Origin of the sequence: Sphingopyxis sp. J-6 (assembly GCF_046603995.1) — a bacterium.
Lineage (GTDB): Bacteria > Pseudomonadota > Alphaproteobacteria > Sphingomonadales > Sphingomonadaceae > Sphingopyxis.
In genome coordinates, this window is the sequence record NZ_CP145810.1 from 1,298,485 (window position 1) to 1,354,144 (window position 55,660).

Here is a 55,660-nt window from a genome sequence, read left to right on the forward strand (position 1 = left end):
CGACGAAAATGCCGCCTGCGGGCTTTGTTACACCAGCGGCACGACGGGCAATCCCAAGGGCGTGCTCTATTCGCACCGGTCGAACTATATCCATGCGCTGATGACCTTGCAGCGCGACGCACTGGCGCTGTCGGCGCGCGATACGGTGCTGCTCGTCGTGCCGATGTATCACGCCAATGCGTGGGGCGTCGTCTATTCGGCGCCCGCGGTCGGCGCGAAGCTGGTGCTGCCCGGGCAGCGGATGGACGGCGAATCGATCTACAACCTGATCGAGGAAGAGGGGGTGACCTATTCGGCCGCCGTGCCGACCGTGTGGCAGATGCTGCTCACCTATATGCAGGAGAACGGCAAGCGCTTCACGACGCTGGAGCGGGTGACGATCGGCGGCTCGGCATGCCCCGAATCGATCATCCGCACCTTCCGCGACGATTATGGCGTCGACGTCATCCAGGGCTGGGGCATGACCGAAACCTCGCCGCTCGGCACGGTATCGGTGCCCAATGCGTCGGTCGCGGCGAAGGGCGATGAGGCGCAGATGGCGTACAAGCTGAAGCAGGGGCGGCTGCTCTGCGGGCTCGAGATGAAGCTGGTCGACGACGCGGGCAATCGCCTGCCGCACGACGGCAAGACGCCGGGACGGCTTATGATCAAGGGGCCGACGATCGCGCGCGGCTATTTCGGCGGCGAGGGCGGCGATGTGCTCGATGCCGAAGGCTTTTTCGACACCGGCGACGTCAGCACGATCGACGGCGAAGGCTATATGCAGATCACCGACCGCGCGAAGGATGTCGTGAAGTCGGGCGGCGAGTGGATCAGCTCGATCGAGATCGAGAATATCGCGATGGGGCACGACGCGGTCGCCAACGCCGCGGTTGTCGGCGTCGCGCATCCGAAGTGGGACGAGCGGCCGATCCTGCTCTGCCAGCTCAAGGACGGCGGCACGGCGTCCGCCGACGATTTGAAGGCGTATCTCGACGGCAAGATCGCCCGCTGGTGGATGCCCGACGATGTGCTGTTCGTCGACGAAATCCCGCTCGGGCCGACCGGCAAGATCGACAAGAAGGCGATCCGTGCCGGGCTGGAGGGATACAAGCTGCCCTTCGAAGTGACCCGCTGAACCCAAGCAGATAATCAGGAGAGACTATGATGGTGGACCCGAACGGGATCGCAGGACTGGACGCGCAATTTATCGGGCGCGTGTCGCCGACCGCGCCGCGCATTCAGGCGGGCGGCCATCCGTGCCAGGGCATCTATTGGACCGAGGCGGGCAAGCGCCCGAAGGTGGCGGTCATCGCCACCCACTATAATGTCGACTTCTCCGAACATTATATCGCGCCCTATTTTGCGCGGCAGGGCATCGGTTTCCTCGGCTGGAACACGCGTTATCGCGGTTTCGAGGACCAGTTCCTGCTCGAACATGCGGTGCTCGACATCGGCGTCGGCATGAAATGGCTGAAGGAAGAGGCCGGGGTCGAACAGATCGTCATCCTCGGCAATTCGGGCGGCGGCTCGCTGATGGGCGCCTATCAGGCCGAGGCGATCGCGCCGACCTTGACCGACCGGCTGCCCCCGGTGGGGCAGGATGCGCTGGCGCAGCTCATCAAGGGCGATCTCTATATCAGCTTCAACGCCCATCAGGGACGTCCCGAGGTGCTGACCGACTGGATGGACGCGTCGGTGATCGATGAAAATGATCCGGTCGCGACCCACCCCGAACTCGATCCGTTCAACCCCGATAACGGCCCGCCCTATTCGGACGCCTTCATCGAAAAATATCGCGCCGGGCAGCGCGCGCGCAACCAGCGGATCACCGACTGGGCGAAGGCCGAACTGGCGCGCCTCAATGCCGCGGGCATCCCCGATCGCATCTTTCCGATGTTCCGTTGCTGGGGCGACATCCGTTGCGTCGATCCGGCGATCGATCCGTCGGACCGCAAGCCGAACTGGTGCTATCGCGGCGATCCGGCGGTCGCGAACCGGACGCCGAGCATCGGCCGCGCCAATACGCTGAAGACCTGGCTCAACATGTGGAGCCTCGAAACCTCGCCATGTCAGGGGCAGCCGCACCTCGCCAAGCACGACACGCCCGCGCTCGTCGTGCAGGGGACAGCCGACACCGGCGTCTTCCCGAGCGACGCCCGCAAGATTTTCGATTTCCTCGGTTCGACCGACAAGAAGCTCGAACTGATCACCGGGGCGCATTATTTCGAGGATTCGATAGAAGAGCGGCAGAACGCCGCCGACCTCGTCGGCGCGTGGATCCGGGAAAAGCTGTGACGTGACGGAGGAGGCCGAAATCATTGCCGGATTGCGCGATGCCGGTCTGACGGGGGAGGGCGACGTCGTCCTTCAGCCGTTGACCGGCGGCGTCTCGTGCGATGTGTGGAAGGTCGAGACGCCGACCGGTCCGATCGTCGTCAAACGCCCGCTGCCCCAGCTTCGCGTCGCGGCCGAATGGCTCGCGCCGGTCGAACGCGGGACGAGCGAGGTGCGCTGGCTGCGGCGCGCCCGCGGGGTCGACCCGCGGCTCGCGCCCGAAGTGCTCGCCGAACTGCCGACGGGGCATGCCTTTGCGATGCGTTTCCTGCCCGGTTGTCCGGTGTGGAAAGACGAACTGATGGCGGGGCGTGTCGACGTCGCTTTCGCGGCGCAGGTCGGTACCGGTATCGCCGCGGTCCACGCCGCGACCGCGCATAATGACGGCGACCGCGCCGACTTCCCGAACGACGAGATGTTTCGCGCGCTGCGCGTCGATCCGTTCCTGCTCCATGTCGCGCGGCATGATGCCGAACTTGCGCCCGTCCTCAATGCGCTTGCCGACGATCTTTCGGGGCGCAAGATCGCGTTGGCCCATGGCGACGTCAGCCCGAAGAATATCCTCGTCAGCGCCGATGGCCCGGTGTTTCTCGACGCCGAATGCGCGGTCTATGGCGATCCGGCCTTCGACCTCGCCTTTTGCACCACGCACCTGTTGCTGAAGGCGGTATGGTCGGGCGATGTGCGGCTGAACGAGGCGGCGGCGGCGCTGGTCGACGCCTATCGCGCGGGGATCGACTGGGAAGATGCCGACGGGCTGATGCTGCGCGCGGGCAAATTGACCGCGGCGTTGCTGCTCGCCCGGGTCGAGGGCAAGTCGCCGGCGCCTTATCTGACCGACCCCGAACACAAGAACATCGTGCGCGATCAGGCGCGGGCGCTGATCGCCCGCCCGTCGCCGCTGGGCGAACTGGTCGCCAACTGGAAAAGGAACCTTGCATGACTTCGCGTATCGCCTCCGTCACCGGCCGCCAGCTCTGGGATTCGCGCGGCCGGCCCACCGTCGAGGCCGAGGTTGTGCTGGAATCGGGCGCGGTCGGCCGCGCCATCGCGCCCGCCGGCGCCTCGCGCGGGGCGCATGAAGCGATCGACCTGCGCGATGGCGGCGCGGCATTCGGCGGCTTCGGGGTGAATGGTGCGGTTGCAGGGATCGGCGGCGAGATCGCGGGTGCGCTCGCGGGCATGGACGCGCGCCACCAGGCCGCGGTCGACAAGGCGCTATGCGATCTCGACGCCACGCCGAACAAGGCGCGGCTCGGCGCGAATGCCGTTGTCGCGGTGTCGATGGCGGTGCTTCACGCTGCCGCGGCGGACGCGCGCGAGCCGTTGTGGCGCTATCTGGCCGAGGGGCGCAAGGTGCGCGTACCGCTGCCCGAAATCCAGATTTTCGGCGGCGGCGCTCACGCCGGGCGGCGCACCGATGTGCAGGATTTCATGATCATGTGTCCGCAGGCCGGAAGCTTCCGCCGCGCGCTCGAAATCACCGACGATGTCTATCGCGCCGCGGGCAAGCTGATGGAAGCCAAGGGGCCCTTGTCGGGTGTCGCCGACGAAGGCGGCTGGTGGCCGAACTTCGCGTCGAACGAGGATGCGCTCGACACGCTGACGAGGGCGATTGAGGCAAGCGGACACCGCGCGGGCGAAGAGGTGTTCATCTCGCTCGACATCGCGGCGAACGAACTGGGCGATGCCGACGGCTACAGCCTTGCGCTCGACGACGGACGTCTGACGAGTGAAGCGATGGCGGCGCGGATCGTCGAATGGGCGGGCCGCTATCCGATCCTGTCGATCGAGGACCCCGCGGGGCAGGACGACTGGACGGCGATGGCCGCCGTCACCGCCGCGATCGGCGACCGCGTCCAGATCATCGGCGACGATGTGCTTGTCACCAATGCCGAGCGCGTCGCACGCGCCGGCGAGGCGGCGGTGTGCAACGCGGCGCTGATCAAGGTCAACCAGGTCGGCACGGTGACCGAGGCGAAGGCGGCGCTCGACGCCGCGGTGGCGCGCGGTTGGAGCGCGATCGTTTCGGCGCGCTCGGGCGAGAGCGAGGATGTCACCATCGCGCATCTCGCGACCGGCTGGAACGCCGGGCAACTGAAGGTCGGCAGCTTCACGCGCTCCGAACGCATGGCGAAGTGGAACGAGATGCTGCGGATCGAGGAAGCGATGGGCGGCGACGCCGAGTTCGCCGGCTTCTCGGCCTTTGCCGGATCGATCGGGCGGGTGGCGGCATGATCGTCCTTCACGCCCGGCCGAGCCCCGGCTTTCGCGAGGCCGTCGATGCGATCTTCGGGCCGGGCGTCGTCGTGCATGTCGACGAGGCAGCGCCGCTCGACGAGGTAGTGGGCGAAATCACCGCGCTGCTCCACGTCCTGACCCCGGTGACGCCGGAATTCATCGCGTCGGCACCGAAGCTCAAACTGATCCAGAAGCTCGGCGTCGGCGTGAACACGATCGCGCTCGACGCCGCGCGCGATCACGGCGTCGCCGTCTGCAACATGCCCGGCACGAACAGCCAGGCCGTTGCCGAAATGGCGCTGTCGTTGATGATGGCCGTGCTGCGCCGCACCTGCTTCTTCGACGCGCGGACGCGGGGGGGTGAGGGTTGGACTGCCGACCCGTCCGAACTCGACAGCGTCGGCGAGATCGGCGGGCGCACCGTGGGGCTAGTCGGTTTCGGCAATTCGGCGCAGCTCCTCGCGCCGGTGCTCGCGGCGCTGGGCGCGAAGGTTGTTTATACCGCGCGCAGCCCGCGCGATGTGCCCTACGACTATTGGCCGCTCGACCGCCTGCTGGCCGAAAGCGACATCGTGTCGCTGCACATGCCGCTGACCGATGAGACGCGGGCGAGCATCGATCCCTTCGCGATGAAGAAGGGTGCAGTACTGGTGAACACCGCGCGCGGCGAGCTGGTCGATCAGGCGCGGCTGGTCGAGGCGCTGGCGTCGGGGCATCTGCGCGGCGCCGGGCTCGATGTCTTCGCCGAGGAGCCGCTGCCGCGGGGCAATCCGCTGCTCGGGCTGCCCAATGCGGTGCTCGCGCCGCATATCGCCTGGCTCACTCCCGAAACGCTGGTGCGCAGCCTCACGGTGGCGCACGAAAATTGCCGTCGTCTTGCGGCGGGCGCGCTGCTTCTTCATCAGGTGGTCTAATGTCGCTTCCCATCGTTCTGATTACCGGTCAGCTTTTGACCGATGCCGTTTGGCAACCGCTCGTCGATGCCTGGACCGACCGCGAGATGATCGTCGCCGACAATCGCAGCGACGACACGATCGAGGGCTTCGCGCAGCGCTTGCTCGACAACGCCCCACCCAAATTCGCGCTGGTCGCGCACGCGATGGGCGGCTTCGTCGCGTTCGAGGTAATGCGCCGCGCTCCCGGACGCGTTGCGAAGCTCGCGCTGATCTCGACGCTCGCCTCGGCTGACGGTCCGGCCCAGACGGCGCGGCGGCAGGGCTATATCGACCTTGTCGAGAGCGGCAATTTCGACCGGGTCGTCGAGGAGCGCATCCCGATCCTCTTTCCCGAAGAGAAGCGGAATGACGAACGGTTGCTCGCCATCGCGCGGCAGATGGCGGCCGATACTGGCGCCGACACCTTCCTCGCGCAGCAGCGCGCGATCATGGCGCGCATCGACAGCCGCCCGCGGCTCGGCGAGATCGCGGTGCCGACGCTGCTGATCTGGGGCGAGAAGGACGGCATCACCAGCCGGGCGCACCATGACGAGATTGTGGATGCGGTTCCGGGGGCGCGGCTCGAAGTGATTGCGGGCGCGGGGCATCTGCCGACCGTCGAGGCACCGGAGGTTGTGGTGCCGTTGCTGACGGATTTTATCGACGGCTGACCCTTGTGTTCCCCGGCGAAAGCCGGGGTCCCCACGCATCGATTGGACCCCGGCTTTCGCCGGGGAACACCGTCGTCGGTTACTTGAGCTCGGCCCGCACCAGCGCGGTCCCGTCGACCATCGCCCTCAGCTTGGCCTGCGAATGTTCGCGGCTGTGGTATTTCATCCCGCAATCGGGCGCGATCCATAGCCGTTCGGCGTCGACATAGCGCAGCGCCTCGCGGATGCGGCCGGCGACGACCTCTGGGGTCTCGACCTCGGGAATCGACAGATCGAGCACGCCGTACATGATCGTCTTGGTCGGCAGCTCGGCGAGGATGGCGGGGTCGAGCCCCGGCTGCGCCGCCTCGATCGAGATGACGTCGATCGCCGAGGCCTCGAGTTCGGCGAGGAAATCATAAGCCTTGGGCTTCGGCCCCGTCGCACCGGCGCCATGGTGCACCATCGCATAGCCGAAACAGATGTGGAGCGCGGTCGTGCCGCCGACGCCGTCGAGCGCGCGGTTGATTGCCTCGATCGCATAGCTGTTCGCTTCGGCGGCGCGCGCCTGCAGATAGGGTTCGTCGAGTTGGACGACGTCGACACCCGCCGCGAAGAGATCCTTCACCTCGGCATTGACCGCGTCGGCATAGTCCATCGCGAGCGCCCGCGCGTCGGGATAATAACCATTTTCCGCTTGCTGGGTCATCGTGAAGGGGCCGGGCAGGGTGAGCTTCACCGGTTTGGTCGAATGGCGGCGCAGGAACGCTGCATCCTGCGCCTCGATCGGCGCGACGCGGCGGATCGGGCCCGAGACGAGCGGCACCGGGTTGGCATTGCCGGTGCGGTCGACCGCGGTGCCGTGCTTTTCGGTGTCGATCCCCGACAGCGCCGTCGCGAGGCGGTTTGAATAGCTTTCGCGGCGCATTTCGCCGTCGCCGACGATGTCGATGCCCAGCTCCTCCTGATCGCGGATCGCCATCAGAGTCGCGGCTTCCTGCGCGTCGGCAAGCCATGGTTCGGGGATGCGCCACAGCGTCTCGGCGCGGACGCGCGGGGGCAGGCTGGCCTTCAGCCGCTCGCGGTCGATCAGCCAGTCGGGCTGGGGGTAGCTTCCGACGATTGTCGTCGGCAATATGGGGTGGTCGAACAAGGCCAATCCTCTCGATTTTCAGGCTGGCCAGTATTTACTTAGTATTCTATCTAATTCAAGTGAAACAGGACCAAAGGGAGAGCGAAATGATCGATCTGGATGCCATCCGGACGCTGGCCGACATACCGGCGGCGCAGGCGCGGGTGCGGGGGCAAGCGACTGCGGTGAAGTTCGGGGCGCGCGAGACGAGTTTCGCCGAACTCGATGCGCGATCGAACCGCGTTGCGAACGCCCTGATCGCTTCTGGCATCGCCCCGGGCGACCGGGTCTCGGCGCTGACCAAGAATCATGACGGCTGGTATCCGCTGTTCTTCGGTACCGCGCGGGCGCGTGCCTGCTTCGCGCCGATCAACTGCCGCCTCGCGCCGGGGGAGATCGGCTTCATCCTTGGCGACGCGGAGCCGAAACTGCTGTTCGTTGGCGAGGATTTCTTCGATTGCGCGCTGGCTGCGGTCGCAGGGCTGGCTTCGCCGCCGCGGCTGATCGCGCTGTACGGCGAACATCCGGCGTTCGAACCGTTCGAGGCGTGGCTGGCGGGCGCATCCGACGCGCCGCCGGCAGACCCGCCGCAGCTCGCCGACGATGTGCTCCAGCTCTACACCAGCGGCACGACGGGCCTGCCCAAGGGGGTCGTGCTCACCAACGCCAATTACCGGACCTTCCTCGAGGCCGCGACCGAGGTCGACGGCTTTGCCTATGGCGAGGACGAGACGGTGATGATCGTCATGCCGCTGTTCCACGTCGCGGGGACGAACGTCAGTTTCTCGGGATTGGCGCAGGGCGGGCGGCTGGTGCTGGTCAAGGATTTCACCGCCCCCGACGCGATCCGCATGCTGCGCGAGGAAGATGTCGCGCATGCTTTCCTCGCCCCGGCGATGATCCAGATGATGCTGCTCCAGCCCGATGCCGACGGCGCGGCCTATCCGGAGCTCAAGTCGATCGCTTACGGCGCGTCGCCGATTGCCGAGGATGTATTGCGCCGCGCGCGGGCGACCTTCGGCTGCGATTTCGTGCAATTTTACGGCATGACCGAATCCGCCGGCGGCGGTTCCTATCTGTCGCCGGCCGCGCATGACTTGCCGGGTAAGCTGACCTCGTGCGGCCAGCCCTGGCCGGGGGCGGCGATGGCGATCCTCGATGGCGAGGGCAAGGAACTCGGCGAGGGCGAGATCGGCGAGATCGCGATCCGCGGCGGCATCGTGATGAAGGAATATTGGAACCGCGCTGCGGCGACCGATGAAACGCTGGCCGGTGGCTGGCTCCACACCGGCGACGTCGGCTACCGCGACGCCGATGGCTTCTACTACGTCCACGACCGGATCAAGGACATGATCGTGTCGGGGGGCGAGAATGTCTATCCGGCCGAGGTCGAAAGCGCGATCATGGGGTGCCCCGGCGTCGCCGATGTCGCGGTGATCGGCATCCCCGACGACAAATGGGGCGAGGCGGTGATGGCGCTGGTGGTGGCGTCGGCAGACCTCCACCCCGAACCCGCCGATGTCATCGCCTGGGCGCGCGAGCGGATCGCCGCGTACAAGGCGCCGAAGCGGGTCGACTATATCGATGCGCTGCCGCGCAACCCGTCGGGCAAGGTGCTGCGCCGCGAATTGCGCGCGCCCTATTGGGAAGGGCGCGACCGCGCGGTGGGTTGAAACGAGGGAGCTTCAGCGCCGGGCGTCGGCCGCCTCGAAATGCTCGATCTGGTCGGCATAGGCCTTTCGGAAGGCGGGACGGCCGGTGACGCGCGCGACATAGGCTTCGGTCGCCGGCCGGTCGCCGAATGCGCGGACATCGGCAACGCGCAGCACGTCGGCCATCAGCAGGTCGGCGACGGTGAAGCGCCCGGCCGCCAGCCACTCGCGTTCGCGCAATATGTCCTCGAGCTGGCCGAGGCGCATGGTCAGCCATCCGGCCAGCTTGTTGTCGGCATCGCCCGAGATTTTCAGAAACCACCACGGGACCGAAACCATCTCGATCGAGTTGAGCGCGGCGATCGTCCATTGCACCGTTGCCGCTTCGCCCGCTGGGTCTCCGGGCATCAGTCGTTCGCTCTTGCGCGCCAGATGGAGCAGCCCGGCACCGCTCTCGAAAATCTCGACCCCGCCATCGCTGAGGAACGGCACCTGGCCGAAGGGTTGCTGTTCCAGATGATTGGTCGCGCGATCGTCGAACGCGACGGTGCGGACGCTATAGGGAAGCTCGGCCTCTTCGCACGCCCAGCGGAGCCGCAGGTCGCGGACGAACCCTCGCGGCATTTCCGGCACCCAGTCATAGGTCCAGATGGTCAGTTCGCTCATGGCCGGACCTTTTCGTCGGTTGCCGATATGCTATCGCGCTTTCGTCGGGCCGCGACAAGGTCGCAAAAAAGGGCCCGGCGGTTGTGCCGCCGGGCCGGAGTGCTTCCCAGTAGAAACGCTTGTTATTCGGCGGGCACCGGGGTGCGGCCGGTGATGAAGCCTTCGCGCTTGGTCCCGTCGGCCTGCACCGGATCGTGCGCGACGTCGCTCTCGTCGAACTCCTTGGTCCATGCCGCAAATTCAAGGCAGACACCGTCGGGGTCGAAGAAATAGACCGAGCGGACGAACACGCCGGGGTGGAGTTCGTCGGTCGACTGCATCGGGCTGTCGTCGTGGTTCAGGACCTTGCTGACGTTGATGCCCTTTTCCACCAGCCGGTTGTAATAATCGTCGAACTTGTCGGCGCGGACGTTGATCGCGATGTGGTTCATCGACCCGTGCGCCGAGATGAAGCTGCCCTGCGTCGGCAGCGCGGCGGGGGCGGAAATGCCCGGAACTGCCTCGGGCGCTTCAGGAAACCAGAAAAAGGCGAGGCTGTCGCCGTTGCCGATGTCGAAGAAGAAATGCTGGCCGCGTCCGCCCGGCAGATCGATCGTCTTGGTCAGCGGCATGCCGAGGATGTCGCGGTAGAATTCGACCGTCTTTGCCATATCCTTGCACACGAGCGCGAGGTGGTTGACGCCAAGGAATTCGAATTCGTTGTTGGGTGCAGCCATGATCCGTCTCCTATTTTCATAAACTCAGTTGGGGTTGGCGCTGGGGCGGGCCTTCATCCGTTCGTACCAGCCATTGACGTTGGCGAAGGCGGGGTCGACCGGCTGGCCGACCGACACGCCGAAATCGAGGAAGGCGAAAAGCAGCAGGTCGGCGAGGCTCAGCCGGTCGCCGGCGATGAAATCGCGGCCCGCGATCAGCGGATCGAGCCAGGCAATGCCGTCCTGCGCGATGGCCTTCAGCCCCGCCGCTGCTTCGGGCAGGCAGCGCATCCGCGTCTCGAACAGCGGTAGCCCTTCGGCGTAGCGGAAGCCGTTGGTCAGCGGCTCGCAGATCTTGATATCGACGCGGCGGGTCCACATGCGCGTGTTCGCGCGCTCCTCCGCCGTGCTGCCGATCAGCGGCGTTTCGGGGAAACGCTCTTCCAGATATTCGCAGATCGCGGTGATTTCGGTGAGGATACTGCCGTCGTCGAGTGCGAGCGCCGGGGTCTGGCCCGCCGGGTTCACTTCGACATTATAGGGCGCCCGCCGGTTCTCGCCGCCGCGCAGGTCGATTATGACCTCGGGAATCTCGATACCCTTTTCGGCCATGAACAGCTTCACGACGCGCGGGTTGGGGCCGATGGAGTTATAGAATTTCATGCCCATCCTCTTCCTTGAGTCTTTCCTAGCATAGCAGGCGATAACTGTCAATTAAGTTGACGATTAATGCGGTCGCACGCCCGGACGCGGCCAGCGGACGCGGTAGAGGGTGCCGGTGGTCGATGCGGTGATATAGGCGTCGCGGCGATCGGCGCCGCCGAAGGCGATGTTGGTGATGCCGATGTCGGGCAGCGGGACGAATTCCAGGGCGCCGCCCGCGGGGTCGAAGACGGTGATCCCGCCCTCGACCATCGTGCCGACGCAGATGCGGCCGCTTTCCTCGACCGCGAGGCTGTCGAGCAGGCGAAAGGCTGGCGGCGTGCCGACGAAGCGGCCGGGCGCCCATGGCGGCGGCGGCGCGAGGGTGCCGGGCGCGACGATGTCCATCGCCCAGACGCGCGCGGTCATCGTCTCGCTGGCGTAGAGCGTCCGGCCGTCGGGCGACAGGCCGATGCCGTTGGGGCCCATCATCTCGGCGCGCTGGCGCGTGATCTTCGAGCCGTCGGCGGCGGCGTGATAGATCGCGCCATGATCGCGGCCGGTGCCGCGCACCTGGCCATGATCGGTGAACCAGAAACCGCCGTCCGCGTCGAAGACGATATCGTTCGGACCTTTCAGCCGTTCACCCTCGAAGCCGTCGTAGAGCGTCGTCACGGTACCGGTCGCAAGATCGACGCGCTGGATCGATCCACAGGCTTCGGCCTTCGCGGCATGGCCGGGAAAGAGCAGGTCTCCGGCCTCGATCCACTGGAAGCCCCCGTTGTTGCAAACATAGGCGGCGCCGTCGGGGCCGATCGCGAGCCCGTTCGGCCCGCCGCCGAGCTCTGCGACGACAGACAGCGACCCGTCGGGCGCGACGCGGGTCAGTGTGCCGCGCGCGATCTCGACGAGCAGCACCGACCCGTCTGCCATCGGCACCGGACCCTCGGGAAAGCGAAGGCCCGTCGCGACGACCTCGGGTGTGCCGTAGTCGCTCATCAGCCGTTCGCGGGCCGCGGCGCGCTGAGGAAGTCGGCGGCGCTGAAGCCTTCGGGCGCCGCGACCTCGACAATCGGATCTTCGCGCGCGTCATATTCCATGCGCAGCGCGCGGGTGATCACCGCGTGCATGTCGTAGAGGCAGGTGATGTAGGTGAATTCGAAAATCTGCTCGTCGTTCCAGAAGGTCTTGAGCTTGTCGAACACCTCGAGCGGGACGCGCCCGCCGGCCTGACTCAGGCAGTCGGCATAAGCGAGCACCGCGCGTTCCTGATCGTTATAGCAATCGGCGACGGTCCAGTATGCGATGGCGGCGATCTTCTCTTCGCTGACGCCGAGGCCGCGCAGCGACTTGCAATGCTGCGAAAAGACGAACTGGCTGCCCTTGACCCAGCCGGCGCGGGTCTGGCCAAGCTCGCGCAGCACCGGATCGATCGTCCGCGCGGGGTTGCGATAGACGGCGAAACCCTTGACCGCATGTTCGAAGATGTCGGGCGACAGTGCGAACACCGTCCACCAGTCGCCGGGCGTGCCGGTCGCGGTGCCGGGCTCGGCGACGGGATCGCGGTCGCCGAACAGGCGGTTGTAATAAGCGGTGACGGTCTCGTCGGTGACTTCCGAGCGGGGAACCTGGCGCAGGACGGGCATGGCTAACTCCTCAGGCGTTGGCGAATTTGCGGAATTCGGCGACGTGCGCGCTGTCGAAATATTCGTCGAGGCGGGTGATCTTGCCGTCGGTCACCTTGCACACGATCGCGCACGGCAGGCGAACTGCGCCGTCGTCGTGGACGCGGCGGCCCTTCAGGACATGCTGCTGGACGAAGCCGCCGGGAAAGGTGGTGAGCTGGCGGTCGGCATATTCGCGGTCCTTGATCCGCGCGACCATGCCGGTCAGCGTCTGCGCGGTCTGGTCGCGGGTGACGATCAACTCGTCGGTGTTGTGCCAGATTTCGGCATCGCGGGTGAAGCTGCCCCGCATCGTCTCAATATCGCCCGCCTCGATCGCGTCGAAGAAACGCTGCGCCATCGCGCGGATATCGTCCTGTTCTGCCATATGTCTGCTCCTCAAGATTTCGCGCCGAACATGCGGCCGCCGTTGGCCGCGATCAGCCCGTCGATATCGTCGCCCTTGTACCCCGGATCGGCCGAAGGACCGAAGGACGCCAGCATGTCCTGCGTGACCAGTTCGGCCATCGCCTTCCATTCGGGGTGGGTGAATATCCAGTAATCGCCATTTTCGATCGCCTGCACGACACGCGCGCCGATCCGGTCGGGCGACATGCCGCCCGCGAGCACGCCCTGCATCGCCTGACTGGTCGCTGCGGCCTTGCCGACTTCGACCTCGACCGGGCGCAGCTCGCGCGTCGTCTCGACGATCCGCGTCGCCGACATGCCGGGCATCAGCACCGAAATGTCGACGCAGCTTTCGGCGAGTTCGTTGCGCAGCGCCATCGCGATGCCGAGCGTCGCATATTTGGAGCTGATATAGGCGACCGAGATCGGCGGCGGGACGATCGCGACCATCGAGCTGGTGATGACGAGATGGCTCGGCTCGCCCGATGCCTTCATCTCGCCGAGGAAGGTGCGGCAGGCATAGAGATGCGCGTGCGCGTTGACCGCATAGTTCCAGCGCCAGACGTCGGTGTCATATTGCTCGAACGGTCCCGAACCGCCGCCGACGCCCGCGTTGCTGAACAATATGCGGACCGGGCCGAAATCGCGCGCCCTGGCGCCGGCTGCCGCCCAGCTATCCTCGCTGGTGACGTCGAGCTGGAGGCCGAGGGCGTTGGCGCCTTCGCTCCTCATGTCTGCGGCGGCGGCCTCGGCGCCGGCTCCGTCGATGTCGGCGAGGATCACCGCGGCGCCCTTTGCGGCGAGCGCTTTTGCGGTGGCGAGGCCGAGCCCGCTCGCGCCGCCGGTGATGAAGGCGGTCTTGCCCGCGACATCGGTCATTCGGCGAAATCCTTCTCGAGATAGCGCGTCATGCGATACTGCGCGATCCCCGCGGCGGCGGCGAAGGGCATCAGCGCCATCAGCGCCCAGCGGAGACTGTCGACATCGTGTGCGGGTTTGAGCGCGTCGCTGACGATCCCCGCGAACAGCGGCCCGAGACCGAGGCCGACGATGTTGAACATCAGCATCAGCACCGCGGCGGCGGTCGCGCGGCTGCGCGGCGGGGTGAGGTTCTGGACCAGTGCGAGGGCGGGGGCGACGTAAGCGGTGCACGCCGCCATCGGGATCAGCATCAGGGCGAGCGAGGCCTGCCAGCTATCGACGAGCAAAGCGGCGATGAAGGTCGGGATCAGCACCAGGGTTGCGAGTGCGGGAATGGTGCCATAGGCGCGCGCCGATATCTTCGCGCGGTGGCTGACCAGCCAGCCGCCGCCGAGGATGCCGATGCCGAAGGTGATCCCCGCGGCCGGCCCGAAATATGTCGCCATGGCGTCGAGCGGCATTTTCTGCGTGCGCATCAGGAAGGCGGGGATCCAGTTGAGCATGCCATAGCTGACGAAAGCCGCGAGGCCGCTGCCGATCATCACCATGCGCAGCGACGGACGGCGCCAGAACATAGCAAGGCTCTGGCTGAAGGGAAGCGCTTCGTCGGCGGGCTTGTGCGTGTCCATCGCCCCGCGCGCCGGTTCGCGGACCAGCCAGATCAGCAGCGGTGCGACGAGGATCCCGACGATGCCGATGACGATGAAGGCATTGCGCCAGCCGATATTGGCCGCCGCCCACGCGCCGAAAGTCGCGCCGACGAAGACGCCGAATGGGCCGTTGCAGGTGAAGAGGCCGATCGCCAGCGGGCGCTGTGCCGGGGGATAATAGTCGGCGATCACCGACAGCGACGGCGCGGTGCCGCCCGCTTCGCCTGCACCGACCCCGAAGCGCATCAGCGCGAGTTGCCAGAAGTTGGAGACCATGCCGCAGGCCGCGGTGAAACCGCTCCACACGACGCAGGCGATGCCGATCAGTTTGACCCGGTTCCAGCGGTCGGCGACCATCGCGACCGGCACCCCCATTGCGGCGTAGAAAAGCGCGAAGGCGAGGCCGGTCAGCAGCCCGAACTGGGTGTCGCTGAAGTCCATTTCGGCGCGGATCGGTTCGACGAGGACCGACAGCAATTGGCGGTCGACGAAGTTGATCGTGCCGACCACGAACAGCATCGCGAGCGCGACGTTGCGGCGCAGCGCATGGCCGCTGTCGGACGCTGCGGCGCCGGCATTGAGCGCGGTGGCTTCGGTCATAACTCTCCCCAAAAACGCACGAGTCTTCTCGGTCAAAAAATACTTAGGTATTTAAGTTTATCTGTCAATGTGCTTTACGGTAGCGACAAGATCGACGGGAGAGAAGAGATGGATATCCGGGGCAAGAGCGCGATCGTCACCGGCTCGGCAGGCGGCATCGGCCGTGCGACCGCCGTGATGCTGGCGAACCGCCGCGCGGCGACGGTAGCGCTGGTCGACGTCAACGAAGCAGGGCTGGCGGAGACTGCGCGGTTGGTCGAGGCGACGGGCGCCAGTGTCAGCGTGCACAGGCTCGATCTCTCCGATATCCCGGCGGTCGAGGCATGGTTCCGCGCGCATGGCGACGTCGATATTTTGCACAACAATGCCGGGGTCGTCTCGGGCCTGCCGCAATTCCCCGACGTCGATGCCGCGCGCATCCGCTGGATCATCGACGTCAACATCACCTCGCTGGTCGCGGCGACGCAGATCGCGGTGCAGGCGATGAAGGCGAGGGGCGGCGGGGTGATCGTCAACACCGTCTCGACCGTGGCGCTCGGCACCGGCTTTTACGATGCGATGTATGCGACGACGAAGGCGGCGGTGATGATGTTCACGCGCTGTTGCGCTTCGCTGAAGGACGAATGCAACGTCCGCGTCGCCGGGATGCTGCCGGGCCTCGTCGATACGCCGATCCTCGACACGACCGGGGCGGGCGGCAAGTCCGAATGGATGAAGACGGTGCTCGCGAACAACGAGGCGTGCCTGCCGGAGGATATTGCGGGCGGAGTGATCGCGCTGATCGAGGACGACAGCCTTGCGGGCGGCGACTGGGTCGCGGTGCGGCGGCTGGGCGGCAAGATCGAATATCAGTGGGGCCACGCCGACACGGTTTAGTCCACAACTTTGTCATTGCGAGCGAAGCGAAGCAATCGCCAGCTATCGGCTGTCTTTCCGCAAGCTGGGGATTGCCGCGTCGCTTCGCTCCTCGCAATGACGGATCGGATCAGCGTTTCGGTGCTTCCAGCATATTCTTGCCGAACAGGTTCGACCATTGCTCCTCGGTCAGCGCCGGGCGGGCGCTCGACAGGTTGGCGGCGTTCTTCACGTCGGTGCCGGCGATCACCGCCGGGCGCTCGCCGATCCGCGCGAACCAGTCGGCGACCGCCGGATAATCGTCGAGGGTCAGGCCGATCGCGCGGATCGCCCGCGTCCATGGCCAGCATGCGATATCGGCGATCGAATATTCGCCCGCCAGATAATCGGTTTCGCGCAGCCGGCCGTCGAGGACATGGAGCAGGCGCAGCGTCTCGTTGCGATAGCGTTCGACAGGATAGCTCTGGCCCTCGGGCGCGTAGCGGATGAAATGATGCGCCTGGCCCTGCATCGGGCCGAAGCTGGCCATCTGCCACATCAGCCATTGCTGCGCCTGCGACCGGCGGCGCGGATCGGCGGGGAGCAATTGGCCGCTTTTCTCTGCGAGATAGAGCAGGATCGCGCCGCTTTCGAACACCGGCAGCGGCGCACCCCCACCGACCGGGTCGTGATCGACGATGGCGGGGAGGCGGCCGTTGGGGTTTATGCGCCGATATTCGGGGGTCAGATGATCGCCCTCGAGCATGTTCATCGCGATCAGATTATGCGCCAGCCCGGTTTCTTCGAGCATGATCGACACCTTGTGGCCGTTCGGCGTGGGGGTGAAATAAGCATCGATCATGGGGGGCTTCCTTCGGCGAAAATGGCGCGTGCGGCTGCGAAGGCGTCGTCGAACGCCTTCTTTCCGGCAGGATAGCCGACGACGGTCAATGTCACGCCGGCGATCTTCCACCCGTCCCGCCGCACCAGCCGATGCGTGTAGCGCCCGATCAGGTCGCCGAGCAGTGCGCGGTCCTCGATCCCGACGAGGTGGACGGCGTCGACGATGCTCGCCACCGTCGCATGGTCACCGTCGATCGTCGCGACAATATTGTGCAGCCGGTGCGCGGTCGCGTCGAAGCCTTCGAGCGCCTTGCAGCGGTTTGTCCACTCGTCCGCGGGCACAGTCGCGACGAGCGAGCCGATCGCGCCATAATCGATCGCGATCTCGTCGGTGAAGAGGGAGCGATACGTGATCCAGTCGCGCGCATCGAGCGCCGACGCATAGGAGGTCACGACCGCGACCGCCGCTTCCCTGTCGAGGAAAGCGTCGATCGTGGCCGGGCCCCGGGACATCAGAATTTAAATCCGGCCTCGACCGAAATGTTGCGGGTGGGTTCGAGGTAGAGGATCGCGCGCGGAACCGGAGTGATCGGCGCCGGCAGGTTGAACGCGCTGCCGATCGTCTTCTGGTTGGTCAGGTTCTTGCCGACCAGCGCCAGATGCCAGCGGTCGTCCTGATCGGCGAGCTGGACGCGCAGGTCGAGCTTCACATAGCCGCCCTGGACGCCGAAGATCGGGCTCTGGTTGTCCGAATTGAAATATTTCGAACGGCCGGCGGCGACGCCGGTGATGTCGAGCTTCATCGCATCGGACATGTCGAAACGCGCATGCGCGGTGACGCTGCCCGTCCACTTCGACGAATAGGCGACCGGGAAGCCGGCGAGGTTGTTCGTCGCCGGGGTACAGGTCACCGGCTGCGACGCGAGGCACGCGGCGCCCGGATAATCGTCATATTTGATGTCCGAATAGGCGGCCGAGGCGCTGATGTCGAAATTGGGGACCGGGAAGATGCTGAGCGATCCTTCGACCCCCTTCGACGTCGCGGCGGCGGCGTTGCCGGTCAGGTAGCTCGACGTCGCGGGCTGGTAGACCGAGACCTGCAGGTCCTTGAACTTCGTCTTGTAGACCGAGACGTTGGCGACGAGCTTGCCGTCGAGCAGCGTCGACTTGATGCCCGCCTCGAAATTCTCCGACCGTTCGGGTTCGAAGGTGAAGGTGCTGTCGACGGTGCCGAGGGTGTTCGACACGAAACCGCCCGATTTCGACCCGCGGCCCCAGGTCCCATAGACCATGATGCGCGGTGCGATGTCATATTGCAGCGTCACCGAAGGATCGACGTTACCCTCGCTGATCGAGCCGTCGGCGTTGGTGATCGGACGCAGCGGGAAGGGCTGTCCGTTGAGGCCGTTCGAAGCCGACGCGAGCGTGGTCCGGAAGCTGCCGTCCTTCTTGGTGTGCGAATAGCGCAGGCTGCCGATCGCGCGGAAGGCATCGCTGATATTGAGCGTGCCCTGTCCGAAGACCGACCAGCTTTCGGCCTTCTGGCGGAAAATGCTGTCGATGCGGGCCAGATACGGACCGTCGAAGATCGGGATGCGGGGATCGGTCGGCGTCGCGCCGGGGATGGAAAGGAACAGATTGGGGATGTTGAAGCCCTGATATTGTTCCAGCGTATAGTCGGACTTGTCGTAATAGGCGCCCGCGATGAATTCGAAGGTTTCGCCGACCGGCGACAGGATGCGGATTTCCTGCGAGAACTGGTCGAAGCGCTCGGGAAAGGCGTTGTAGACCGAGTTGACGGTATGCGCGCCGCCGCTGTTCGGGATCGTCTGGTCGAAGCCGTTGGTGATCTTCGACTTGAACCAGCTATAGCCGGTGACCGACGTCAGGGTGAAATCGCCGAGCGCCAGGTTGCCGACGCCCGAGATCATTACCGATTCATTGCGGTTGCCTTCGCGGCCGAGCGCCGAGCGTTCGAGATAGCGCGTGTCCTGCGGATCCTGGCCGCTGGTCAGCGGGCTCGACACGGTGATCCCGCCGACGATGTCGCGGTTCCCATATTCGGCCTTCAGCGTGTAATCGAAGTCGTTCGACGGCTCCCATTTGACGGTCAGGCGCGCGAGCTGCGACTTGGTTTCGGGATCGTCGTGATTGGTCGCGAGGTTGCGGATATAGCCGTCCTGCTTGACGATCTTGTACGCAAGGCGTGCCGACAGCGTGCTGCTGAGCGGGCCCGAGACATAGCCCGAGACGTCGAAACCCTTGTGGTCGAAGTTATAGAGCGCGGTGAAGGCGCCCTCGGCCTGGCTGGTCGGCCCGGCGGACACGACGCTGACCGCGCCCGCCGCGGTGTTCTTGCCGAACAGCGCGCCCTGCGGGCCGCGCAGCACTTCGACACGTTCGAGGTCGAAGAAGGGCGCCTGCGCCTGGCGGCTGCGACCGGCGTAGATGCCGTCGACATAGAGCGAGACCGACTGGTCGAAGGCGAAGTTCGCCGGCGGCGAACCGAAACCGCGGATATAGATGACGTCGTTGCCCGCGGTCGACTGGACGAAGACGTTCGGCGTGTAGTTCATCACCGCCTTGATGTCGCTGGTGTTGAACTCGGCGAGCTTGGCGCCGCTGACGACTTCCATCGAAATCGGCACGTCCTGCAGGCTCTGTTCGCGCTTTTGCGCGGTGACGATGATTTCGTTCGTGTTGCTGTCGTCGGCTTCTGCGGCCGCCGTCTGCGCCAGCGCCGGCGCGGCGAATGCCGTCATCGCGACCGTCGCGACTCCCGACAACAGAATCTGGTTGAACGCCTTCATGCTACCCTCCCTTGGAACGATGCCGACGGTGCCGGGGAGGGGACCCCGATCCGTCAATCTGATTGACCCTTAGTATACTAATGGTTTTATGCTTGTCCATAGCTTTGGAAGAGGATTCGCAAGATGAACGACGAAAATGGAGAAGCCGGCTATCCCGTTCTCGCAAGCACCCATCTGTGCACGGTGGAGTTCGAGGTTGGCGGCGGCATCATCGGCATGGGCGCGTCGCCATTCGGCGATCATCGCATGGGATATATCAGCGGCGGGCGGTTTTTCGGACCGCGAATCAACGGTATCGTCCTGCCCGGCGGCGGCAACTGGTCGCGCTGCGGACGGCTGGGAGAGGCGGCTTCGGTCGGCACCTTCGATGCCCGGGCGGTGTGGCAGACCGATGACGGCGAACTCATCTATCTGTCCTACACCGGACGCAACGTCATTCCCGACGATGTCCGCGCCGCCTTTGCCGATCCCTCGGCGCCCGATGTCGATCCGTCGCGATATTATCTGCGAATCGCGCCGGTGTTCGAAACCGCGAGCGCGAAATATGGCTGGCTGAACGGCCTGCTCGCGGTCGGGGTCGGCGAGCGGACCGATTTCGGCGTCCGCCATGTCCTTCACGAGATCCGTTGAGATGATCGATCTTCACTATTCCGCGACCCCGAACGGGCAGAAGATCGCAATCATGCTCGAGGAGATCGGCGCGGCCTATCGCGTCATTCCCTATGACATCTTCGACGGCGACCAACTCACCGCCGCGTTCGGGCGGATCAATCCCAATCACAAATTGCCGGCGATCGTCGATAACGACCCCGGCGAAGGCGGCGAGCCCATCGCGGTCTTTGAATCGGGCGCGATCCTGCAATATCTTGCCGAAAAAAGCGGGTGCTTTCTGCCCGCAGCGGGTGCGGCGCGCGCCGCGACGCTGTCGTGGCTGACCTGGCAGGTCGCGGGGCTGGGACCGATGGGCGGGCAGGCGAGCCATTTCCTGCGCTATGCGCCGGCCGGGCAGGATTATGCCGTCGAACGCTATACGAAGGAGCTGAACCGCCTGCTCACCGTACTCGAAAAGCGGCTGGAGAAGAGCGCCTATGTCGCGGGTGACGACTATACGATCGCCGATATGGCGATCTGGCCCGGGCGTGCCTCGGCGTTCGTCATGGGTATGGGGCTCGACGAATGGCCCGCGATGCACGGCTGGTTCGAACGCATCCGGGCGCGGCCGGCGGTGGCGCGGGCGATGGCGCGCGACGATCTGACGGCGCCGGCGAAATATGTCGGACGGCACCAGACGCTCGACGAAAAGGAGTGGTCGAACATGTTCGGCGATGCGAACCAGGCCGCCGTGAAGCGCGACTGACGGTCAGCGCTTCGCGTGCTGGCGGTCGCCCCACAGGATCGCGCGATGTTCGTCGGTGAAACCGGTCAGCCCGCCCTCGATCGTCTCGGCGCGGGCGACCCCGACCTTCATCCCTTCGGCGACGGCAGGCCGTTCGAGCATCGCGGCGCCCCAGCGCTCGACATTGGGGAAGCGTCCGGCCTTGTCGATGAACTGGCGGCGGAGATAGGGCAGGGTGGCCATGTCGGCGATCGTATAGTCGTCGCCCGCCAGCCACTCGGCCTCGCCGAGGCGCTTGTCGAGCACCATCATCAGCCGGTCGACCTCGCGGCTGTAGCGCTCGATGGGATAGTCGTGCCGCTCGCTGGCATAATGGGTGAAATGCGCCTCCTGTCCGAACATCGGGCCGACGCCCGACACCTGGAACATCAGCCATTGCCAGCAGATCGCGCGCTTCACCGGATCGGCGGGCAGGAAGCGCCCGGTCTTTTCGGCGAGGTAGAGCAGGATTGCGCCGGTTTCCCATAGGACGAAGCCGGGGCCATGCGGGCCTTCGTCGTCGACGATCACCGGCGTCTTGTTGTTCGGATTGAGCGCGAGAAATTCGGGGGTGAGCTGGTCGCCCGCAAGGATATCGACGGGTTCGAGCCGCCATGCGAGCCCCATTTCGAGCAGCGCGATCGCGATCTTGCGCGCATTGGGGGTCGGGCCGCCGTAGAGCGTGATCATGCGTCCTTTCCTTCGCGGCCGAGCCAGCGACGGAGGACGTCGTCGGTGTCCTGCCCCACGGTGAGCGGGGCGGGGCGGCGGACGCTGCCGGGCGTCGCCGACAGTTTCGGGAACACCCCCTGCATCCGGATCTCTCCCAGTTCTTCGTCGGCGACCGTCACCAGCGCCTCGCGTGCCGCAAAATGCGGGTCGGCGAGCATGTCTTCGGCATCGAAGACGCGGCCCGCGGGGACGCCCGCGTCGACCATCTTCGCTTCCAGCTCGGCGATCGTCATCGTCGCGGTCCATTCGCCGATCAGTGCGTCGAGCTCCTCCTGCCGCACGCCGCGCGCGCGGTGCGTCGCGTAGCGTTCGTCGTTCGCCAGTTCGGGGCGCCCCATCGCGGCAGCGAGCCGTGCGAAGACACCGTCCTGATTGGCGCCGATCAGATATTCGCCGTCGCTGCACGGATAGACGTTCGACGGCGCAATCGCGGGCAGCGTCGACCCCGTCCGGCGCCGCTTGGTGCCGCTCGCCGAATAATCGGACACGGTCGATTCCATCACCTGCAGCACCGCTTCGTACAGCGCCGAGTCGACGATCTGGCCTTCGCCGGTCTTGCTGCGATGATGGAGCGCCGCGAGCGCGCCCATGCACCCGTAAGTGGCGGCGAGCGTATCGCCAATCGACACGCCCATGCGCGCCGGCGGCAGGTCGGGATAGCCGACGATGCCGCGCCAGCCGCCCATCGCCTCGCCGATCCCGCCGAAACCGGCGCGCGCCGAATAGGGGCCAGTCTGGCCATAACCCGACACGCGGACGACGATCAGCCCGGGATTCGTCTTGCGCAGATCGGCAGGGTCGAGGTTCCATTTTTCGAGCGTGCCGGGGCGGAAATTCTCGATCAGGATGTCTGCCTTGGCGATCAGTTCGCGGGCGAGCGCCTGACCTTCCTCGCTGCGCAGGTCGACCGCCACCGAATATTTGTTGCGCGCGATGACGCGCCACCAGCTCGGTTTGTCGCCCTGACCCCAGTTGCGCATCTGGTCGCCCGTGCCCGGCGGTTCGAGCTTGACGATCTCGGCGCCCATGTCGCCGAGTAACTGGCCGCAGAAGGGGCCGGCGATGAGCTGTCCCATCTCGACCACCCTGATACCGTCCAGCGCTCCCCCTGTGTTGGTCATTCCATTCCTTTCGGTGCCCCGGCCGGGTTATGACGCATATTGCGCCGGCTGGGCATCACTCTTGTGGATTCGATATACTTAGAATGCTATGTAATTTTCAACCTGCAAAATGACTCGGGCGGAAACGGAACGCGAAATGGTGGAAAATCCGGCGGTGGAAATGGTCGAAGTCGGTCCGCGCGACGGGCTGCAGAATGAGGCGACGGTCGTGGCGACCGCCGACAAGGCCGAATTGATCCGCCGTGCGATCGATTATGGCGCGCGCCGCATCGAGGTGACGAGCTTCGTCAATCCGAAGAAAGTGCCGCAGCTTGCCGACGCCGAGGAACTGGTCGCGATGCTGCCCGAGCGCGAGGATGTGACCTATATCGGGCTGGTGCTGAACCGGCGCGGCGCCGAGCGCGCGCTGGCGACCGGGCGGATCGACGAACTGGGCGCGGTCTGCGTGACGAGCGATACGTTCGGCATCCGCAATCAGGGGCAGTCGTCGGGCGAATCGCTCGCCGCGGCGATGGAGATCGTCGCACTGGCGAAAGCGGCGGGGCGAAGCGGCCAGATCACGATCGCGACCGCCTTCGGCTGTCCCTTCGAGGGCGAGATCGCGATCGCCCGCGTCGTCGAAATGGCGAAGCGTGCCGCCGACGCGCGGCCGCGCGAGATCGCGCTTGCCGACACCATCGGCGTCGGCGTGCCGTCGCAGGTCAGCGAAATGGTCGGGCGGGTGCGCGATGCGGTCGGCGACTTGCCGGTACGGGTGCATTTTCACAACACGCGCGGGACCGGCCTTGCCAATGTGTGGGCGGCGGTTGCGGCGGGCGCGGCGACGGTCGATGCCTCGCTCGGCGGGCTCGGCGGCTGCCCCTTTGCGCCCGGCGCGGCGGGCAATGTCGCAACCGAGGACGTCGTTTACATGCTCGAACGCAGCGGGATCGCGACAGGCCTGGACCTGCCGCACGCGGTCGACGCGGCCAACTGGTTTACCGGCGTGATGGGACGGCCATTGCCCGCGATGGTCAGCCGGGCGCCCGCCTTTCCCTAGCGGCGGGTCAGTCGCTCGAAATCCTCGATGCTGTTGATGTTGGCGATCTCTTCGCCGTCGATCGCGGTCGCGCCCTGCGCGTCGGCCCATGCGCGCACCGAGCGCCGGCCGCCCGCCGCAAGATGCCTTGCCAGCGGTTCGGCCTGTTCGACGGGCCACAGGCCGATGACGGGACAGGCGGTCAGATAGGTACAATTCCCGGCCTCAGAAAGGCGCGCGAGCTGATCGGCGGGGACATGCGGCGTGTCGCACGGCAGCGACAGCAGGTGCGTACAGTCCGCCGCCTGTGCCGCCGCCATTGCGCCCGCGATGCCGCCGAGCGGGCCCATGCCGGTGTCCGGCCGGTCGGGCGCCCACGGATAAGGCGGATAGTTGCGGCCTGCGATCAGGATCGTGTCGACGAAGGGCTCCAGCGCCGCAATCGACCACTCGATCAGCTTGCGGCCGTCATAGACCTCTTCCGCCTTGTCGCGGCCGAAGCGCTGCGACCGCCCGCCCGCCAGCACCACCCCGGCAACACGCCGCGCCGTCATGGCAGTACCCGCCCTTCGTCGCGGGTCGGCATCGGCGCGACGATGCGCAGCACGACGGCCGCAACCGCAAGCCAGGCGCCCGAGACGAGGATCGCGGTCGGCAGGGTGGTCAGGTCGGCGAGCAGCCCGAGCAGATAGGCGCCGAGCGCCAGCGCGCCGAAAGTCACCGCCTGATAGATCGACAGGCAGCGGCCGAGAATATCCTCGGGCGAGCGGAGCTGCATCGCGACGTTGAGCGTCGTGAAGGTCGTCACCCATGCGCCGCCGGCGACGAAGGCCGCCGCGATCACCACGAGCAGATTCTGCGTCAGCGCGACGGGGATCATCATCGCCGCAAACGCCATCGCGGCAACGCCGAGCACGCGGTCACTGCCCCAACGCCGCCGCGCGCTGCCGATCCACAGCGCGCAGAAGATCGAACCGATACCAAAGGCGCCGAGACAGAGGCCATAAGTGATTTCGCTGCCGTGCAGCCGGTCGCGGACGAGCGACGGCAGCAGCGCCTGAAACCCCGCCGCGCCGAGCCCGAAAGCGAAACCACGCATCAGCACGCGGCGCACCGGGCTCGACCCCATGCAAAAGCGGATGCCGACCGCGATCGCCGCCAGCATCGGGGTGCGGCGCGGCGGCGTCACCTCCGGGTGCCAGCGCAGCAGCACGATGATCAGCGCGACATAGCTGACCGCATTGAGCGCGAAGGCGGCGGTTGGTCCGGCGAGCGAGATCAGCAGCCCGCCGAGCGCGGGACCGACGCTGCGCGCGAGGTTGAAGGCGATGGTGTTGAGCGCAATCGCCTGCGGCAGATCGGCATGCCCGACCTGCAGGCGCACCGACGCCTGCCATGCGGGCGAGTTGAGTGCGGTGCCGCAGCCGACCGCGAGGGTGAAGGCGAGGAGGGCGACCGGCGTCAGCACGCCCGTCCACGTCGTGACGGTCAGCAACGCCGACGCCACCAGCATGAAGCCTTGCGCCGCGAGCATCACCGCGCGGCGGTCGAAATTGTCGGCGATCGCGCCTGCGAAGACGCCGAGCAGCAGGATCGGGATCGTCGCGCTCGCCTGCACCGCCGCGATGAAAAGATGAGACTCGGTGAGTTCGGTCATCAGCCATGCGGCGCCGACCGACTGGATCATCGACCCCATGTTTGAGGCGAGGTTGGCGGTCCAGATGGCGCGAAAGGCGGGGAAGCGGAAGGGGGCCAGCGATGCTGGCAGGGGACGCTTTGCCGGACTCACAGCAAGCCGACTAGACCCGCCGGCGGGGCGCGGCAAGGGGTGTCTCATCGAGCCCGCCACCCGCGCGCCACGCCGATGGCGACAGTCCGGTCCAGTGGCGGAACGCGCGGGTGAAGGAGCGCGCCTCGGCATAGCCGAGCGCTTCGGCGATCGCCTCGACCGTGGCGTTGCTCGACGTCAGCAGCCGCGTCGCGCGGTCGCGCCGGACATTTTCGCGCAGCGTCGCAAGGCTGGTTCCTTCGGCGCGCAAGCGGCGGCGCAGTACATGGGTCGAGAGGCGCACTTCGGCGGCGAGTTCGTCGAGGGTCAGGTCGGGACTGCGCGTCAGAAGCTGGCGTACCCGCCGCGCCGCGCTGACGTCGCTGGCGGGGATCGTCATGATATCGAGCGGGGCGGCCGCCAGCATCGCTTCCAGCTCGGCCGGCGTGCGGCGGATCGGGGCATGCAGCGCATGCGCGTCCATCACGATCCGGCGTGCAGCGCCATCGAAACGATGGCGGCAGGGGAAGAGATATTTGAACTCCTCGAAATAGGCGTCGGGCCGCGAATAATCGAATTCGGCCGACAGCAGCGAGATGGTCTCGCCGGCCAGCCAGCAGGCGAGGCGGTGCCAGATGATCATCCAGAACTCGCTGAAATAATGGTCGGGATCGCGGTCCGGCTCGGCAAAGCGAACCTCGACGACCAGCCCGGCGTCGGCGGCGTGGATATCGGTCGCAATCCCGGCATCGAGCAAATTGTAAAAGCGCGCCGCGCGGCGGAGACCATCGGCGACGTCGCTGCCCTCGAGCGCCAACTCGCAAGCGAAGGCAAAACTGCCCGGCGCAGCGCGGCGGGCAGTGTAACCCATATATTCGTCGTCGAGAGCCGCCCAGATGTTGCGGACGAGCAGGGCCATCGCTTCCACCGGCCCGCGCCAGCCGGGACGAGCGAAATCGGTCGGCGAAAGACCCGTGCCTGCGACAAGCGCGTCGAGCGACCGGCCCCGACGCTCGGCGCCCTTGGTACAGACGTTGAAATAATAGCGGTCGATCGTGGCCATGACCTGCACATTATGGTGAGTTTTTATCGCCTGTCATGACCTGTTTTGCCCGTGGCTGGCGATTAGCCTTGCCGCAAACAGATCAGGAGACTGCACGATGACCGACCAAGCCACTCGTCCGCGCGAGGAGAGCGCCGCTGCTCGCTGGGCCCGTTTCAAACCGATCCGCACCGGCGACGACTATGTCGAATCGTTGCGGGGCCGCGATGTCGAGGTCTGGCTGTTCGGCGAACGCGTCGAGGAACCCGTCGACCATCCGATCATCCGGCCGTCGATCAACGCGCTGAAGATGACCTATGACCTCGCCATCGACGATCCCGACCTCGCGACCGCACACAGCGAACTGATCGACGCGCCGGTCAACCGCTTTCTCCACATCGTCGGATCGCCGCAGGATCTGGTGATGAAGAACCGGATGCAGCGACGGATGGGGCAACTCACCGGCACCTGCTTCCAGCGCTGCGCCGGGCTCGACACGATCAGCGTCCTTCACTCGATCACCTTCGACATCGATGCGAAGCATGGCACGTCGTACCACCAGCGCTATCTTGCCTTCATGGCGGAGGCGCAGCGTAACAATATCATCCTCGGCGCCGGGATGACCGATCCGAAGGGCGATCGCTCGAAACGCCCGCACGAACAGGCCGATCCCGACATGTTCATGCATGTGACCAGGCGGACCGACGCGGGCGTCTATGTCACCGGCGCCAAGGCGCATATGACCGGCGGGCTCAATTCGCACTGGATTTGCGTCATGCCGACGATGAACATGGGCGAGGCCGATCGCGACTTCGCGATCGTCGGGCTCGTTCCCGGCGACGCCGCGGGCATCACCTATATCTATGGCCGCCAGTCGTGCGACACGCGTGCGATGGAAAAGGGCGACATCGACCAGGGCAATGCGCGCTTCGGCGGGCAGGAGGTGCTCGTCGTCTTCGACAATGTCTTCATCCCGCACGAACATGTGCTGATGGACGGCGAATATGAGTTCGCGCAGGATATGGTCGCGCGCTTCACCGCCTATCACCGTGCGTCCTACGTGTGCAAAACCGGGCTGGGCGACGTGATGGTCGGGGCCGCGGCGCAGGTCGCCGACTACAATGGCGCCGAGGCGGCGAGCCATATCAAGGACAAGCTGGTCGAGATGACGCACCTCAACGAGACGATCTATTCATCGGCGATCGCGTCGAGCCACGAGGCGAAGCAACTGCCGTCGGGGATATTCATGAACGACGCGATGCTCGCCAATGTCTGCAAGCACAATGTGACGCGCTTCCCCTACGAGATTTCGCGGCTGGCGCAGGATCTGGCGGGCGGGATCATGGTGACGATGCCGTCGGACGCCGATTTCAAGAATGAGCAGATCGGCCCGATCCTCGAGAAATATATGAAGGGCAAGCATAATGTCCCGGTCGAGTTCCGCCAACGCATCCTGCGGCTGATCGAAAATATGACGCTGGGGCGCAACGCTGTCGGTTACCTGACGGAATCCCTGCACGGCGCGGGATCGCCGCAGGCACAGCGCATCCAGATATTGCGCGGCATGGAGGTCGAGCGGAAAAAGGGTCTTGCGCGCGACCTTGCGGGAATCGCGGAAGAATAGCGGCGTCACGGCCGGGAGGAGAGACGATGGACGTTCCGGTGATCGCGATCTGCGGCATCGCGACCGACGAGGCGAGCTGGCAGGGCATGCCCGTCGATCGTATCTTCGTGCCTGTCGAACCGACGATCGAAGCGATGGCCGATGCGATCGCTGCCGAGCTTCCCGCCCGCTTCGCGCTCTGCGGCCATTCGATGGGCGGTTATGTTGCGCTGGAAATCGCGGCCCGGATACCCGAACGGCTTGCGGGTCTCGCCTTGCTGAGCAGCGCATGCACCGCCGACGGGGAGGAAACGAAAGCGGGCCGCCGGACCGCAATTGCGCAAGCGCGGGCCGATTTTCCCGCGCTCGCGGATCGGCTCGCGCGCGCGATGCTGTCGCGGTCGAGCCGCGCCGACGCCGGCCTGCTTTCCGGCACGTATGCCATGCTGATGCGCTGCGGCGCCGAGCGCTTCGCGCAGCAGCAGGCGGCGGCGATGACACGCTCCGATCGCTGCGGATTGCTGGCAACGCTGGCGGTCCCCGCCTTGGTGCTGGCGGGTGAGGACGACGGCATCGTCGCGCCCGACCGGACGCGCGAGATGGCGGCGGCCCTGCCCGAGGCGGTGTTGCACATGATCCCCGGCTGCAGTCATATTCCCCAGCGCGAAGCACCCGTCGCGACGGCGGCAGCGATTGCCGCCTGGCGCGAAAGGATGGCGTCATGAAACCCGAAGCATACAGGCTCGATCCGGCCACCTATCCGCGCCACAAGGCGGTGCCGATCCGTTTTTCCGATGTCGACATGTTCCGCCACCTCAACAATGTCGCGACCGGACAATTTTACGAAGAGGCACGTTTCGAGCTGCTCGCCGAGGCGCGCGAACTTGTGGCGAAGGATGACCGCAGCGCCCTCGTCATCGCGAACGTCAACACCAGCTTTCTCGGGCAGGCGCGCTATCCGGGGACTATCGACGTCGGGACGGGGATATTGCGCATCGGCGAGCGTTCGCTCGTGATCGCGCAAGGCCTGTTCATCGATGGCAAATGCATCGGTATCGCCGACAGCACGGTGGTATCGACGGGGCCGGCGGGTGCCGCTCCGATCGCCGAAGCGATCCGCGCCTTTCTGTCGTCGCTGGCGATCGTCTAGGCTGGCGGCGCCAGCCCGAATTGCTCGAAGGTGAAGCTATGGCGCGCGTTCGACGGCAGCGCCGCGAGTGCGGTCATCGTGCCGTTCTCCAGCCGGAAATGCCAGGTCTGCTCGATCTTCGGCGCGCGTGCGGCAAAGGCGGCGGGATCGAGCAAGGCTATATTGGCGCGGTGGTCGGGGTCGCGCACCGAGGCATAGCGGATCGACTGTGCATCGATGCCGCGCGCGTCGGCGGCAAAGGCCTGGCACGCCGTGTAGTCGTCGGGGTGCATCCACAGCGTCGCGTCGTCGGTAAAGGGCGCCTCGGTCAGATCGAGCCCGCGGTCGAGCGCCACGGGGACCGAAATCGCCGAATGCTCGACCGTCGTGCGCGGCGGCTGGAATCCCGGCGAGCGCGAAAAGAACAGCAGCCGCCAATAGGCGGTTTCGGCGACCGCGGTCGCGGCCTGTTCGGCGGCATAGAAGATGCCGGGCCGCTCGTTCGCCCGGCGAAAGCGCGATGCCTTTTTATAGCCGTAGCGAAAGGGGGTGGCGAGAAGATAGTGCAGATCGCGCGCCGCGCGGGGCAGGGGCGGCTTCACCTCCTCGACGAGCTGTTCGAGCACCGCCTGATCGCCGGCGCCGCCCGCGAGCCGGTTGGTAGAGATGCGATGCTGCGCCTCGACCAGCCGCCAGAGCTTGGCGCGATAGGGCCGAAAATCCGCCGCCGTCGGGACGATGTCAGACCTGCGCGCGATAGTCGTCGACATAGTCGGCCACATCGCTGAGACCGCGGATCGAGCGGACAAGGTCGATCGGCCGGCCGCCGAGGTCGAGGTTCGCGGTCTTGAGCCACGAAATCGACGCGGCATCGTCGCTGCCCATCAGCGCGTCGAGGCTGCGAAACAGGCGAACCAGATACTGGCCAAGCTCGAATTCCTTGCCCGACCGGTCGAGCCGGACGCTGCCCGACCGCAGCCGCGATGCGGTGGCGGACGAGAGACCGAGGATCGCACCGAGCTGTTCGTTGGTCAGCCGCCAGCAGGCGGCGACGCGCACGACCGCTTCGGAGAGGATGCGGCCCTGATCGGCCTGTTTGGCGAGTTGGGTTGCCATGTCATTCATCCGAACAAAATATATACATATCATTCATAGGAATGATTGCGTCATTTTGCAAGAGGCGGGTCTCAGCCGCCGGGACCATCCAGCCCTTCGACGATCATCGCGGCGCCCACGCCCATCGCGCCGGTCAGCACGACAAGGCCGTATCGACCCGCGCAGGCATCGAGCGCGTCGAGCAGGGTCGAGGTCAGGATCGCGCCGCTCGCGCCCATCGGATGGCCCTTGGCGAGATGGCCGCCGCTGACGTTGACGCGGGCGGGGTCGGCGTCGCGGTCGCGCAGGAATTTGGCGATGGTGACCGCGAAGGCCTCCATGAATTCGATGCGATCCATATCGGCGAGCGTCATGCCGCTGCGCGCCAGCACCTTGTCCATCGCCGCGAAACCCGCGGTGAGCGAGGCGGCGGGGTCGCCGCCGCTTTCGGCAAAGGCGACGACGCGGGCGCGCGGCGCGGGGCCGAGGCCTTCGCCGCCGACGAGCGCGAGACCCGCCCCGTCGCAGATCGGCGGCGCGTGCGCGATACCGTGGCGCGGTTCGAAACGCTGTCCTTCGAGCGCGCCTGCATATTCTTCCTGCAGTGCGCCAAAGACCGGCGGTGCGGTGGCAAGCGATTCCGCCGTGGTTTGTGGCCGGATACATTCCTCTCCGGCGAGCGCACCGGTCGCGATGCGCGAATGCTGGAGCAACGGATCGCGTTCGGTCGCCGCCGCCTTCTGCTGCGAAGCGAGAGTGGCTGCATCGAGTTCGGCGCGCGTGATCCCCTCGGCCGACGCCAGCCGGTCGGCGGCAAGCACCGGCGGCACGAAACGCGCTCGCGGCGGCAGTTCGGCGTTCGCATAGAAGCTCGCCTGATCGCCGAGGAACGGGCTCTGGCTCATCGACTCGACGCCGCCCGCGAGAACGGCCGCGGCTTCGCCGCTCGCCACCTTCGCCACCGCCTGACCGATCGCCGATAGCCCGGAGGCGCAATAATTGTTGATGCTGTGCGCGGCGCAGGCGTCGGGCAGTCCGGCATGCAGCTTCGCCAACATCGCGATATGCCCGCCCTGCGCGCCGCTCTGCGTGACGCAGCCGAGGATCAGCGCCTCGGGTCCGAACGCACCACAGCGCGCGCTCAGCGCCGCCACTTGCTGGCGCACCAACTCCTGCGGGCTCAGGCCCGCGAGCCCGCCGTCGGGCCGCGCCTTGCCGCGCGGCGTGCGCACCGCGTCGTAAAGATAGACGTCGGTCAAATCAGGTGCCGACGACGAAGCTGACCGCGGTCGTCGCGCTGCCGCCGACGTTGAACGTCGCAAAATTGCGGGCGCCTTCAACCTGATAGTCGCCGGCGTTGCCCGTTACCTGCCGCCAGCTATCGAGCAGCATCCGTACCCCGGTGGCACCTACGGGATGCCCGAGACCGATCAGCCCTCCCGACGGATTGACCGGCAGCTTGCCGCCAAGCGCGATCGTCCCGTCCTCGACCGCGCGCCAGCTTTCGCCGGGCTTGGTGATCCCGAAATGGTCGATCGCCATATATTCGGTGATCGAGAAGCAGTCGTGCACCTCGACCCCGTCGCAGGCGTAGATGTCGGGCATTTCGGCGCGGCGCAGCGCGTCCATCATCGCCTTGCGGACGCTGGGGAAGACATAATCGCCGCCGCGGCTATCGTTGACTTTAGTCGAATAGAGCAGCGGCGCGGTGGCGTGGCCCCAGCCCTTGATGCGGGGGATCGAGTCGAGCGGGATGCCGCGGCGCTTGGCATAAGCCTCGGCGACCTCGAGCGAGGCGAGGAAGATAGCGGCGGCGCCGTCTGTGACCTGCCCGCAATCGGACTTGCGCAGGCTGCCCTCGATCAGCGGATTGATCTCGTCATTTTCGCCGAGATGATCGTCGGTCACTGCCCAGCCGCGCGTCTGCGAGTTCGGGTTCTTCTTGGCATTGGCGAAATTGTTCGCCGAAATCCCGCGCAGATGCGCGCGGTCGAGCCCGAAACGTTCCTCATATTCCTCGGCGACGCGCGCGAACATATAGGGCCACAGGTATCGCGCCTCCTGCGCCTCGCGCCCGGCCCACGCGGCGGCACCGAGATATTCGGCGGCGCGCTGGCCGGGGACGTTGCGCATCAGTTCGATGCCGAGCACGAGGGCGAGGCCGTAACGCTCGGCCTCGATCTCGGCGGCGGCGGCGAGGATCGCGATGCTGCCCGAGGCGCAGGCGGCCTCGTGCCGCGAAGCCGGTATACCCGCGAGGTCGGGATGGACATGGCCGAAGAAGCCGCCGAGCTGGCCCTGACCCGCGAACAATTCGCCGACGAAATTGCCGACATGCGCGGTTTCGACTTCCTTGGGCTCGATCCCCGTCGCGATGAAAGCCGCTTCGGCGACATCGCGGAACAGCTCGAACAACCCGCCGCCCTCGCGTTGGAGGTTGCGCGCGAAATCACTCTGCGCGCCGCCGAGGATGAAGACGTCTTTCGCCATGTCAGGCTTCCTTTTCGAGAGTAGCAAGCGCCATGTCGCGGACTTCGCTGCGCATCACCTTGTTCGTGACGTTGCGCGGCAGCGCGTCGAAGCGGAACAGGCGCTCGGGCAATTTGAACACCGCAAGGTCGTGGCCGCGCAGATAGTCGGCGACCTCGCCGATCCCGACATCGTCCGCCCCGCGCGGGACGTAGGCGAGGCCGATCCGCTCGCCCATCGTCGGGTCGGGGAGGGAGAAGACGCACGCCTCGGCCAGTAGCGGATGCCCGCCGAGCAACTGATCGATCTCCTCGGGCGAGATATTCACCCCGCCGCGGATGATCAGATCCTTGCACCGCCCGACGAAGCGGTAGAAGTCGCCGCCCTCGGCGATCTCGAACAGGTCGCCGGTGCGAAACCAGCCGTCTTCGGTGAAGGCTTCGGCGGTGCGGTCGGGGGCGTTGTGATAGCCCTCGAACAAGGTCGGCCCGCGGATCTGCAATTCGCCCGATACGCCGTCGACCTCGATCGGATCGCCGCCGCCGGGCGGGACGAGCCGGCTTTCGATATTGGGCGCGCGGCCGTCGCCATAGGGGCGCTGATAGGTGCCGCGGCGCGGGAAGAGGCTGGCGCGCTTGTCGGGATCGGGCATGTCGCCTTCGCCGGTGATGAAGCTCATCCCCTCGTTCGATCCGAACACATTGACGATGATGATGCCGAGCTTTTCCTGGAAACCGCGCACCATCGCCGGCGCGAGCGGCGCCGAACCCGAAGCGATGACGCGCAGGCTCGACAGGTCGACCGACGCGAGCAGCGCCTCATTTTGCAGCAGCATGTTGAGCACCGCGGGCGGCGCAATCGTCAGGCTCGGCCGTTCGGTCGCGATCTGCCTGAGGTAGATGGCGGGATCGAAGGGATGGTGCAGCACCATCGTGCCCGCGCTGGTCAGCCAGCACATGGTGATGCCGCCGATGCTCGCCATGTTGATGAGCGGGAAGGGGTTGAGCAGGACGTCGCCCGGTCCGACCTTCATCGCTTCGTATCCGGCGCCCGCGACCGCGATCCAGTGATTGTGGCTGCGCGGCACGCCCTTGGGCACGCCGGTCGTGCCCGAGGTCCAGCAGATGGTGAAGATATCGTCGGCGTCGACCGGGTTCGCCGCGACATGCGCCGCGAGGGCTCGTTCGTCGCCGCGGGCAACGGAAAGGTCGAGCGCGTCCTCGGGCGGATTTGGACCGAAGGTCATCAGCCGGACGCCGTCGAGCAACGGCGCCGCCACACCGACATGGTCGCAGCCCTTCACCGCCGTCGCGCAGACGAACGCCTTGGGCTCGACGACGCCGATCATGTCCTTCAGCTCATGGCTGCGATATTGCACCGCCGCCGGACTGACGATCGCGCCGATCTGCGCCGCCGCGAAATAGAGAGCAACGAACTCGCTGATGTTCGGAAGCTGGACGAGCAGCACGTCATCCTTACCGATCCCCGCGCCGATCAGCGCGCCCGCGATCCGGTCGATCTCGGCTTCAAGCTCGGCGTAGGTCAGCCGCTGCGGTTCGCCGAAAGCGAAATCGCCGCGGTTGGGCGCATCGACCAACGCGAGGCGATCAGGATGCGCGACCGCATTGGCGAAAAACAGGTCGGCAAAGGTCTTGTCGCCCCACCAGCCGCTTGCCCGGTGCCGCTGCCGCTTGTCCTCTCCCGCGACGATCATCTCAGGCGGCCAGCACGCTGTTTTTGCCCATGCCGATATCGTCGCCGCTCGCCCATACCGTGTGCGTGCCCGAACAGATGCGTTCGGGCAGGATGATCCGGCACACCGGGCCCGCCGCGACATTTTTCGCGTCGATCAGCACGCATTCGGACGTGTCGGTTTCGAGGTCGGCGATGAAGGAGACGAGATAGCCGTCGTCCTCGTCCTTGGCATCGATGCGCGGCGCAAAGGGCGCCTCGCTGCCGAAGCGGCCGGGGCCGAATTCATACTCCTCGCTCGTCCCCGCATTGAGGTCGTGCTTGACGAGCCCGCGGAAAAGGAACCAGCCGGGCTCGGGGATCGCGCTATAGGCGTAGCGATAGGGCTTGCCGGCATAGCGGTGGTTGAACATCCCGAATTCGAGATCGCGGTCATCGAGCCTTTGCTCGGTCGTCTTGCCGGTATTCAGGTTGAATCGCCAGCGGTGGAGGCGCGGCTTGAGCAGACCCTGATCGAGATACGCCATCATCCTTTCGAGCCCCTCGGGCGCGTTCGGATAGGATTTGGGCATCGGCTCTTCCTGATAATAGCCGTCGAGGATGATCTCGTCGCCTTCCTCCCACGCATTGAGCCAGTGGAGCGTGTAGGTCGGCTCGGCTTCGAACCAGCGGATATCCTCAGGCTGCCCATGTCGCGGGATGATCGCGAAGCGCGTCTTTTCGTCGGGGTGGAACTGGACGACATGCAGCTTCCGCTCAAGCAGCTCCTCGTTCCAGTAGAGCGGCATGTCGTTGAGGATCGTGTAATTTTCGGTGAACGCCATGTCGTGCGGCAGGCGCGGCCCGGCGAGCGGCACCGGAATATAATGCTTCAGCCTGTTGTCCGCGCCGACGACGCCATAATGCATGTAAGGTGCGTGCTTGGAGTAGTTGAAAAACATCAATTCTCCGGTCGCGAGGTCGACCTTGCAATGCGCCGAAATCCCGTCGAGCGGCACCCAGCTTTCGGTGCCGAACTGTTCGAGCGTGAAGGGGTCGAGCCGGTATGCCTCGCCGCACTGGTAGAAGGTCGAGATGATCTTGCCCGCATGGATCGCGACGTCGGTCGAGGATGAATCCTTCAGCCACTCCTGCGCGCCCCAGCCGTGGCGGGTCGATTTGTGCGGCGGCTCCATCAGCCCCGCCCAGAGCGAGCGGCCGGCTTCCTTCTCGGCCTCGAACCCCTTGGTGCGCACGAAGCGGCTGCGATAGCTGGCGCGGCCGCCCTTGAACGAGATGGCGTGGATGAAGCCGTCGCCGTCGAACGGATGATAACGCCCGATCGGTTCGTGGATCTGGTTCTCGCCGGTGCGCACGTAAACGCCGTCGATGTCGTCGGGGATCGTCCCGATCACCTCGGCATCGCCGTTCGCGAAGATCGCGTTCCACTCATTATACGTCGGGCGCCACGCGTCCTTCATATAGGGGTGGTCGTTCGGCTGGATCGTGGTCCGGATCGTTTCGACGAGTTCGGCGGTCATGCGATGACTCCTTCGGCAACTGCAAAACGCGGCTTTGTGGCGGCGGCATCATATTCTTTTACGAGGCGATCGACGATCGCCGCGACGGGTTCGACCGCGCGCACGGCGCCGACGCCTTGCCCGGCGGACCAGACATTCTTCCACGCCTTGGCGTCATCCTGCGCGTCGGAGAAGTTCGGGCGCTTGTCTTCGGGCATGTTGGCGGGGTCGTAACCGGCCGCAATCAGGCTCGATTTCAGCCAGTTGGCGGTCACGCCGGTAATGCCCTTCGAAGGCACGATATCCTCGGCCCCCGCCGCGACGACCATGTCCTTGTAGCCTGGCGCCGCCATACTCTCGGCGCAGGCGATCAGCGAGGTGCCGAGATAGGCGAAGTCGGCGCCCAATATCTCCGCGGCCCGCACCGCATGGCCGGTCGAGATCGCGCCGCCGAGCACCAGCGGGCCGTCCCAGAACTGACGCACCTCCTCGACAAAGGCGAAGCCTGCGGTGGCGCCGGTATGTCCGCCCGCGCCCGCGGCGACGAGGACGAGACCGTCGACCCCAGCCGCCGCGGCCTTGCGCGCAAAGCCCACCGAATTGACGTCGGCGAAGACCAGCCCGCCATAGGAGTGGATTTCCTCGACCACCCGCGCCGGGCTGCCGAGCGCAGTGATCACCAGCGGCACCTTGTGACGCACGACGCAGGCGAGATCGTCGGGCAGGCGGCTGTTCGACGGATGAACGACCAGATTGACCGCCCACGGCGCCGCATCGGGATCGTTCGAGAGCGCCGCATCGATCCGGCTCACCCAATCCTCGAGGTCTGCTGATGTGCGCGCATTGGGGGCAGGGAAGCTGCCGATGACGCCCGAGCGCGACGCTGCGATCACCATCTCGGGACCCGACACGAGAAACATCGGCGCGGCGATCGCCGGCAGCCGAAGATTGCGCGTGAGCGTCGGTGGAAGGCTGTTTTTCGGCACTGTTGTGCTCTCCCGAATTATCTGACTTGCATAACGATACTTAAAGACGATAAGAGTCGCAAGGCCAGAAAACATCGCGGGCATCGAACCGGCGATGGTGGGAGGGAGAGACATGATGAAGAAGCAATTTTCCGTGCTGCTCGCTGCGTCGGCGCTCGTGAGCCCCGGAATAGCCTTTGCGCAGGATGCTGCGCCTGCCGAGGGACAGGGCGGGCTTGAGGAAATCATCGTTACGGCACAGAAGCGTGCCGAAGGGCTGTCGGACGTGCCGATCTCGATCTCGGCGATCAGCGGCAAACAGGTCGAGAATTATGGCCAGACCAACCTCGAACAGATCAGCTCGTCGGTCCCGAACCTGAAGATTACCCAGACCGCGATCGCCAACCGCATCGCGATCCGCGGCATCGCCTCGGGCGACAACAAGGGCTTCGAACAGTCGGTCGCGATGTTCGTCGACGGCGTCTATTACGGCCGCGACCAGCTATCGCGCCTGCCGCTGATCGACATGGAACGCGTCGAGGTGTTGCGCGGGCCGCAACCGACCCTGTTCGGTAAAAATGCGATTGCCGGCGCGGTCAACATCACCACGCGCAGCCCGACCGATGAATTCGAAGGCATGGTCAGCGGCCTTTACGAATTCAACCACAAGGAATTCCAGCTCAGCGGCGTCCTTTCGGGGCCGCTGACCGAGGGCGTCGAGGCGCGCGTCGTCGGCTATTACCGGACGATGGACGGCTATTTCTATAACCAGAAGCTCGACCGCAACGAGCCGAACGTCGACGAGAAATATTTCCGCGGCAAGCTGGAGTTCGATCGCGGCGGGCCGTTCGCCGCCGAGCTCAAGCTCGAATATGCCGATTTCGAGGCGAAGGGCCAGCCGCGCGACGTGTTCGGCGCGGTCGGCAACTATAACGCGGTGTTCCAGGGCCCGTTCTTCGTCAGCACCGACCCCGACTATGTCCGCGAGGATAATGGCTACCAAAGCCGCAACAAGGTGTTCGGCGCGACGCTCAACATGGACCTCGAAGTCGGCGAACATACGCTGACCTCGGTGTCGTCGCTGCTCGACTACAAGACGCGCGAGATCGTCGATGTCGATTTCTCGGGGATCAGCTTCCTCGACGGCACCAATTTGCGCGAGGATTACCGGCAATTCTCGCAGGAACTCCGGCTGACCTCGCCGGGTGGCGAGACGTTCAACTATATCGGCGGCGTCTATTACCAGCATGCCAAGCTCGACGTGCAGGACTTCACCCTGTTCAACCCGACGTTCTTGGCCCTCGGCGCACCGTTCAGCGCGCTCGGCGACACGCGCAACGACCGCGACTATAACCAGAAGTCGGACTTGATCTCGGCCTTTGCGCAGGGCGAACTCGCGCTCAGCGACCGCTTCCGCATCACCGCCGGCGCACGTTTCAACCATGAGAAGAAGAGCGGCAGCCGCACGCTCGCAATCGTTCAGGGCCCGCTCAGCACCGCGCCCGCGCCGGTCGTTGCCGCGGTGTTCCGCGCCCTGAACATCGAGGCGCACAGCATTTCGGGCAAGCTCAGCGAAGACAGCTTCAACCCGATGGTCAATGTCCAGTTCGACGCGACCGACGACCTGATGCTTTATGGCTCCTATGCCAAGGGCACCAAGGCGGGCGGCTTCGACATCCGGTCGAACTCGCTGCCGACGTCGACCACCGTCGCGAAGCCGGGCGCCTTCGAATTCCAGGACGAAAGCGCAGACAATTTCGAAGCGGGGCTGAAATACAAGGGCCCCAACGTCGCGTTCAACCTCTCGCTCTACCGCACGACCTACAAGGACCTGCAGGTCAACATCTTCGACGGCACGCTGAACTTCAACGTCCGCAACGCCGCCGGGGCCCGCACGCAGGGTGTCGAGGCCGACTTCCGCGCCGCGCTCGCTGACGGGCTGACCGTCAGCGGTGCGGTCGCCTATCTCGACTTCAAATTCACCAACTTCACCGACGGGCAATGCTATTATCTACAGGTGCCGGGGCCGAACGGCTTCTGCGACTATTCGGGCAAGCGCAATGCACTGAGCCCCAAATGGTCGGGCAACCTCAACGTCGATTACACGACCCCGGTGACGAGCGGGCTGAAGGTCGCGCTCAACGTCAATGCCGACTTCTCCTCTTCCTATATCGCGTCGGCGAACCTCGACCCGCGGACGCATCAGGATGGTTATGTGAAGCTCGGCGCGCGGCTGGCGCTCGCCGAAATCGAGGACCGCTGGGAAATCGCGCTGATCGGCCGTAACCTGACCAACCAGCGCATCCTGCAGACGGCGAGTTCGATGCCGCTCGCGACGACGATCACGCGGGGTGCGGGCAACGCCTATAACGGCATCGTCGATCGGCCGCGGACGATCGCAGTGCAACTGACGGGGCGCTTCTGATGGTTGCGGGGAGGGCGGTTCGCCGCCCTCCCGCCACGGGGACCGGCCTTGCCGCTGCATCGCCCTTGGTCTAGGGGCGGCACGGATTGAAGGATGGCGACGGCTTGAAACACGAACGCACGATCAGGGCCTGTTCGATCTGGCGCGCGCTCGACGTCGTCGGCGATGTCCCGGTCCTGCTGATCATGGAACAGGCGTTTCTCGGCACCCACAGCTTCGACGAGTTCGTCGCGCGCACAGGCCTTGCCCGTTCGGTCGTCAACGGGCGGCTCAAGAAGCTGGTCGAGGAGGACTGTCTCGCGAAAGTCGCCAAGAAGGGCGCACGCGGTTTTCATTATTTCCTGACTCCGAAGGGCCGCGACCAGTTTCCCAACGCGCTGATGATGCTGCGCTGGCAGCACAAATGGGAGGCGGCGAGCCGCGATTTTCAGGTCCGGCTGCACCATGCAAGTTGCGGTCATGCGACCGAGCCGGTGCCCGCATGCGAACATTGCCATGCCGAAATCGACCCGCGCGATGTCGCCTGGCGCGAAGGGCCGGGGCTGGTGCAGGTCACACCCGCCTATGAACGCCGTCGCTTCTGCGGAGAAGTCGGTGCACGGCGGCCGGGCGGTCGCCCGCTGGTCGATACGATGATCGAATTGTTCGGCGACCGCTGGGCAACGCTCGTCGTCCGGGCGATGTTCACGCGGATCAACCGCTTCGACGATATCCAGCGCGATACGCTGATGGCGACGAACATCCTGACCGGGCGGCTCGAACGGCTGGTCAGGCAGGGCATATTGCGCACCGCGCCTTATTCGGCGCACGCCGACCGGGTCGAATACAAGCTCACCGAAAAGGGCCGCGACCTCTATCCGGTGATCCTCGCGCTGCTCCAGTGGGGCGACCGCTGGTTCTCCGACGAGCGCGGGCCGCCAGTGCTGTTGACGCACAGCCCGTGCGGGCACGATCTTCATATGATCGCGGCGTGCAGCCATTGTGGCGACGAACTGACGCTGTCGAACAGCCGCTTCACCATCGAGGAAGCCGGCTGAGCAGGCCGCGTACGGGACAAGTCGCCGGCCCGCCCGAATGCCGCGAAATAATCGTGCGTCACCCACTGGCGCCCGCGCGCCCGACTGGTTACATGGGCCGCCACCGAACGAATCGCGTGCGCCGCCCTGAAAGCGGGAGAGGGCGCCGCCAAGAGCAGAAAGTGGCGCCCCCATGGAAATCATCACCGGCCTGACCTTCGACGATGTACTGCTGGTACCCGGCGCGTCGGACATCCTGCCGTCGGACGCCAATCTGTCGACCCAACTGACCAGCGAGATCAACCTCAATATCCCGATTCTGTCGTCGGCGATGGACACGGTGACGGAGGCCGACATGGCCATATTGATGGCGCAGATCGGCGGATTGGGCGTGCTTCACCGCAATCTGACGATCGAGGAACAGGCGGCGGCGGTGCGGCAGGTCAAGCGCTTCGAAAGCGGGATGATCGTCAACCCGATCACCATCACCCCCGACGCGCCGCTGTCCTATGCGACCGCACTGATGGATCAGCACCGGATTTCGGGCATCCCGGTGGTCGAACCCGGCGGCAAGCTGGTCGGCATCCTGACCCACCGCGACGTGCGCTTCGCCGACAATCCGGGCCAGCCGGTGCGCGAGCTGATGACCGCCGACAATCTGGCGACCGTGCGCCCGGGTGTCGGACAGGACGAAGCGCGCAAATTGCTCCACCAGCGCCGGATCGAGAAGCTGCTCGTCGTCGACGATGATTATCGCTGCATCGGGCTGATCACCGTCAAGGATATGGAAAAGGCGGTCAATTTCCCCGACGCGACGAAAGACGGCAGCGGCCGCCTGCGCGTCGCGGCCGCGACCAACACCGGCGACAGCGGCATCGAGCGCGCCGAGGCATTGCTCGACGCCGAATGCGACCTGATCGTCGTCGATACCGCGCACGGCCACAGCAAGGGCGTCGGGCAGACCGTCGAGCGGATCAAGAAGCTGTCGAACCGCGTTCAGGTGCTCGCGGGCAATGTCGCGACCGGCGACGCCACCAAGGCGCTGATCGATGCCGGCGCCGACGGCGTGAAGGTCGGTATCGGCCCGGGGTCGATCTGCACGACGCGCGTCGTCGCCGGGGTCGGCGTGCCGCAACTCACCGCGATCCTCGACAGCGTCGAACAGGCAGCGAAGCTGGGCGTGCCGGTCATCGCCGACGGCGGCCTCCGCACCTCGGGCGATATCGCCAAGGCGCTGGCGGCTGGCGCGTCGGTCGTGATGGTCGGCTCGCTGCTCGCGGGCACGGCCGAGGCGCCGGGCGAAACCTTCCTGTTCCAGGGCCGCACCTATAAGAGCTATCGCGGCATGGGCAGCGTCGGCGCGATGGCGCGCGGCAGCGCCGACCGCTATTTCCAGCAGGATATCAAGGACCAGATGAAGCTGGTCCCCGAAGGCATCGAGGGTCAGGTGCCGTTCAAGGGGCCGGCCAAGGATGTCATCCACCAGCTCGTCGGCGGCGTGAAAGCGGCGATGGGCTACACCGGCAGCCGGACGCTGAAGGACCTGCGCGAACGGGCCAAGTTCGTCCGCATCACCAACGCGGGGCTGCGCGAAAGCCATGTCCACGACGTCGCGATCACGCGCGAGGCGCCGAATTATCCGGCGGGCTGATCGGCCGCCGTATATAGAGCCGTCATTGCGAGCGTAGCGAAGCAATCTCCAACGATCGCCCATTCTCGACGATAGCTGGAGATTGCTTCGTCGCTGCGCTCCTCGCAATGACGAGGGAGGAAGGCCGAGACAATGACCCCCGCTGCCCGTATCCAGGCCGCGATCGAAATAGTCGACGCCATCGCTGCGGCCGCGCGCGAGGGCGGCGCGCCCGCCGATGCGATCTTCGCCGAAGCGATGCGCGCGCGGCGCTATGCCGGGTCGAAGGACCGGCGCGCGATCCGCGCCCATGTTTATGATGCGATCCGCCTCGTTCGGTCGGCACCCGCGTCGGGCCGCGCCGCGATCCTTGCCCTTGCCGACGCCGATCAGGATATCGCCGCATTGTTCGACGGTTCTGCCTATGGCCCGGCACCTATCGCGCCCGGGGAAGCACGCGCGGAAAGCGGGGTTGCCGCGGAGGCCTTGATCGGCCTGTTCGACCCGCTGGTGGGTGAGCACGAGCATGAAACGATGCTCGCCCGTGCGCCGCTCGACCTTCGCGCCAACCGGCTCAAGGCGACGTGCGACGAAATTGCGGCGCTTTTTCCCGAGGGGGAAGCGATCCCCGGCGCCGACGACGGCTGGCGCCTGCTACCCGAAACCGCCGCCGTTCAGCATCCGGCCTATGCGGATGGTCTGTTCGAGGTGCAGGATGCGGCGAGCCAATATGCCTCGGCCGCGCTCGACGCCGGCCCCGGGCAGACGATCGTCGATCTCTGTGCGGGTGGCGGCGGCAAGACGCTCGCCATCGCCTCGCTGACCGGAAATGATGCCGATATCCTCGCCAGCGACACCAATCGCGCGCGGCTCCAGCAATTGCCGCCGCGCGCCGAACGCGCCGGCGCAAGCGGTATCGAAACGCGCCTCCTCGACCCGGGCAAGGAAGCCGACATGCTGGCCGACCGGCAGGGCGGCGCGGACCGGGTCTTCGTCGATGCCCCTTGTTCCGGCAGCGGCACCTGGCGGCGTAGCCCCGAATTGCGCTGGCGGCTGACCCCGTCGCGGCTCGATCGCCATCTTGCCGACCAGCGGAAACTGATCGACCTCGGCGCCGATCTTGTGGCGCCGGGCGGCAAACTCCTCTATGCTGTCTGCTCGATCATCGAGCGCGAGGGGCGGGCACAGGTGGACGATTTTCTGAACCGGCACAGCGGCTGGACGGCCGATGGTGGCTATTTGCCCGATGGTATCGGCCGCGCTGCGGGCGCCGGATATCTGCTGACTCCGGCGCACGATGGATGTGACGGATTTTTCCTCGCGCGGTTGACACGGCCATGTTAGCATCGCCCCGAATGAAGAAATGGGAGAATGCGATGCGTGTCGGTTTCCTGGCTCTTGGCGCCGGCCTGATCCTTGCCAGCCTGCCCACCGCCTCCGACGCGCAGCGCGCCGACAACGATATCCTCCCGCGCTCGGTGGCGCTCCAACAAGAAGGCGTGAAGGCGCAGGGCGCCGGCGACCTCGACGGCGCGATCGACTATTTTGAATCGGCGCTCGCCGCCGACCCGCGCAACCGGTCGGCGATTATCGCATTGGCGCAGGTCGCGCGCGCGCAGGGGCTGCCGGGCAAGGCGATCGGGCTGTATCGCGAAGCGCAGCTTCTCGAACCCAATGATATCGTCGCGTTGACGGGAGAGGGCGAAGCGCTGGCCGACAAGGGCGCGCTCGAACTGGCACGCGAGAAGTTGGCGGCGGCTCAGCGCATCTGCAAGGCGAACTGCCCGCAGGTCGCGGCGCTCGAAAAAGCAATTCAGTCGAGCGCGTCGAAGCGCGTTGTCGCGGCCGAAACGTTGGCGCCGAAGCCCGTCGTCACGACGGCGACGACCGGCCAGAACTGATCCGCTAGGCGCTGAGCGTCCGTGCCAGCGCCACCCATTCGGCAACGCTGACCGTCTCGGCGCGGCGCGTCGGATCGATGCCCAGTTCGTCGAGCGCCTCGACCGCCCCCGCCATGCCCTTCAGGCTCTGACGCAGCATCTTGCGGCGCTGGCCGAAGCCCTTTTCGGTGAGCTGCGACAGGATTTTCGGATTGACGCCGTCGGGCTGCTCTGCGGGCACGACATGCACGATCGCCGACATCACCTTGGGCGGCGGAGTGAAAGCCGAGCGATGGACCTTCATCGCGATTCTGGCGGTCGAGCGCCACTGCGCGAGGACGCTGAGGCGTCCATAGGCGTTGGTCCCGACCGGCGCGACGATGCGTTCGGCAACCTCGAGCTGGAACATCAAGGTCAGTGACAGCCATAAAGGTGGCCAGCTTGCAGGCTCGAGCCAGCGTGTGAACAGCGCGGTGCCGACATTATAGGGCAGGTTTGCGACGATATGATACGGCCCGCCCGCTTGGCGGTCGGCGTCGATCACCATCGCATCGTCGGCGACAACCTGCAATTGCCCGTCGAAAGCTTCCGAAAGCTCGCCGAGCAGCGGCAGGCAGCGGTCGTCGCGTTCCACCGCGATCACGCGCGCTCCGGCACGGAGCAGCGCACGCGTCAGACCGCCAGGGCCCGGACCTACCTCGAACACCGTCTGCCCGTCGAGATCGCCGGGCAGTGCGGCGACGCGATCGAGCAATTGCTCGTCGAAGAGGAAATTCTGCCCCAGCGCCTTGCTCGCCGACAGGCCGTGCGCGCGGACCGTTTCGCGCAGCGGTGGCAGCGGATGCGTCGGCTGGCGCGTCACTTGGCGGGGGCGCAGCTGCGTTCGCGTGCTGTCGCCATGCGCGCCGCCATCGCAATGGCGGCGATCGTCGGCCCCGGATCGGCCTTGCCCTTGCCCGCGATGTTGAACGCGGTGCCATGGTCGGGCGAGGTGCGGATGATCGGCAGCCCCAGCGTCAGGTTGACGCCGTCGTGAAAATGCAGCGCCTTGAACGGCGCCAGCGCCTGATCGTGATAGCAGCAGAGCAGCGCATCATATTGGTCGCGGATACCCGGCGCGAACAGCGCATCGGCGGCAAGCGGGCCGTCGATCAGGATTCCTTCGGCAGCAAGCTGCTCGACGGCGGGCGCGATGATCCGGATTTCCTCGCCGCCAAGCTGGCCGCTTTCGCCGGCATGCGGGTTGAGACCCGCGACGGCGAGGCGCGGCTCGGCGATACCGAAATCGCGCTGCAGCCCGCGCGCCACCATCCGCGCCTTGGCGACGATCAGGTCGATCGTCAGACGCTCGGGGACCTCGGAAAGCGGGATATGGACGGTCAGCGGGACGACGCGCAGGGTCGGCCCGGCCAGCATCATCACTGCATTGGTCGCCGTCACGCCGCAGCGTTCGGCAATAAATTCGGTCTGGCCGGGGTGTGTATAGCCGATCCCGTGGAGCGCGTGTTTCGACACCGGCCCCGTCACCAACGCGGCACTGGCTTGGGTGCGGGTAAGCCCGATCCCGGTTTCGAGCGCGTGGAGGGCGCAGGTCGCGCCGGCGGGCGTCGGCTTGCCCGGTTCCAACGGCCCGCTGTCTTCGAGATGCCAGACGGGAAGTGCGGCGTCGAACGCGCGGACCGCCTCGTCCATATCGCCGATACGCGAGACCGGGCCATCCCAGACGGCCTCGATCGCCGCAATATCGCCGATCGCGACAAAGGGCGGGAGCTTGTGTTCGCGCCGTGCTGCCCACGCACGCGCCGCAACTTCGGGTCCCACGCCCGCCGGGTCACCCATGGTGACCGCGATCGGACGCGGGGCGGATTGTTCGGACATCAGCTATATTCGATCACAGCGTCCCGGCGCAGGTCGCGAAGATAACGCTGCGCCCGCTTGTTGACCTTTTCTTCGAGCAGCCGGTTCTCGATCTGCTGGACATCGGGCGCGGTCGCGGTCTGCGGCATGTCGCGACCGCAGAGCACCAAGACGCTGATCCCCTCGTCGGGGGCGCCGAAGGGCTGGGTGGTCTGACCGATCTGCAACGTCGCCAGCGTCTGCTGCAACGGACCCGGCAGCGAGCGCATCTCGATGTTGTCGCGCGACACCACGGTGGCGCCCAGCCGCTGCGCCACATCGTCGGCGGCGCCGCAGCCGGCGATGGCGCGCGTTGCTTCGGCGAACTGGCCGGCGAGTTCGGTCGCGCGGGCCTGCGTCGTGCCGGGCGCGAATTCCAGCGACAACTGTTTCAGGCTGAGCACTGCGTCGCGCGGATCGGCGGTCAGGACCTGGCGGCGGTCGATCATCAGCATGATCGAGAGGCCGCCGGGCACTTCGATGGGGCCGACGAGCTGGCCGGGCTGCATCTGCCCGGCCGCTTCCGACATCGATTGCGGAAGCTGGCCGGCCTTCACCCAGCCGAGGTCGCCGCCGACGACGGCCGTCGAGGCCTCGGAAAACTGGCGCGCATAGGCGGCGAAACTGCCGCCCGCCTGCAACGCCTGAATGATCTTCCCGGCGTTTTCGGCCACCGCCGCGGCATTTTCCGGGGTTGCCGACAGGTAGATTTCGCCGAGGTGGAATTCGTCCTGGCCCTTGGCTTCGTTCATCCGCTTGACGACCGATTCCACCTCTTCGGTCGACACGTTGGTGGTCGACTGGATGTTACGCGACAGCAGGCGGTCCCACGCGAACTCGCCGCGGATCTGCTGCTTCACAGCGCCCGCCGACGAACCCTTCGAAGCGAGATATTGTGAGAACTGGTCGGGCGTCTGCTTGAAACGCGTCGCAAGCCGCGCGAACTGTTCGTTGACCAGATTCTCGTCGATCGTGATCTCCGCCGCCTTGGCTTCCTGAATCTGGAGCTTTTCGTCGATCAGGTTGCTGAAAACCTGCTGACGCAGCCGCTGCAATTCTTCGGGCGGCAATTCCAGATTGTTGTTGGCGATGCGGATCAGCGCCATGCGCTGTTCGATATCGGTCGAGGTAATAATCTCGCCGTTCACCGTCGCCGACGGACGATAGACATTGGGCTTGGCATCGCCGAAAATCTGGACGTTGCCCGGAATGTTCAGGCTGGTGGTCGGAACCTCCTGATCGGCAACGGTCTGTGCCACCACTGGTGTCACACCCACGGCCGTCGCGGCAATCAGGCCGATCATGGTCGAAAATCTGGTCATTGCTACCCTATTCGAGAAATGAGGCATGCTCCGTATCAGCGGACACGCCTGATGGTCCAGCGCAATCCGCCATCCGGACCTGTTACGGATGGGATAGCCCGGCGACGCTGAACGCAGGCTGAGCGGATCGGAGATCAGAAACCAAGGTTGCGGAAGGCGATACGGAAGGAAAAGCTGTTGCCGCGCCGCGCGTCGCCGGTGTCGATATAGTCGCGCCGCCAAGTGAGCGCGATCGACAGGCATTCGTCGTCATACGCGATCCCCAGCCGGTGGCGAATCGGATCGAACCCGTCGGCGACGCTCAATGGATCGTCCTTCTGGTCGGTCAGGTCGACGATTGCCGAGCCGAAGATCGACCAGTTCCGCGCCACCGCGACGCGGCCGCCGACCCGTGCTTCCTCGCGGTCCTGCAAGTCTTCGCCGAGCAAAAGGATGTCGCGATTGAGCCGCGAATAGCCGAGCACGGCGTAGGTCGACTGGCCGCCGATCGTCGCGTCGAGCTCGTTCCGGCGGATCGCCAGGCTGTCCTTGTCGAGCCGGTAGCGGTGGGTGAAGCGCAGGAAATCCTTGTAGGCGACCGTCGTCCGCCCGACGATATCCGAGGTGCGGTCGGTCAGCCCGGTGCCGTCGGGAAACAGGGTGGGCTTGTTCGACAGGCGATAGCTTTGGCCGACGATGCTGTTGATATTGAAGCCCGGGCGGCTGAAGTTCCACTCGAGGCCATAGGTGACGCGCGCGCCGTCCTCGAACCGGTCGTAGCCGTTGAAGCGGTTGATCGCGAACAAATTGCTGTCTTCGAGGTCGAAGGCACGCGAATCCTCGTTCGGGATGTCGATATTCTCGATCGGCGGGGTTGCGACGAACTGGATTCGCGGGGTCAGCGTTTGGGTGCCGCCCAGGAATTCGCCGACGAAGGGCCAGCGCATATCGGCGGCGACCGCTGCAATGCCGCGCGCCTGCCAGCCCGACTTGCCACGATAGCCGGGGATGCCGGTCAGCAGATTCTCGTCGCTGTGATACACATCGCCGCGAACCAGCGCGGTCAGCGTGACTTCCTGACCCATGCCCGTCAGTCGCCGCAAATCCCAGCGCGCGCCGGCAAAGGCGCGCTGCGTGTCCTGACCCGCAGTCCGCGCAATCGCCAGCGTGTTGAGCTGCAATTCGAATTGGCCGCCGAACAGTGGATCGTCGAACCGCTGGCGATAGTCGATCACCGGCAATGCGATCGGCTGTTGCCCCTGCACATCGTTGCGGCGGAGCGTCTGGGTCGCCCAGCCCGCGATCGACAGATAGCTCTGGTTGCCGATGCGTTCGACCTCGAAGGTCGAGCGCAGCCGATCGTCGCGGCTGATGTCGTAACGGCGCATGAACGTGCGATCGGTCGCGATGCGGCCCGAATAGGTCAGGCTCCAGCGGGGGTCGAACTGGAACTTGCCGGCGCTTTCCAGATAACCGCGAAAGCGCTTGCGGCTATTGGGATCCTCGCCGGTCAGCGGGACAAGCGACCCATAGGTCGCATAGCCGTTGATCCGGAACGATCCGATGTCGGTCAGCGCGCGGGCCTCACCCTCGATCATCGGTGCCGCACCGGTGTAGATGTGCGGAGTGATCGTCACGTCGCGGTCGGGGGCGATGCGTAGATAATAGGGCACCGCAATCTCGAAGCCGTTCGACCGGTCGAGGCGGATTTCGGGAACGAGGATGCCGCTGCTCGGTTCGTTGTTGAGCGGGTGGCTGAGCCCCGGCAACGGGATCAGCGGCAGTCCGAAAATCTCGATCCGCGCGCCCTTGTACCGGACCTTGTTCTTGGCCTTGTCGTACAACACCTTGACGGCGCGGACCTGCCAGCTCGGATTCTTCGGGCAGCCCTCGTTATCCTCGACCGGGCAGGGGGTGTAAGCGGCGTTTTCGAGCTCGATATTGCCGTTGTCGAAGCGCGTCCCGCGAACCGCGGCGAGCCGCGATCCATTGTCGAGCACGACCAGCATATTCTCGACCACCCCATCGCGCAGCGAGTCGGTCAGCTCGATCTTGTCGCCATAGGCGGTGTCGCCTTCGGGATTCTTGATCGCGACATTGCCTTCGGCGAAAACCTGACCGGTCTTGCGGTTCCAGGTAACCTTGTCGGCGCGCATCGAGATGGTGTCGCGGTTCATCGCGACATTGCCCTCTGCCACCACGACGTCGGTGTCGCTGTCGTAATTCAGATTGTCGGCGGCAAAGCCGATCTGGTCCTCGGCGGCAGAATCAGGGGCGTCGGTGACGACCGGCGCCACGTCAGGGGTTTGCAGGTCGGGTGTTCCCGGCGCAATGGCCGGCGACGATTCGCCGGACTCCTGCGCCAGCGCGGGCGATGCGAGCAGTGCGCACAGGCTTGCCGTCGCGAGCCACACGGGCCGCAGGGCCGATTTTCCATGGAACAAAGCCAAGGTCATTTAGTCACTTTGTCCCATACCCTTAGAAAGTCCACCCGGACCGGACCGGCTGCTTTATTTTGCAACTCGCAAGCGAAACCCCTATCGGTCCGCCACGTTGCAATCAATCATCACATAAGAAAGTCATCGCATGGACATTCAGTTTGTCGCGCAAATCGATGCGTCTGCCGACGTCGTCGCGTTCCCGGTCCGCAAGGGCGGCCTCGCCGCGCTCGTCCAGGCGCTCGGCGATCCGCATGGCGCATTGCTCGGTGGCGCGGCGGCACAGGCGCGCTTCGAGGGCGCGGCGGGCTCGGTGGCCGAAACCGCCGCCGTCGACGGTGGCCGGGTGCTACGTCTGTTGCTTGTCGGGATCGGCGAGGGCGATGTCCACGATCTCGAACGCGGCGGCGCCGCGCTCGTCGCGCGGCTCCAGACGAGCGGTGCCGGCGCGGTCCACGTCGATTTCGCCAGCGCGGGCGCGAGCGACGCCGAGGATGTGCTCGCCTTCGCAATGGGTGCCCGGCTGCGCAACTGGCGTCTCGACACCTATCGCACCCGCCTTGCCGACAAGGCGAAGCCCAGCCTCCAGTCGGTGACGATTGCCTCCGCTCACGGCGATTTGACGGGCCGTTGGGCCGAGAATGAGGCGATTGCCGACGGTGTGGCGCTCACCCAGACGCTGGTCGCCGAGCCGCCGAACATCCTCTATCCCGAAAGCTTCGTCGAGCGCTGCCAGCATCTCGCCGACCTCGGCGTCGAACTCGAGGTGCTCGACGAGCGCCAGATGAAGGCGCTCGGCATGGGCGCGCTGCTCGGCGTCGCGCAGGGCTCGACGCGGCCGCCGCGGTTGCTCGCGATGCGCTGGAACGGCGGCACGCCGGGCGAGGCGCCGGTGGTGTTCATCGGCAAGGGCGTCACTTTCGACACCGGCGGCATCAGCCTGAAGCCCGGGCCGGGCATGGACATGATGAAATGGGACATGGGCGGCGCCGGCGCCGTCGCGGGCGCGATCAAGGCGATTGCCGGCCGCAAGGCGAAGGCGAACGTCGTCGGCGTCGTCGGTCTCGTCGAGAATATGCCCGACGGCAATGCGATGCGCCCTGGCGACATCGTGACGACCATGTCGGGCCAGACGGTCGAGGTGCTGAACACCGACGCCGAAGGCCGCCTTGTCCTTTGCGACGCGATTAGCTGGGCGCAAAAAGCCTATGATCCGAAGGTCATCGTCGATCTTGCGACGCTGACCGGCGCGATGGTGATCTCGCTCGGCCATGAATTTGCCGGCATGTTCGCCAATGAGGACGATCTTGCCGCCGACCTGCTCGCAGCGGGCGAGGCGTCGAACAACAAGCTGTGGCGCTTCCCGCTGTCGGCCGCATACGACAAGCTGATCGACAGTCCGATCGCCGACATGAAGAATATCGGACCGCGCGAGGCCGGATCGATCACCGCGGCGCAGTTCCTGAAGCGTTTCGTGAACGACGGCGTCGCATGGGCGCATCTCGACATCGCGGGCATGGCATGGGCCGACAAGGACGGACCCGTCTATGCCAAGGGCGCGACGGGCTATGGCGTGCGCTTGCTCGACCGCTTCATCGCGGCCAATTTCGAAGGCTGAGGCCGGCGGGGCGGGATCATGGCGCGCGTCGATTTCTATCGTCTCACCCGCGATCCCGTCGAGCGGGTGCTGCCCGCGATCGCGACGCGCATATTGGGCGCTGGCGACCGGTTGCTGGTCGCCGCGGCCCCGGCGCTTCAGCGACAGGCGATCGACGAGGCGCTGTGGACGCACGCGCCGGCGAGTTTCCTGCCGCACGGCGCGGCGGGCTCCCCCGACGAAGAGATCGAGCCGATCCTGATTGCGGGAACCCTCGACCCTTCGCCGGCAAACCGCGCGCGACACGTTGCGCTTGCCGACGGCGAATGGCGCGACGAGGCGCTCGGGTTCGACCGGGCTTTTCTGCTCTTCGACAACAGCCGCATCGACGACGCGCGCGCAACCTGGCGCAAATTGAGCGCCACGGAGGGTGCCGAAATCCATTTCTGGAAGCAGGACGAAAACGGCCGCTGGGCGGAAGGGCCGTAGCGTCCGACGCTCTGTCCTTGCGGCGGCGCAAAAGCGCGGCTAGAGGCGCGCGCATCGCAAATCATAACAACGCAGGAGCTTTCCCATGGCGGTCACCCGCACCTTTTCGATCATCAAGCCCGACGCAACGCGCCGCAACCTGACCGGTGCGGTCACCAAGATGCTGGAAGACGCCGGTTTGCGCGTCGTCGCGTCGAAGCGCATCCACATGAGCCGCGAGCAGGCGGAAGGCTTTTACGCGGTCCACAAGGAACGCCCCTTCTTCGGCGAACTCGTCGATTTCATGATCAGCGGCCCCGTCGTCGTCCAGGTTCTCGAGGGCGAGAATGCGATGCAGGCGAACCGCGACATCATGGGCGCGACCAATCCCAAGGATGCGGCGCCGGGCACGATCCGCAAGGAACTCGCCGAGAGCATCGAGGCAAACACCGTCCACGGCAGCGACAGCGACGAAAATGCGGCGATCGAGATCGCCTATTTCTTCGAGCCCGAAGAAATCGTCGGCTAAGCCGGCCCGGCACGACCGGACAAGCAAAGGCCACCGGAACATTCCGGTGGCCTTTTTCGTTGGACACCCGGAAAAGGAACAGGCCATGCTTGGAAAGCCGATTTTCGCCATCGCGGCGGCGGCGCTGCTGGCATCGAACGGGCCGGCAGCCGATACGCCGAAGATCGTCGAATCCGAAGGGCTCTACCGGCTTCCCTTCGCCGACGGCACGGAGGTTTCGGTGTTCGATGACGCTGTCACGCACCGCCCCGTGGGCGCAATCGATCTGGTCGGCGAGCCGCGCGAAGGGAAGGTTCACCGCGTCGTGGCCGCGGCCGACGGTATGGTGATGGCGATCGAGGACCATTATTCGGAACAGCAGAGCGGCCGGGCTGCGGCGGATTGCCGGAACAATTTTGTGTGGCTTTCGCATCCGGGCGGCGAATGGACGCTTTATGGGCACATGGCGGCCGGGACGAGAAGCGACAAGGCGGCGCTGAAGGTCGGCGACCGCGTCCGCGCGGGGCAATATCTGGGGGACGAAGGCGCCGTCGGCTGCGCGATGTTGTCGCATGTCCATTTCGAAGTCGCCGTGCCGCAGGCGAGCGATCCCATCGACAAGGGTGGCTTCCTCAACGGCAACGCCGAACGGCAGCGAATGCGCATCCCGCGCTTCTGCGCGATTCCGGATCATCTGGTCCGCAAGGACGCGCATTATACGGCGGCCGCCTGTCCTTGATCATTCGCGCCGCGTCAAAGAAGCGGGCTGAGCGTCGCCAGCAGGTTTTGCCACAGCCGCCGCAACATGCTGTCGCGTGCGACATCCTCGGCCATGACGCGGTCGGAATCGGCCAGATATTCGGCCTGTCGCGCGCGAATTTCGCCGACGAAACCGGCGTCTGCGAACAGGATATTATTCTCGAAATTGAGCTCGAAGCTCCGCCGGTCGAGGTTTGCCGAGCCGATCAGCGCGACGGCGCCGTCGACCACCATCGTCTTCGCGTGGAGCAGACCGGGGCGATATTCATATAGCTGGACGCCCGCGCCGATCATCTCGTCATAATAGCTGCGGCTGGCATTGGCGACGATGCGGCTGTCGTTGCGCTGCGGCAGGATCATCACCGTGCTCACCCCGCGCCGCGCGGCGTCGAGCAGCGCACAGATCAACTGTTCGTCGGGGACGAAATAGGGCGTCGTGATCACCAGTTCGCGCCGCGCCGAATGAATCAGCGAGGTGAAGCAAGCGGTCATCGCGGGGTAGGGCAGGCTGGGCCCCGTGCCGACGACCTGCGCCACGATGCCCGGCTTGGCCGCCGCCGGTTGTTCGGCATCGTCGCAGAGCAGGGCGCTGATATCGTCGCCATGCTCCGACTCCCAGTCGGCGGCGAAGATGAACTGGCAGTCCTGCACCACCGGGCCTTCCCAGCGCGTCATCAGGTCGACCCATGGCGCATAGCGCGATTTCACACGGAATTCGGGGTCGGCAAGGTTCTGGCTGCCGCACCAGGCGATGCGATTGTCGACGATCAGTTGCTTGCGGTGGTTGCGCAGGTCGAAGCGGCCGCGGATCAGTGTCCAGATCAGCCCGCCGATCGGCAGCGCGATCCGCGCGTCGACCCCGGCATTTTCGAGTTCGATCCAATAGGCCGACCGGATGAAGCCGCGCGAACCGAGCGCGTCGGCCAGCACGCGCACCTTGACCCCGCGCCGCGCGGCGCGAACCAGCGCATTCTTGATCCGGAAACCGTTGTTGTCGGCGAGCCAGATGTAGAAGCAGAGATGGACGGTCGACGTCGCCGCGTCGATATCCTCGACCATCTCGCGGATCGCGCTGTTGCTGTCGGCCGACAGGCGCGCCCGGTTGCCGCGCGTCGGGGGCAGCGCATTGGCGGTCTCGGCGAGCGCAAAGGGCGCTGCATAAGGTGTCTTTGCGAGGGTGCGGCGGATCGTTTCATTCTGCGCCGGGTGCGGCAGGTGGGCCTCGATCGCGCGATAGCGGGCGCGGCGCTTCGCGCTGATCCGAGCCTCGCCGAGCAGCAGATAGGCGATCACCCCGACGACCGGCACCATGATCGCCGCGATCAGCCAGGCGATCCGCGACGCGGGCTCGCGCTGCGGCCGCAGGATGATGCGCCCGATCACCACGATATGAACCGCGAGGAACAGCAGCGACAGGACAAGGGCGGCGTCGAATGCCATCGCGGCAGTTCAACCGGCTTTTGCGAAAAAGGCCAGCGTCAATTCACGCCGCTGACCGCGCTTTGCGTTTTGCCGCCCAGCGCTTCCATCGGCGGTCGCAGAACAGGGCGAGCGCGACGAACAGCGCGGTGCCGACGACCGATGCGCCATCGAAACCGAGGCGGTCGCCCAGATAATCGACGGTGCCATATTGGATCGCCTTGCCCGTTGCCACACCGAGCGGGATGATGATCAGCGCGGCGAGGGTGCGTTTCGCAAGCCAGATCGCCGTCGGCGGCATCAGAATTCTTCCGCCGCGCCCATCAGCCCGGCAAGCTTTTTCGGCGCCACCGCGAGCCAGCTCTTGCGCAGCCATTCGTCGATCGCATCCCAGTCGGTGTCGCCAAGGTCGAGGCGGATGCCGACCCAGCCGTCCCCGAAATAGGCGGGGCGGTAATAGCGGTCCTCGTCGAGTTCGATCAGTTGCGCCTGTTCGTCGGCGCCGCTGATCTTGACGAGCAGGGCGATCTTGCCGTCGCCGTGATGATCCTCGGTGAAATAGGCGAATTTCTTGCCCTTCACGATGCCGAAGCACGGCATGCCGTGTGAGGTCACCTCGTCTGCTTCGGGCAACGCCATCGCGAGTTCGCGCACCCGGCCGAGTATATATTCGGGCGAGCGTTCGTGCGACACGAAGGCCGCGAGGGTTTTGGGGTAAAGCTGATGCTCGGCAAACTGCACCCGCCGGGCCAGGCTTTCGGCCGTTTCGCCGGGCACGATCGCGACCCGCGTCTGCGCAAGCACCGGCCCGTCGTCGAGCGCGGGAGTCACGATATGGATGCTGCACCCGCCGTGGCTGTCGCCCGCATCGATGGCTTGGCGGTGTGTGTTCAGCCCCTTGTATTTCGGCAGCAGGCTGGGGTGAATGTTGAGCATCCGGCCTTGCCAGTTTTCGACGAAGGCATCGCTGAGAATGCGCATATAGCCCGCGAGCGCGACATATTCGGCGCGGGCCTCGTGCAATTGCACGTCGACAAGCGCGTCGAACGCGTCGCGGTCCATGTCCCTGTGAGAGCGACTCCAGGTCGCGATGCCTTCGGCCTCCGCAATCTTCAGTCCCGGCGCTTCGGGATCGTTCGCGGCGACCAGCACGATC

At 65.8% G+C, this 55,660-nt stretch carries 54 protein-coding genes (2 of these 54 running past the window's edge); 23 read left to right on the plus strand and 31 right to left on the minus strand.

The window, feature by feature from the left end:
- The 6 genes in view from V6U71_RS06255 to V6U71_RS06280 are tightly spaced (at most 35 nt apart) and all read left to right on the plus strand, a layout consistent with a single transcriptional unit that may run on beyond the window.
- Positions 1 to 1,117: the 3' portion of a long-chain-fatty-acid--CoA ligase gene (locus V6U71_RS06255; protein ID WP_411341434.1), read on the plus strand. 539 nt of this gene lie to the left of the window's left edge; only the last 1,117 of its 1,656 coding nucleotides appear in the window; the start codon falls outside the window, past its left edge; it ends in the stop codon at positions 1,115 to 1,117.
- A gap of 29 nt (positions 1,118 to 1,146) precedes the next feature.
- Complete coding sequence (locus tag V6U71_RS06260) at positions 1,147 to 2,277, plus strand: alpha/beta hydrolase (protein WP_411341435.1); 1,131 nt, start codon at positions 1,147 to 1,149, stop codon at positions 2,275 to 2,277.
- A 1-nt stretch (position 2,278) separates the two neighbouring features.
- Positions 2,279 to 3,259 (plus strand): phosphotransferase family protein, encoded by a 981-nt coding sequence (locus tag V6U71_RS06265; RefSeq protein ID WP_411341436.1) that lies wholly within the window; start codon positions 2,279 to 2,281, stop codon positions 3,257 to 3,259.
- Entirely contained in the window at positions 3,256 to 4,554 is a 1,299-nt protein-coding gene (gene eno / locus V6U71_RS06270; RefSeq protein WP_411341437.1) for a phosphopyruvate hydratase, read from the plus strand. Before V6U71_RS06265 ends, eno begins: the two co-directional genes overlap by 4 nt.
- Entirely contained in the window at positions 4,551 to 5,471 is a 921-nt protein-coding gene (locus V6U71_RS06275) for an NAD(P)-dependent oxidoreductase (RefSeq protein WP_411341438.1), read from the plus strand. The genes eno and V6U71_RS06275 overlap by 4 nt, the downstream gene beginning before the upstream one ends.
- A 35-nt stretch (positions 5,472 to 5,506) precedes the next feature.
- Positions 5,507 to 6,163, plus strand: a complete 657-nt coding sequence (locus V6U71_RS06280; RefSeq protein WP_411341439.1) for an alpha/beta fold hydrolase — start codon at positions 5,507 to 5,509, stop codon at positions 6,161 to 6,163.
- 79 nt (positions 6,164 to 6,242) lie between these two features.
- Here the strand turns inward: V6U71_RS06280 and V6U71_RS06285 are convergent, their stop codons facing one another.
- Positions 6,243 to 7,301 carry a 5-methyltetrahydropteroyltriglutamate--homocysteine methyltransferase gene (locus tag V6U71_RS06285; RefSeq protein ID WP_411341440.1) on the minus strand — a complete coding sequence of 353 codons (1,059 nt, stop codon included), beginning with the start codon at positions 7,299 to 7,301 and terminating at the stop codon, positions 6,243 to 6,245.
- An 80-nt stretch (positions 7,302 to 7,381) separates the two neighbouring features.
- Here V6U71_RS06285 and V6U71_RS06290 point away from each other — a divergent pair, with 80 nt between their 5' ends.
- A complete protein-coding gene (locus V6U71_RS06290) occupies positions 7,382 to 8,947 on the plus strand; it encodes a long-chain-fatty-acid--CoA ligase (protein WP_411341441.1) in 1,566 nt (521 codons plus the stop codon).
- 12 nt (positions 8,948 to 8,959) lie between these two features.
- On the opposite strand, the gene V6U71_RS06295 is transcribed toward V6U71_RS06290, so the two are convergent.
- The 8 genes from V6U71_RS06295 to V6U71_RS06330 all read right to left on the minus strand — a co-directional run bounded on the left by V6U71_RS06295 (position 8,960) and on the right by V6U71_RS06330 (position 15,172).
- Entirely contained in the window at positions 8,960 to 9,592 is a 633-nt protein-coding gene (locus tag V6U71_RS06295; RefSeq protein ID WP_411341442.1) for a glutathione S-transferase family protein, read from the minus strand.
- Between the two features lie 122 nt (positions 9,593 to 9,714).
- Positions 9,715 to 10,308, minus strand: coding sequence for a VOC family protein (locus V6U71_RS06300; protein WP_411341443.1), 594 nt, complete (start codon positions 10,306 to 10,308; stop codon positions 9,715 to 9,717).
- A 24-nt stretch (positions 10,309 to 10,332) separates the two neighbouring features.
- On the minus strand, positions 10,333 to 10,950 hold the full coding sequence (locus V6U71_RS06305) for a glutathione S-transferase family protein (protein ID WP_411341444.1): 618 nt from the start codon (positions 10,948 to 10,950) through the stop codon (positions 10,333 to 10,335).
- A gap of 63 nt (positions 10,951 to 11,013) precedes the next feature.
- Positions 11,014 to 11,928, minus strand: a complete 915-nt coding sequence (locus V6U71_RS06310; RefSeq protein ID WP_411341445.1) for an SMP-30/gluconolactonase/LRE family protein — start codon at positions 11,926 to 11,928, stop codon at positions 11,014 to 11,016.
- Positions 11,928 to 12,575, minus strand: coding sequence for a carboxymuconolactone decarboxylase family protein (locus V6U71_RS06315; protein ID WP_054588368.1), 648 nt, complete (start codon positions 12,573 to 12,575; stop codon positions 11,928 to 11,930). The genes V6U71_RS06310 and V6U71_RS06315 overlap by 1 nt, the downstream gene beginning before the upstream one ends.
- 10 nt (positions 12,576 to 12,585) lie before the next feature.
- Positions 12,586 to 12,981, minus strand: a complete 396-nt coding sequence (locus tag V6U71_RS06320) for a nuclear transport factor 2 family protein (RefSeq protein ID WP_411341446.1) — start codon at positions 12,979 to 12,981, stop codon at positions 12,586 to 12,588.
- Between the two features lie 11 nt (positions 12,982 to 12,992).
- Positions 12,993 to 13,880 (minus strand): SDR family NAD(P)-dependent oxidoreductase, encoded by an 888-nt coding sequence (locus tag V6U71_RS06325; RefSeq protein WP_411341447.1) that lies wholly within the window; start codon positions 13,878 to 13,880, stop codon positions 12,993 to 12,995.
- Positions 13,877 to 15,172: a spinster family MFS transporter gene (locus V6U71_RS06330; protein ID WP_411341448.1), complete on the minus strand. Its 1,296-nt coding sequence runs from the start codon at positions 15,170 to 15,172 to the stop codon at positions 13,877 to 13,879. Before V6U71_RS06330 ends, V6U71_RS06325 begins: the two co-directional genes overlap by 4 nt.
- A gap of 108 nt (positions 15,173 to 15,280) precedes the next feature.
- Between V6U71_RS06330 and V6U71_RS06335 the strand changes: the two genes are divergently transcribed.
- Positions 15,281 to 16,048, plus strand: coding sequence for an SDR family NAD(P)-dependent oxidoreductase (locus V6U71_RS06335; RefSeq protein WP_411341450.1), 768 nt, complete (start codon positions 15,281 to 15,283; stop codon positions 16,046 to 16,048).
- Positions 16,049 to 16,157: 109 nt separating this feature from the next.
- Here the strand turns inward: V6U71_RS06335 and V6U71_RS06340 are convergent, their stop codons facing one another.
- From V6U71_RS06340 to V6U71_RS06350, 3 genes are read right to left on the minus strand one after another with little or no spacing between them, the layout of a single operon-like run.
- Positions 16,158 to 16,868, minus strand: coding sequence for a glutathione binding-like protein (locus V6U71_RS06340; protein ID WP_411341451.1), 711 nt, complete (start codon positions 16,866 to 16,868; stop codon positions 16,158 to 16,160).
- Positions 16,865 to 17,362, minus strand: a complete 498-nt coding sequence (locus V6U71_RS06345) for a nuclear transport factor 2 family protein (protein ID WP_411341452.1) — start codon at positions 17,360 to 17,362, stop codon at positions 16,865 to 16,867. The genes V6U71_RS06340 and V6U71_RS06345 overlap by 4 nt, the downstream gene beginning before the upstream one ends.
- Positions 17,362 to 19,659, minus strand: a complete 2,298-nt coding sequence (locus V6U71_RS06350; RefSeq protein WP_411341453.1) for a TonB-dependent receptor — start codon at positions 19,657 to 19,659, stop codon at positions 17,362 to 17,364. The genes V6U71_RS06345 and V6U71_RS06350 overlap by 1 nt, the downstream gene beginning before the upstream one ends.
- Before the next feature lie 123 nt (positions 19,660 to 19,782).
- Here V6U71_RS06350 and V6U71_RS06355 point away from each other — a divergent pair, with 123 nt between their 5' ends.
- Together V6U71_RS06355 and V6U71_RS06360 are read left to right on the plus strand one after the other, a co-directional pair.
- Positions 19,783 to 20,289, plus strand: coding sequence for a DUF3237 domain-containing protein (locus V6U71_RS06355; RefSeq protein ID WP_411341454.1), 507 nt, complete (start codon positions 19,783 to 19,785; stop codon positions 20,287 to 20,289).
- A gap of 1 nt (position 20,290) precedes the next feature.
- Positions 20,291 to 21,016, plus strand: coding sequence for a glutathione binding-like protein (locus V6U71_RS06360; protein ID WP_411341455.1), 726 nt, complete (start codon positions 20,291 to 20,293; stop codon positions 21,014 to 21,016).
- Positions 21,017 to 21,019: 3 nt separating this feature from the next.
- Here the strand turns inward: V6U71_RS06360 and V6U71_RS06365 are convergent, their stop codons facing one another.
- The gene (locus V6U71_RS06365) at positions 21,020 to 21,724 is read right to left on the minus strand and encodes a glutathione S-transferase family protein (protein ID WP_411341456.1); all 705 of its coding nucleotides are present in this window, start codon (positions 21,722 to 21,724) and stop codon (positions 21,020 to 21,022) included.
- Entirely contained in the window at positions 21,721 to 22,887 is a 1,167-nt protein-coding gene (locus V6U71_RS06370) for a CaiB/BaiF CoA transferase family protein (protein WP_411341457.1), read from the minus strand. Before V6U71_RS06370 ends, V6U71_RS06365 begins: the two co-directional genes overlap by 4 nt.
- Positions 22,888 to 22,996: 109 nt before the next feature.
- Between V6U71_RS06370 and V6U71_RS06375 the strand changes: the two genes are divergently transcribed.
- Entirely contained in the window at positions 22,997 to 23,926 is a 930-nt protein-coding gene (locus tag V6U71_RS06375) for a hydroxymethylglutaryl-CoA lyase (protein ID WP_411341458.1), read from the plus strand.
- Here the strand turns inward: V6U71_RS06375 and mobA are convergent.
- Genes mobA through V6U71_RS06390 form a run of 3 tightly spaced genes read right to left on the minus strand, consistent with a single transcriptional unit; the run spans position 23,923 to position 26,736 of the window.
- Entirely contained in the window at positions 23,923 to 24,459 is a 537-nt protein-coding gene (gene mobA, locus V6U71_RS06380) for a molybdenum cofactor guanylyltransferase (RefSeq protein WP_411341459.1), read from the minus strand. The genes V6U71_RS06375 and mobA overlap by 4 nt on opposite strands.
- Complete coding sequence (locus V6U71_RS06385) at positions 24,456 to 25,694, minus strand: MFS transporter (RefSeq protein WP_167346259.1); 1,239 nt, start codon at positions 25,692 to 25,694, stop codon at positions 24,456 to 24,458. The genes mobA and V6U71_RS06385 overlap by 4 nt, the downstream gene beginning before the upstream one ends.
- A gap of 10 nt (positions 25,695 to 25,704) precedes the next feature.
- A complete protein-coding gene (locus V6U71_RS06390; protein WP_411341460.1) occupies positions 25,705 to 26,736 on the minus strand; it encodes an AraC family transcriptional regulator in 1,032 nt (343 codons plus the stop codon).
- Between the two features lie 97 nt (positions 26,737 to 26,833).
- Here V6U71_RS06390 and V6U71_RS06395 point away from each other — a divergent pair, with 97 nt between their 5' ends.
- Genes V6U71_RS06395 through V6U71_RS06405 form a run of 3 tightly spaced genes read left to right on the plus strand, consistent with a single transcriptional unit; the run spans position 26,834 to position 29,468 of the window.
- On the plus strand, positions 26,834 to 28,339 hold the full coding sequence (locus V6U71_RS06395) for a 4-hydroxyphenylacetate 3-hydroxylase family protein (RefSeq protein ID WP_411341461.1): 1,506 nt from the start codon (positions 26,834 to 26,836) through the stop codon (positions 28,337 to 28,339).
- Between the two features lie 26 nt (positions 28,340 to 28,365).
- Positions 28,366 to 29,043 carry an alpha/beta fold hydrolase gene (locus tag V6U71_RS06400; RefSeq protein WP_411341462.1) on the plus strand — a complete coding sequence of 226 codons (678 nt, stop codon included), beginning with the start codon at positions 28,366 to 28,368 and terminating at the stop codon, positions 29,041 to 29,043.
- On the plus strand, positions 29,040 to 29,468 hold the full coding sequence (locus tag V6U71_RS06405) for an acyl-CoA thioesterase (protein ID WP_411341463.1): 429 nt from the start codon (positions 29,040 to 29,042) through the stop codon (positions 29,466 to 29,468). The genes V6U71_RS06400 and V6U71_RS06405 overlap by 4 nt, the downstream gene beginning before the upstream one ends.
- Here the strand turns inward: V6U71_RS06405 and V6U71_RS06410 are convergent.
- The 7 genes from V6U71_RS06410 to V6U71_RS06440 all read right to left on the minus strand — a co-directional run bounded on the left by V6U71_RS06410 (position 29,465) and on the right by V6U71_RS06440 (position 37,188).
- A complete protein-coding gene (locus V6U71_RS06410; RefSeq protein ID WP_411341464.1) occupies positions 29,465 to 30,217 on the minus strand; it encodes an RES family NAD+ phosphorylase in 753 nt (250 codons plus the stop codon). The genes V6U71_RS06405 and V6U71_RS06410 overlap by 4 nt on opposite strands.
- A complete protein-coding gene (locus V6U71_RS06415; protein ID WP_411341465.1) occupies positions 30,189 to 30,563 on the minus strand; it encodes an antitoxin Xre-like helix-turn-helix domain-containing protein in 375 nt (124 codons plus the stop codon). Before V6U71_RS06415 ends, V6U71_RS06410 begins: the two co-directional genes overlap by 29 nt.
- A gap of 71 nt (positions 30,564 to 30,634) precedes the next feature.
- Positions 30,635 to 31,801, minus strand: a complete 1,167-nt coding sequence (locus V6U71_RS06420) for a beta-ketoacyl synthase N-terminal-like domain-containing protein (protein WP_411341466.1) — start codon at positions 31,799 to 31,801, stop codon at positions 30,635 to 30,637.
- Between the two features lies 1 nt (position 31,802).
- Positions 31,803 to 33,032, minus strand: a complete 1,230-nt coding sequence (locus tag V6U71_RS06425) for an acetyl-CoA acetyltransferase (protein ID WP_411341467.1) — start codon at positions 33,030 to 33,032, stop codon at positions 31,803 to 31,805.
- A gap of 1 nt (position 33,033) precedes the next feature.
- Complete coding sequence (locus tag V6U71_RS06430) at positions 33,034 to 34,725, minus strand: class I adenylate-forming enzyme family protein (protein WP_411341468.1); 1,692 nt, start codon at positions 34,723 to 34,725, stop codon at positions 33,034 to 33,036.
- Position 34,726: 1 nt separating this feature from the next.
- The gene (locus V6U71_RS06435) at positions 34,727 to 36,223 is read right to left on the minus strand and encodes a carotenoid oxygenase family protein (RefSeq protein ID WP_411341469.1); all 1,497 of its coding nucleotides are present in this window, start codon (positions 36,221 to 36,223) and stop codon (positions 34,727 to 34,729) included.
- Complete coding sequence (locus tag V6U71_RS06440; RefSeq protein WP_411341470.1) at positions 36,220 to 37,188, minus strand: NAD(P)H-dependent flavin oxidoreductase; 969 nt, start codon at positions 37,186 to 37,188, stop codon at positions 36,220 to 36,222. Before V6U71_RS06440 ends, V6U71_RS06435 begins: the two co-directional genes overlap by 4 nt.
- Positions 37,189 to 37,303: 115 nt before the next feature.
- On the opposite strand from V6U71_RS06440, the gene V6U71_RS06445 reads away from it, so the two are divergent.
- The 5 genes from V6U71_RS06445 to V6U71_RS06465 all read left to right on the plus strand — a co-directional run bounded on the left by V6U71_RS06445 (position 37,304) and on the right by V6U71_RS06465 (position 44,139).
- Positions 37,304 to 39,592 (plus strand): TonB-dependent receptor, encoded by a 2,289-nt coding sequence (locus V6U71_RS06445; RefSeq protein WP_411341471.1) that lies wholly within the window; start codon positions 37,304 to 37,306, stop codon positions 39,590 to 39,592.
- 104 nt (positions 39,593 to 39,696) lie between these two features.
- Entirely contained in the window at positions 39,697 to 40,629 is a 933-nt protein-coding gene (locus tag V6U71_RS06450; RefSeq protein WP_411341472.1) for a winged helix-turn-helix transcriptional regulator, read from the plus strand.
- A 172-nt stretch (positions 40,630 to 40,801) separates the two neighbouring features.
- Positions 40,802 to 42,259, plus strand: a complete 1,458-nt coding sequence (gene guaB, locus V6U71_RS06455; protein ID WP_411341473.1) for an IMP dehydrogenase — start codon at positions 40,802 to 40,804, stop codon at positions 42,257 to 42,259.
- 132 nt (positions 42,260 to 42,391) lie between these two features.
- Positions 42,392 to 43,582 (plus strand): RsmB/NOP family class I SAM-dependent RNA methyltransferase, encoded by a 1,191-nt coding sequence (locus V6U71_RS06460; RefSeq protein WP_411341474.1) that lies wholly within the window; start codon positions 42,392 to 42,394, stop codon positions 43,580 to 43,582.
- 32 nt (positions 43,583 to 43,614) lie between these two features.
- Positions 43,615 to 44,139 (plus strand): tetratricopeptide repeat protein, encoded by a 525-nt coding sequence (locus V6U71_RS06465; protein WP_411341475.1) that lies wholly within the window; start codon positions 43,615 to 43,617, stop codon positions 44,137 to 44,139.
- A 4-nt stretch (positions 44,140 to 44,143) separates the two neighbouring features.
- Here the strand turns inward: V6U71_RS06465 and rsmA are convergent, their stop codons facing one another.
- From rsmA to V6U71_RS06485, 4 genes are all read right to left on the minus strand, one after another.
- On the minus strand, positions 44,144 to 44,980 hold the full coding sequence (gene rsmA / locus V6U71_RS06470) for a 16S rRNA (adenine(1518)-N(6)/adenine(1519)-N(6))-dimethyltransferase RsmA (RefSeq protein ID WP_411341476.1): 837 nt from the start codon (positions 44,978 to 44,980) through the stop codon (positions 44,144 to 44,146).
- The gene (pdxA, locus tag V6U71_RS06475; RefSeq protein ID WP_411341477.1) at positions 44,977 to 45,996 is read right to left on the minus strand and encodes a 4-hydroxythreonine-4-phosphate dehydrogenase PdxA; all 1,020 of its coding nucleotides are present in this window, start codon (positions 45,994 to 45,996) and stop codon (positions 44,977 to 44,979) included. The genes rsmA and pdxA overlap by 4 nt, the downstream gene beginning before the upstream one ends.
- Positions 45,996 to 47,336: a peptidylprolyl isomerase gene (locus tag V6U71_RS06480; RefSeq protein ID WP_411341478.1), complete on the minus strand. Its 1,341-nt coding sequence runs from the start codon at positions 47,334 to 47,336 to the stop codon at positions 45,996 to 45,998. The genes pdxA and V6U71_RS06480 overlap by 1 nt, the downstream gene beginning before the upstream one ends.
- 134 nt (positions 47,337 to 47,470) lie before the next feature.
- A complete protein-coding gene (locus tag V6U71_RS06485; protein ID WP_411341479.1) occupies positions 47,471 to 49,771 on the minus strand; it encodes an LPS-assembly protein LptD in 2,301 nt (766 codons plus the stop codon).
- A 130-nt stretch (positions 49,772 to 49,901) separates the two neighbouring features.
- On the opposite strand from V6U71_RS06485, the gene V6U71_RS06490 reads away from it, so the two are divergent.
- The 4 genes from V6U71_RS06490 (at position 49,902) to V6U71_RS06505 (ending at position 53,065) form a co-directional block, all read left to right on the plus strand.
- Positions 49,902 to 51,371: a leucyl aminopeptidase gene (locus V6U71_RS06490; protein ID WP_411341480.1), complete on the plus strand. Its 1,470-nt coding sequence runs from the start codon at positions 49,902 to 49,904 to the stop codon at positions 51,369 to 51,371.
- 18 nt (positions 51,372 to 51,389) lie between these two features.
- On the plus strand, positions 51,390 to 51,839 hold the full coding sequence (locus tag V6U71_RS06495) for a DNA polymerase III subunit chi (RefSeq protein WP_411341481.1): 450 nt from the start codon (positions 51,390 to 51,392) through the stop codon (positions 51,837 to 51,839).
- A gap of 85 nt (positions 51,840 to 51,924) precedes the next feature.
- Positions 51,925 to 52,347, plus strand: coding sequence for a nucleoside-diphosphate kinase (ndk, locus tag V6U71_RS06500; RefSeq protein WP_411341482.1), 423 nt, complete (start codon positions 51,925 to 51,927; stop codon positions 52,345 to 52,347).
- An 85-nt stretch (positions 52,348 to 52,432) separates the two neighbouring features.
- A complete protein-coding gene (locus V6U71_RS06505; protein ID WP_411341483.1) occupies positions 52,433 to 53,065 on the plus strand; it encodes a M23 family metallopeptidase in 633 nt (210 codons plus the stop codon).
- Between the two features lie 14 nt (positions 53,066 to 53,079).
- Here the strand turns inward: V6U71_RS06505 and cls are convergent, their stop codons facing one another.
- The 3 genes in view from cls to purN are tightly spaced (at most 43 nt apart) and all read right to left on the minus strand, a layout consistent with a single transcriptional unit that may run on beyond the window.
- A complete protein-coding gene (cls, locus tag V6U71_RS06510; protein WP_411341484.1) occupies positions 53,080 to 54,525 on the minus strand; it encodes a cardiolipin synthase in 1,446 nt (481 codons plus the stop codon).
- Between the two features lie 43 nt (positions 54,526 to 54,568).
- Complete coding sequence (locus tag V6U71_RS06515) at positions 54,569 to 54,805, minus strand: hypothetical protein (RefSeq protein ID WP_411341485.1); 237 nt, start codon at positions 54,803 to 54,805, stop codon at positions 54,569 to 54,571.
- Positions 54,805 to 55,660, minus strand: partial view of a phosphoribosylglycinamide formyltransferase gene (purN, locus tag V6U71_RS06520; protein ID WP_411341486.1) — the 3' portion only. Its footprint extends 95 nt past the window's final position; 856 of the gene's 951 nt are visible here — the last part of the coding sequence; the start codon falls outside the window, past its right edge; it ends in the stop codon at positions 54,805 to 54,807. Before purN ends, V6U71_RS06515 begins: the two co-directional genes overlap by 1 nt.

What these genes read in the sequence shown, in the direction of transcription:
- V6U71_RS06260 (WP_411341435.1), top strand. Translation starts at nt 1,147, where the DNA reads ATGGTGGACCCGAACGGGATCGCAGGACTGGACGCGCAATTTATCGGG.
- eno (WP_411341437.1), top strand. Translation starts at nt 3,256, where the DNA reads ATGACTTCGCGTATCGCCTCCGTCACCGGCCGCCAGCTCTGGGATTCG.
- V6U71_RS06275 (WP_411341438.1), top strand. Translation starts at nt 4,551, where the DNA reads ATGATCGTCCTTCACGCCCGGCCGAGCCCCGGCTTTCGCGAGGCCGTC.
- V6U71_RS06290 (WP_411341441.1), top strand. Translation starts at nt 7,382, where the DNA reads ATGATCGATCTGGATGCCATCCGGACGCTGGCCGACATACCGGCGGCG.
- V6U71_RS06295 (WP_411341442.1), bottom strand. Translation starts at nt 9,592, where the DNA reads ATGAGCGAACTGACCATCTGGACCTATGACTGGGTGCCGGAAATGCCG.
- V6U71_RS06300 (WP_411341443.1), bottom strand. Translation starts at nt 10,308, where the DNA reads ATGGCTGCACCCAACAACGAATTCGAATTCCTTGGCGTCAACCACCTC.
- V6U71_RS06305 (WP_411341444.1), bottom strand. Translation starts at nt 10,950, where the DNA reads ATGAAATTCTATAACTCCATCGGCCCCAACCCGCGCGTCGTGAAGCTG.
- V6U71_RS06310 (WP_411341445.1), bottom strand. Translation starts at nt 11,928, where the DNA reads ATGAGCGACTACGGCACACCCGAGGTCGTCGCGACGGGCCTTCGCTTT.
- V6U71_RS06315 (WP_054588368.1), bottom strand. Translation starts at nt 12,575, where the DNA reads ATGCCCGTCCTGCGCCAGGTTCCCCGCTCGGAAGTCACCGACGAGACC.
- V6U71_RS06320 (WP_411341446.1), bottom strand. Translation starts at nt 12,981, where the DNA reads ATGGCAGAACAGGACGATATCCGCGCGATGGCGCAGCGTTTCTTCGAC.
- V6U71_RS06325 (WP_411341447.1), bottom strand. Translation starts at nt 13,880, where the DNA reads ATGACCGATGTCGCGGGCAAGACCGCCTTCATCACCGGCGGCGCGAGC.
- V6U71_RS06330 (WP_411341448.1), bottom strand. Translation starts at nt 15,172, where the DNA reads ATGACCGAAGCCACCGCGCTCAATGCCGGCGCCGCAGCGTCCGACAGC.
- V6U71_RS06335 (WP_411341450.1), top strand. Translation starts at nt 15,281, where the DNA reads ATGGATATCCGGGGCAAGAGCGCGATCGTCACCGGCTCGGCAGGCGGC.
- V6U71_RS06340 (WP_411341451.1), bottom strand. Translation starts at nt 16,868, where the DNA reads ATGATCGATGCTTATTTCACCCCCACGCCGAACGGCCACAAGGTGTCG.
- V6U71_RS06345 (WP_411341452.1), bottom strand. Translation starts at nt 17,362, where the DNA reads ATGTCCCGGGGCCCGGCCACGATCGACGCTTTCCTCGACAGGGAAGCG.
- V6U71_RS06350 (WP_411341453.1), bottom strand. Translation starts at nt 19,659, where the DNA reads ATGAAGGCGTTCAACCAGATTCTGTTGTCGGGAGTCGCGACGGTCGCG.
- V6U71_RS06355 (WP_411341454.1), top strand. Translation starts at nt 19,783, where the DNA reads ATGAACGACGAAAATGGAGAAGCCGGCTATCCCGTTCTCGCAAGCACC.
- V6U71_RS06360 (WP_411341455.1), top strand. Translation starts at nt 20,291, where the DNA reads ATGATCGATCTTCACTATTCCGCGACCCCGAACGGGCAGAAGATCGCA.
- V6U71_RS06365 (WP_411341456.1), bottom strand. Translation starts at nt 21,724, where the DNA reads ATGATCACGCTCTACGGCGGCCCGACCCCCAATGCGCGCAAGATCGCG.
- V6U71_RS06370 (WP_411341457.1), bottom strand. Translation starts at nt 22,887, where the DNA reads ATGACCAACACAGGGGGAGCGCTGGACGGTATCAGGGTGGTCGAGATG.
- V6U71_RS06375 (WP_411341458.1), top strand. Translation starts at nt 22,997, where the DNA reads ATGACTCGGGCGGAAACGGAACGCGAAATGGTGGAAAATCCGGCGGTG.
- mobA (WP_411341459.1), bottom strand. Translation starts at nt 24,459, where the DNA reads ATGACGGCGCGGCGTGTTGCCGGGGTGGTGCTGGCGGGCGGGCGGTCG.
- V6U71_RS06390 (WP_411341460.1), bottom strand. Translation starts at nt 26,736, where the DNA reads ATGGCCACGATCGACCGCTATTATTTCAACGTCTGTACCAAGGGCGCC.
- V6U71_RS06395 (WP_411341461.1), top strand. Translation starts at nt 26,834, where the DNA reads ATGACCGACCAAGCCACTCGTCCGCGCGAGGAGAGCGCCGCTGCTCGC.
- V6U71_RS06400 (WP_411341462.1), top strand. Translation starts at nt 28,366, where the DNA reads ATGGACGTTCCGGTGATCGCGATCTGCGGCATCGCGACCGACGAGGCG.
- V6U71_RS06405 (WP_411341463.1), top strand. Translation starts at nt 29,040, where the DNA reads ATGAAACCCGAAGCATACAGGCTCGATCCGGCCACCTATCCGCGCCAC.
- V6U71_RS06410 (WP_411341464.1), bottom strand. Translation starts at nt 30,217, where the DNA reads ATGTCGACGACTATCGCGCGCAGGTCTGACATCGTCCCGACGGCGGCG.
- V6U71_RS06415 (WP_411341465.1), bottom strand. Translation starts at nt 30,563, where the DNA reads ATGGCAACCCAACTCGCCAAACAGGCCGATCAGGGCCGCATCCTCTCC.
- V6U71_RS06425 (WP_411341467.1), bottom strand. Translation starts at nt 33,032, where the DNA reads ATGGCGAAAGACGTCTTCATCCTCGGCGGCGCGCAGAGTGATTTCGCG.
- V6U71_RS06430 (WP_411341468.1), bottom strand. Translation starts at nt 34,725, where the DNA reads ATGATCGTCGCGGGAGAGGACAAGCGGCAGCGGCACCGGGCAAGCGGC.
- V6U71_RS06435 (WP_411341469.1), bottom strand. Translation starts at nt 36,223, where the DNA reads ATGACCGCCGAACTCGTCGAAACGATCCGGACCACGATCCAGCCGAAC.
- V6U71_RS06445 (WP_411341471.1), top strand. Translation starts at nt 37,304, where the DNA reads ATGAAGAAGCAATTTTCCGTGCTGCTCGCTGCGTCGGCGCTCGTGAGC.
- guaB (WP_411341473.1), top strand. Translation starts at nt 40,802, where the DNA reads ATGGAAATCATCACCGGCCTGACCTTCGACGATGTACTGCTGGTACCC.
- V6U71_RS06460 (WP_411341474.1), top strand. Translation starts at nt 42,392, where the DNA reads ATGACCCCCGCTGCCCGTATCCAGGCCGCGATCGAAATAGTCGACGCC.
- V6U71_RS06465 (WP_411341475.1), top strand. Translation starts at nt 43,615, where the DNA reads ATGCGTGTCGGTTTCCTGGCTCTTGGCGCCGGCCTGATCCTTGCCAGC.
- pdxA (WP_411341477.1), bottom strand. Translation starts at nt 45,996, where the DNA reads ATGTCCGAACAATCCGCCCCGCGTCCGATCGCGGTCACCATGGGTGAC.
- V6U71_RS06480 (WP_411341478.1), bottom strand. Translation starts at nt 47,336, where the DNA reads ATGACCAGATTTTCGACCATGATCGGCCTGATTGCCGCGACGGCCGTG.
- V6U71_RS06485 (WP_411341479.1), bottom strand. Translation starts at nt 49,771, where the DNA reads ATGACCTTGGCTTTGTTCCATGGAAAATCGGCCCTGCGGCCCGTGTGG.
- V6U71_RS06490 (WP_411341480.1), top strand. Translation starts at nt 49,902, where the DNA reads ATGGACATTCAGTTTGTCGCGCAAATCGATGCGTCTGCCGACGTCGTC.
- V6U71_RS06495 (WP_411341481.1), top strand. Translation starts at nt 51,390, where the DNA reads ATGGCGCGCGTCGATTTCTATCGTCTCACCCGCGATCCCGTCGAGCGG.
- ndk (WP_411341482.1), top strand. Translation starts at nt 51,925, where the DNA reads ATGGCGGTCACCCGCACCTTTTCGATCATCAAGCCCGACGCAACGCGC.
- V6U71_RS06505 (WP_411341483.1), top strand. Translation starts at nt 52,433, where the DNA reads ATGCTTGGAAAGCCGATTTTCGCCATCGCGGCGGCGGCGCTGCTGGCA.
- cls (WP_411341484.1), bottom strand. Translation starts at nt 54,525, where the DNA reads ATGGCATTCGACGCCGCCCTTGTCCTGTCGCTGCTGTTCCTCGCGGTT.
- V6U71_RS06515 (WP_411341485.1), bottom strand. Translation starts at nt 54,805, where the DNA reads ATGCCGCCGACGGCGATCTGGCTTGCGAAACGCACCCTCGCCGCGCTG.